Raw genomic sequence first — 56,417 nt, 5'->3', positions numbered from 1 at the left:
GGGCCGCGCCGCCCGCGCCGGCGACAACGTCGCCGACGCCATCGCCGAGGCGGCCGCCGGGCTGTCCGACCAGCTTGCCGACGCTTGGCGGGCGCTCGCCGCGGCGTGGGATGTCGCCACCCGCGCCGGCGCGCCCCTGTCGGGTTGCCTGCGCGACCTGGCCGCCGCGTTCCGGGAGCTCGGCCAGCTGCACCGTGACCTCGTCGTTGCCCTCACCGGACCGCGCGCCACCGCCCGCCTGGTGATGGTGCTGCCTCTGGTGGCGCTGCTGTTCGGCAGCCTGATGGGCTTCGACACCCTGCGCACCCTGCTGCTCACCGGTCCTGGCCTGGCCTGCCTGGCCGCGGGTTCGGTGCTGATGTTCGCCGCTGCGCGCTGGAACCGCCGACTGGTGCGTCGCGCTCAGGCCGGCGGCCCCGCGCCGGGGCTGGAGCTCGACCTCACCGCCATCGGCATGACGGGCGGCGGCTCCCTCGACGGCGCCCGCCGCACCGCCAGGCAGAGCGCCGAACGCTTCGGGCTGCGCACCCCCGGCGCCGACCATACCGCCACCGACGCGGTGATCGACCGGGTGCTCACCCTCTCCGCCCGCGCCGGAGTGCCCGCGGCCGAACTGCTGCGCAGCGAGGCGGAGCAGCTGCGCCGGGATGCCCGCACCGAGGGTCGCCAGCGCGCCGAAACCCTCGCCGTAGTCCTGATGATTCCCCTCGGCGTCTGCGTGCTGCCCGCGTTCATGCTCGTGGGCGTGGCGCCGCTGCTGCTCAGCGTGCTCACGTCCACCCTCGGCAGCTTCGAGTGACGCCGTTGATGGCCCTCCTCCACAGCCTGGCGGGCCGACGAACTATGCACCGCCGGGCCGCCGCCGCCCATGCGGACGGCGGCGGCGGGGCAGGCTGGCTGCACTCGCGCCGCTTGCACCGCGTATCGCACGCGAAAGGAGATCCACCATGTCCATTCTCACCAGCTCTTCTGTACCGCCGATCGAGCATGACGTTCAAGCCGAGGCGACCACCGGAAAGGAGGCGACGGCCGACCGTGCCGCCGCGTCGCCCTGGCACCATCCCAGCGTGGGCACCGGGATCCGCAATGGACTTGTGCGCACCCGCACGGTGCGCTCCAACTCCTTCCGCGCCCTCCGGCGTATGAAAGAGGACCGCGGTGCCGCCACGGCCGAGTACATCGTCGCGACCATGGCCGCGGTAGGGTTTGCCGGCCTGCTCATCGTCATCCTGCGCGGCGACGAGGTGCGCGGCATCCTCACCGACCTGGTGCGCAGTGCGCTCACTGTTGGCTGATCGTCCCGGCGCGCACCGCCCCGACGGGTCGGCGGGCGGGCGGCACCGCGACCGGGGCAGCATCACCGCCGAGTTCGCCGCCGCGCTCCCCGCCGTGCTCGTGGTGCTGGCGTTGTGTCTGGGCGCCGTGCAGGTGATGGGTCAGCAGGTGCGCATGTCGGATGCCGCTGCCTACATGGCCCGGCTGCTGGCCCGCGGCGACGGCGCGGGCTCGGCGACCGGGCTGCTGGCCGCGGTGGCCCCAGGCGCGGTCCTCGCCGAGGAGCGGCAGGGCGAGTTCGTCTGCGCCAGGCTCAGCGCGCCGAGCGCCTTCGCCCCGTTCGCCGCCGCGGGCCTCACCCTCGGCGCTAGGTCTTGTGCCCTCGCCAGCGACACCGCGAGCGCCGACCCGTGACCCGGCGACCCGTCACCCGCCGACGTGTGACCCGCCGATCCGGCGCCCGCCGCCCTGTGACCCGCCGATCCGAACGGGGCTCCGGTTCGGTGCTCGTGGTCGCGTTGCTTGGCGCACTCGTCACGCTCACTGCTGTGCTGGTTCCGGTGTTGGCGCTGCTGCCGACCCATCAGTCCGTGCAGGGTGCCGCGGATGCCGCGGCGCTCGCCGCGGCCGATGTCGCCTCCGGTCTCATGCCGGGGGTGCCCTGTGAAACCGCGGCGCGAGCCGCCGAGTTGAACGGGGCCCGACTGGCCGCCTGCACGGTTGACGGCCTGATCGCCACCGTGGCGGTTGCCCGCACGGTCGGCGTGTTCCCGCTCAGCTCCAGGGCGCGAGCCGGGCCGGCCCCCTAGCTGGAGGCGGGGGGAGTGTCGAAAAGCGCTTCGAGGTAGCGGTAGTCCACAGCGGACGGTTGGTCGGGATGCTCGGCGGAATCGAACTCCAGGCCGGCCGCTCGTGCATAGAGGTAGCGCTTGCCGCGCGAGTCGGCGGGGATTTCGAGCCGCGGCCGGGGATCCCCCGACTCGAGGAACTCGGTGGTAACGGTCTTTCCTTCGAGGGGGCCGTCCGTCAGTTTCGCGGTGTACGTGCCCTGCGCTGCAGTAACCATGTCTCTATTGTGCGTCCGTGCCCCGTTCAGGCAACCCCCAATCCTCAATCCGGGTCTCGCCTGCCGCGTGTCGGCCGCCCCTCAACACCGTCCGGGAACATGTGCGCACATCCGTTTCCGCCCTTGCACTGCGCCGCAGGCGAGCTACCGTGGAGGCGATTCGGGGCGCTCCGGCGCCGTCGTGGTCGGCGCGCACTCGATTCCTGTGTGTATGGTGTGGCTTGGTCGTTACACAGACCGTTACCTATAAAGAGGAGTCTGGTGCCAGGCACTAAGAAGCTGGTCATTGTCGAGTCGCCGACGAAGATGAAGTCGATCGCCGCCTATTTGGGCGACGGATACGAGGTTTTGTCGTCGGTCGGACACATCCGAGACCTGATCGAGCCCAAGAATCTGCCGCCGGAGCTCAAAAAGGGCCCGCTGGGCAAGTTCTCCGTCGACGTCGACAACGGCTTCGAACCGTACTACGTGGTCTCCGACGCCAAGAAGAAAACCGTCAGCGACCTCAAACGAGCTCTGAAGAACGCCGACGAACTCCTCCTCGCAACTGATGAGGACCGCGAAGGCGAGGCCATCGCCTGGCACCTGCTGCAGGTCCTCCAGCCCAAGGTTCCGGTCAAGCGGATGGTATTCCACGAGATCACCAAGGACGCCATCATCGCGGCCACCAACAACACCCGCGACCTCGACACCGCCCTCGTCGACGCGCAGGAAACCCGCCGCATCCTCGACCGCATCTACGGCTACGAGATCTCGCCCGTGCTCTGGCGCAAGGTGGGCCCCGGCCTGTCTGCCGGCCGGGTGCAGTCCGCCGCCACCCGCCTCGTCGTCGACCGGGAACGCGAACGCCTCGCCTTCGTCTCCGCCGGCTACTGGGACCTCTTGGCCCAGCTCGCGCCCGGCGCCAGCGCCGAGAACGGTTTCCAGGCCAAGCTCGTGCGTCTCGGCGGCGAACGCATCGCCACCGGCAGCGACTTCGACGACACCGGCAAGCTCAAGCCCAAGGTCGTCGCGGCCACCCTCGACGAGGCATCCGCCCTCGCCCTCGCGGAGGCCCTCAAGGTGCCGGGCGTGCCGATCACGGTCACCAAGGTCGCCTCCAAGCCCTACCGCCGCAGCCCCGCCGCACCGTTCACCACCTCCACCCTGCAGCAGGAGGCGGCGCGGAAGCTCCGCTTCACCGCTCGGCAGACCATGAGCGTGGCCCAGTCGCTGTACGAAAACGGCTACATCACCTATATGCGTACCGACTCGCCGTCGCTGTCGCAGCAGGCGATCACCGCCGCGCGCAAGCAGGCCGCGTCGCTCTACGGCGCCGAAACCGTGCCGGAGAACCCGCGGCTGTACAAGGGCAAGAGCAAGAACGCCCAGGAGGCCCACGAGGCCATCCGCCCGTCCGGTGACACCTTCCGCACCCCGGCGTCGCTGTCCAGCAGCCTGCGCGGCAATGACTTCAAGCTGTACGACCTGATCTGGAAGCGCACCGTCGCCAGCCAGATGGCGGATGCGACCGGTTCGACCGCGTCGGTGACCATCGCCGCGGGCCCCACCGGCCAGGCCGCGCACCCCGCCGCCACCGAGGCGCTCGCCGAGTTCGCCGCCAGCGGCACCGTCATCACCTTCCGCGGCTTCATGCTCGCCTACGAGGAATCCAAGGACGAAGAGCGCAACGCCCCCACCGACGCCACCGAGTCGAAGCTGCCGCCGCTGGAAGAGGGCCAGAAGCTGACCCTCGTCGAGGTGGAGGCCAAGGGTCACGAAACCACCCCGGCCGCCCGGTACACCGAGGCCAGCCTGGTGAAGAAGCTCGAAGAGCTCGGCATCGGCCGCCCGTCCACGTACGCATCGATCATCTCCACGATCACCGACCGCGGCTACGTCACCCCGCGCGGCCAGGCCCTGATCCCCAACTGGATCGCCTTCTCGGTCGTGCGCCTGCTCGAGGAATTCTTCTCTGACCTTGTGGAGTACGACTTCACCGCCGAGATGGAAGACGACCTCGACCGCATCGCCAGCGGCACCGCCGACAGGGTGGACTGGCTGACCAGCTTCTACTTCGGATCCGAAAAGCACCGGGGCCTGCGCCAGGTGGTCGACAACCTCGGCGAGATCGACGCCCGCACGATCAACTCGATCCACATCGTCGACGACATCACCCTGCGCATCGGCAAGTACGGCCCCTACCTCGAGGTCGCCAGCCCCACCGCCGACCCGGATGCCACGCCCCGCCGGGTGAACATCCCGCCGGACCTGGCCCCCGACGAGCTCACCCCGGCCAAGGCCCGTGAACTCGTGGATGCCCCGGTCGTCACCGACCGCGTCATCGGCGTGAACCCCGACAACGGCAAGGAGATCGTCGCCAAGGACGGTCGCTTCGGCCCGTATGTGACCGAGCTCGAGCCGCCCGCCGACACCGACGGACCCGGCGAATCCATCGACCCGCTCACCGGCGAGGTCACCTCGCTGGCCGACGCCGGAGCGCCGGCCGCAGCCGCTGCCGCCACCAAGCCCAAGCGCAAGGCCCCGGCCAAGAAGGCCGCCGCCGCGGTGAAGCCGCGCACGGCGTCGCTGTTCAAGTCGATGGACCTGGCCACCGTCGACCTCGACACCGCGCTGGCGCTGCTGAACCTGCCCCGCGTGGTGGGCATCGACCCCGAGACGCAGACCGAGATCCTCGCCCAGAACGGCAAGTTCGGCCCGTACCTCAAGAAGGGCGTCGACACTCGTTCGCTCACCAGCGAAGACCAGATCTTCGAGATCGACCTGGCCGGCGCGGTGGAACTGTACGCGCAACCCAAGTACGGCGCCCGCCGGGCCTCCAGCGCGCTCAAGGACTTCGAAGAGCCCGACCCGGAGAGCGGCAAGGCCATCAAGATCAAGGACGGCCGGTTCGGCGCCTACGTGACGGACGGCATCACCAACGCCACGATCCCCAAGGCCGAGAGTGTCGAAGAGGTCGACTACGAGCGCGCCGTTCAGCTGCTCGCCGACAAGCGCGCCAAGGGTCCGGTCGTCAAGCGCGGGGCCGCTGCGAAGAAGGCTCCCGCCAAGAAGCCGGCAGCCAAGAAGCCCGCCGCCAAGAAGGCTCCGGCCAAGAAGGCCGGCGCCACCACGAAGACCGCCGCCAAGCGGGCTCCGGCCAAGAAGACCGGCGCGTCAACGGCCACCCCGAGTGTGCGCGCCGAGCGCACCCCGGAGCAGAAGGCCGCGACCGCCGCGAAGGCCGCAGCCACCCGGGCTGCCACCGCAGCCGCGAAGGCAGCCCAGGCGGCCGCGCAGTCGTGAGCACCACAGCACCAACCGCACCGGTGACGCCCGGCCTGTTCATCACCCTCGAGGGTGGCGACGGGTCGGGCAAGAGCACCCAGGCGCAGCTGCTCGGCGAATGGCTGCAGGCCCAGGGGCGCACCGTGGTGCGCACCCGCGAACCCGGCGGCACCGAGGTGGGCGTCGCCATCCGCGAGATCGTGCTGCACCACCGCGGCGAGGTCTCGCCCCGCGCCGAGGCCCTGCTCTACGCCGCCGACCGGGCCCAGCACATCGCCACGCTGGTGCGTCCGGCGCTGGCCCGCGGCGAGATCGTGCTCCAGGACCGTTATCTCGACTCCTCCGTGGCCTACCAGGGCGCCGGCCGGGTGCTCGGTGGCACCGAGGTGCGCGACCTCTCGCTCTGGGCGGTCGAGGGGCTGCTTCCGCACCTCACGCTGCTGCTCGACCTCGACGAGACCGCCGCGCGCGCGCGCCTCGACGCCGACGACAAGGTCTTCGACAGGCTCGAAGCCGAGAAGGGCGAGTTCCACGCCCGCGTGCGCGCCGCCTTCCTCGACCTCGCCGCCGCCGAGCCGGATCGTTTCCTGGTGCTGGATGCGTCGCTGCCGATCGACGAGCTGGCTGCGCTCATCCGCACCCGCGTCGCCGCCCTGCTCAGCTGAACGCCGCGCGCCCATGAAGCAGAACGTGCACTTCATCACCGTCGCCACACCGGATCTGGATGTGGCGCGCGCGTTCTACGTCGCTGCCCTGGGCTGGGTGCCGCTGATCGACGTGCCCGGCGAGATCATCTTCTTCCAGGTAGCCCCTGGCGCCGTGCTCGGCCTCTTCGACGCCGACAAATTCGCCGAGGACCTGGGCACCGGGCCGAGCCACGGGTCGGTTTCGGGGGTGACCCTGTCGCACAACGTGGAGAGCCCGGCCGAGGTGCACGCCGTCGTCGTCGCCATGACCGCCGCCGGCGGCACTGTGCTCAAAGCGCCTCAGCCGGGCGCCTTCGGCGGGATTTTCCACGCCCACGTGCAAGCCCCCGGCGGCATCATCTGGGAGATCGCGCACAACCCCGGCTGGCAGATCGGTGCCGACGGCACCGTCAGCTTCGGCTGAGCCTGCCTGTCGCACTCGCCCCGCTGCGGATCGCCCGCCCCGCGAGTTGCCGCGATGTGCCCCTTCGCGGGCGCTCAAGAGGAACTCTTCCGCAAGTCGGGTGCGACACCGCTGTCGCGGGTCTGCGCGAGACGCCAGTTGGGGCCAGTTGGCGGGCGTCTGACTGGCCGCAACTGTCAACTCGCGGAGGGGCCCGAACGCGAGAAGTCACTTGGGGCCAGTGTGTGGGCGCGTGACTGGCCGCAACTGTCCTCTCGGCATCGCACGGTATCCGCACCCGGCTGTCACCGGCTCCGGGTAGCCTTGACGAATGGCAGTGTGGGACGACCTGACGGGTCAAGCAGAGGCGATCGCCATCTTCCGTGCCGCCGCCGAGCGCCCGGGAGCGGTCGCCACGCTGGAGCGCCCCGAGACTGACACGGATGCGCCCGCCACTGCCCCGAGCACGTCCTCGTCGATGACCCACGCCTGGCTGATCACCGGGCCGCCCGGCTCCGGCCGCTCCAACCTGGCGTTCGCGTTCGCGACCGCGCTGCTCAGCCCCGGCACCGCGAAGGGCGACGAGTCCACGAAGAGGCTCGTCGACGCCCGCACCCACCCCGACCTCACCGTGCTCAGCACCGAGGGCGTCATCATCAAGATGGACTCCGTCAAGGAAGCCGTGGCCCGGTCCCAGTACTCCCCGTCGGTGGGTCGCTACCGCGTCGTGGTCGTCGAGGATGCCGACCGCATGGTGGAGCGCACCTCCAACGTGCTGCTCAAGGCGCTCGAGGAGCCGCCGGAGCGCACCGTGTGGATCCTCTGCGCCCCCAGCGAGGCCGACCTGCTGCCCACGATCCGCTCCCGGGTGCGCACCGTGCGCCTGCGGGTGCCGAGCATCGACGCGGTCGCCGAGCTGCTCATCCGTCGCACCGGCGTGGACCCGGCCGTCGCCGAACGGGCCGCCCGCGAAGCGCAGAGCCACATCGGCATGGCCCTGCGGCTGGCCACCAACGCCGAGGCCCGCGCCCGCCGCGAGGAAACCCTCCGCGCCGCCCTCGGCCTCACCGGGGTGTCCAGCGCGGTCAACGCCGCCGCCCGGCTGCTCGCCATCGCCGGTGACGACGCCAAGGCGATCACCATCGAGCGGGATGCCGCCGAACGAGAGGGCGTGCTGCGCTCGCTCGGCGTGGAACCCGGACAGTCGGTGCCGCCCGCTCTGCGGAGCCAGATCAAGAACCTCGAAGACGACCAGAAACGCCGCGCCACCCGCAGCCTGCGCGACGGCATCGACCGCATCCTGGTCGACCTCACCTCGCTCTACCGCGACGTGATGATGATGCAGCTGGGCCGGGACAGCACCATCATCAACCTCGAACTGCTGCCCGAGTTGCGCCGCGCCGCCGGGGCCTGCCCGCCGGCGACCACGGTGGCGACGATGGATGCGATTGCCCTGGCCAGACAAAGAATTGAAGCGAACGTGGCACCGGCGTTGGCCCTTGAGGCCATGCTGGTATCGATGATCCGACGGTGACGGCGCCTCAGCCGGCCGCCGATGCACCAGAGAAGAGGAACCCAGTGACCAAGCGCTCTCGCGTACTCACGACCATGGCGGCCGCGGTGGCAGTGACGCTCGGCCTGACCGGGTGCGTGCCGTGGTTCATGCCGCAGCCCGCACCGTCCACCTCCACGCCCACCGGCGAGAAGGTCGACGCGTCGCTCGATTCGTTCTACAGCCAGGTGTTGGCCTGGTCCGACTGCGACAACGGCATGCAGTGCACCACGGTGTCCACCCCGCTCGACTGGGACGACCCGGCCGCCGGCTCGGCGGACCTGGCCCTGGTGCGCCAGCCGGCCACAGGCGACCGGCTCGGCTCGCTGCTGGTCAACCCCGGCGGCCCCGGCGGCTCCGGCTACGACTTCGTCAAGGAATCCGTCGACTACGCCACCAGCGCCGCACTGCAGGAACGCTACGACATCGTCGGATTCGACCCGCGCGGGGTCGGCCGGTCCTCGGCCGTGGCCTGCTACGAACCCGCCCAGATGGACGAGTACCTCTACGGCATCGCCGACGCCGAACGCGGCAGCGACGCCTGGATCCAGGAACTGGAAACCAGCGCCACCGACTTCGCCGCCGCCTGCACCGACAAGACCGGAGCCCTGCTCGGCGAGGTCGACACCCAGAGCGCCGCCCGCGACCTCGACCTGATGCGCGCCGTGCTCGGTGACACCGAACTGAACTACCTGGGCTTCTCCTACGGCACCTTCCTGGGCGCCACCTACGCCGAGCTGTACCCCGACAAGGTCGGCCGGCTCGTGCTGGACGGCGCGCTGGACCCGTCCACCAGCAACTTCGAGGTGACCAGCACCCAGGCGCTTGGCTTCGAGAACGCGCTGCGCGCCTACCTCACCGACTGCCTGGCCGGCACGGAGTGCCCGTTCGAGGGCACCGTCGACGACGCCATGGCCACGATCGGTGCCCTGCTGGCGTCGGTGGATGCCAGCCCGATCACCGCCACCGACGGCCGCCAGCTCGGCGCCAACGCGCTGCTCACCGCGATCATCTACCCGCTGTACCAGGCCACAGCGTGGCCCAACCTCAGCGACATGTTCGAAAGTGTGCTGCAGGGCAGCGCCGACGGCGCCATGCAGTTCGCCGACGGGTACAACGGCCGCAACCCCGACGGCAGCTACGCCGACAACTCCACCGAGGCGTTCATGGCCATCAACTGCGTGGACTACGCGTACAACGACGACCCCGCAGCCATGCGCGCCGAAGCCGCCCAGATCGAACAGATCGCCCCGACCATCGGCAAGTACATGGCCTTCGGCGACATCTCCTGTGCCAACTGGCCGTACGCCTTCACCGGCGAACGCCAGGAGATCCACGCCTCCGGCGCCGCCCCGATCCTTGTCGTGGGCACCACGAACGACCCGGCCACCCCCTACGTGTGGGCGCAGAACCTGGCCGAGCAGCTCGATAGCGGCCAGCTCGTCACCTACGAGGGCGAGGGCCACACCGCGTACAACAAGTCCAACGCCTGCGTGAACGACGCCGTCGACACCTACCTCATCGACGGCACCGTGCCCACGGCCGACCCGATGTGTTGAGTCATGGCCGCCGCAGCTGATGAACCGGGCCTGCGCGAGCGGAAACGCCTGGCCACCCGCCGGGAGATCCAGCGCGCGGTGCTCACCCTGTGTGCCCAGCGGAGTATCGACAAGGTGACGATCGACGAGATCAGCCGGGTGGCCGAGATCTCGCCGCGCACCTTCTTCAACTACTTCGCCTCCAAGGATTCCGCTCTGGTCGGCGACGAACTGGAGCTGGCCTGCGACGCCGACATCGAGCGGTTCATCACCGCGGGCGCCGGTGCCGATGTGATGACCGACCTGGCCACCCTCATCGGCCGGAGCCTGCAGAACACCGACGGCGACCGCGAGATCCACGAGCTGCGGCGCGCGGTGATGAAAGACAACAGCCACCTGTTCACCATGCGGATGGCCACCCTGCGCAACTTCGAAGCCGGCCTGCAGCAGATCGTGGAGCGCCGGCTCACCGCCGACGACCCGCACCTGGGCGAGGACCCCCGGGCCCTGGCCCAGCGGGCGCTGCTGCTCACCCTGATCGCCATGGCCGCCACCCGGCACGCCTGGCGATGCTGGGCCGAAGCGGATGATTGCACCCCGCTCTCGGCCTGGGTCGCCAAATCCTTTCAGGAGCTGTACACCGTGACCTCTCCGACCGACTAAGCTTGGATGCTGTGTCACCGGGCGTCTTTCGCAAGGAAGTATTCGGTCTCACGCCGCCTTAGCTCAGTTGGTAGAGCGATTCACTCGTAATGAATAGGTCATCAGTTCGATTCTGATAGGCGGCCCCATCAAGGATCGGAAGCCTCACGGCCCCGGTCCTTTTCTCGTTCCCGGCACACGCATCCGGTCGGCCCGACGTGGGTTGGGCCGCGATAGGGTCGAGGCGTGGCTGACTGGACCGAACACGTGATCTGGTGGCACGTGTACCCACTGGGTTTCGTGGGCGCCGACACCACCGGGGTCGACCGCACCCCCACGCACCGGCTGCGCCAGATCGAATCCTGGCTGGACTACCTGCTCGACCTCGGCGCCAACGGCTTGGCCCTCGGCCCGGTCTTCGCCTCGAGCACCCACGGCTACGACACCATCGACTACTTCCAGGTGGACCCGAGGCTGGGCGACACCGCCGACCTCGAGCACCTCATCGCCGAGTGCGGCCGGCGCGGCATCCGGGTGATGCTCGACGGTGTGTTCAACCACGTGGGCCGGGAATTCGCCCCGCTAAGAACGGCCCTGGCCGACCCGGCCGCGCCCGAGAACGCCCTGTTCCGCCGCAGCGAGACCGGCGAGCTGGTGGCCTTCGAGGGTCACGACGCCCTGGTCACCCTCAACCACGAGAACCCGGCCGTCACGAACCTGGTCACCGAGGTGATGACTTACTGGCTCGACCGCGGCATCGACGCCTGGCGGCTCGACGCGGCCTACGCGATGCCAGCGGAGTTCTGGGCGGGCGTGCTGCCGAGGGTGCGCGAGCGGCACCCCGAGGTGTACGTGATGGGCGAGGTGCTGCACGGCGACTACGCCGGCTTCGTCGCCGCATCCGGGGTCGACACCGTCACCCAGTACGAGCTGTGGCAGGCGATCTGGCACGCGATCGACGAACGCAACTTCTTCGAACTGGACTGGGCGCTCACCCGGCACACCGCGTTTCTCGGCTCCTTCGTGCCGTACACCTTCGTGGGCAACCACGACGTGACCCGGCTGGCCAGCCAGATCTCTGACGAGCGCCACCACCCGCACGCCCTGGTGCTGCTGCTCACCCTGGGCGGCACCCCGGCGATCTACTACGGCGACGAACGGGGCCTCCAAGCCGTGAAGGAGCAGCGCGCCGGCGGCGACGACGCCATCCGCCCCGCCTACCCGGCGACTCCGGCCGAGCTGCCGCCCGCGGACCAGGAACCCCTCGCCGCGGCCACCTTCACGCTGTACCAGGAACTGATTGGCCTGCGCCGCCGGCACCCGTGGCTGCACACGGCGACGAGCAAGCCGTTGGCACTGACCAATACCGCCTACGTGTACGAGGTGACCGACGGCATCCACCGCCTGGTCGTGGCGCTCAACCTGAGCGACGAGGCCCTGCCGGTGACCACGGATGCTGAGCGTCTCGCCGGCACCGCCGACCGCACCCCGGCCGGGCACACGGTGCCGCCGCACGGCTGGGCGATCCTCGGCTGACCCCGGCTCGCTGGCACCGGCACCCACGCGCATGGTTGACTCGAGGCATGGCTGACACAGGGCGCGAACGGGTCGAAACGGATGCGCGGGCGCGCGGACTCGAGATCGACATCGTCGAGCGCCCTGCCGCCGACAGCCTCGAGAGTGCGGCCCGGCTGCTGGGTCTGGAGCCGTGCGGCATCGTGAAGTCGCTCGTGGTGAAGCGCCACGACGGGGACTACATCTTCGTGCTCGTGCCCGGCGACCGGCAGATCAGCTGGGCCAAGCTGCGTGCACTCGTGGGCGTGAACAAGCTCTCCCTGCCGCACGAAGACCTGGCACTGGCCGCTACCGGCTACTCCCGCGGCACCATCACCCCGTTGGGCAGCAGCACCGCCTGGCCGGTGTTCGCCGACGAGCGGATGCGCGGCACCCGGGTGGCCATGGGCGCGGGGGAGCAGGGTTACTCCGCGTTCGTCGACGCCGACAAGCTGATCGCCGCCTACGACGCCACGGTGGCCGACATCACCGACGAGCTCAAGCCGCGCTCCTAGGGGGTCCCTGGCCCGCGAACTGAGAGAAAAGCACCGAAAAACCGCCGTGGCTGGTGCTTATCTCACGGTTCGCGGGCATTTAAGCTGGGGTCATGGCTGATGAGCGCACCCGGACTAGTCCGCCCGCCGTGGGGCGCGGTCGGCGCGTGCTGCTGCTCGGCGCACTTCTGGTGATCGTGATCGGCGGCATCGTGGCGGTGGTGGCCGCCGTGGTCGGTTCTGGCGCCGCATCCACCGCGTCACTGGTGCCCACCCTGCCGCCGGCAACGTCGGCGCCCGCCGCATCCGCCGCGCCCGCCACGTCAGCTGCGCCCGCCGACTCTTCGACGGCGCCCGCGGGGCCCGACGTCGCCGTGTTCCTCGGCGACTCCTACACCCAGGGGTGGGGCGCCTCGAATCCGACCATGAAGTGGTCGACGCTCGTGGCCCACGACGCCGGCTGGACCGAGGTCAACGAGGGCCAGGGCGGCACCGGGTACGTCAGCATGGCCGGGGTCGCCAGCTGCGGTCAGGACAACTGCCCCACCTACCCGGACCGGGTGGCCGGCATCGTCAGCGCCGCCCCCGACATCGTCGTGATCGCCGGCGGCCAGAACGACCGCTGGGCGCTCGCCACGGATCCCGATCTGGTGCGGGCCGCCGTCGACACGACGTTCAGGCTCCTCAGGGCAGGCCTACCGAACGCCCGGCTCATCGCGGTGGGACCGTCCACCGCCGAACCCGCCACCGCCATGATCACCGATCTGGATGCCTGGGTGCAGGCCGCCGCGGACCGGGTCGACGCCGAGTACGTGAGCCTGCTCGACCCCGTGGTCATACAGAGCGACATGGTGACGGCCGACGGGGTGCACGTCAATGACGCCGGCCACCGGGCGATCGCGGACCGGGTGCTGGCCACGGTCCTGGCTCCCGCGGATTGAGCCGCGCCGACTGAGCAGGGGCGGACTGAGCAGCGCCGACTAGCGCGGCAGACGCCGGTCTTTGACCAGCAGCACCACGAACACGTAGGCGCCCACCAGCTGCCAGAGCGCCCGGAACAACAGGTCGGTGGGGGAATTGCGCACGGCGAACTCGGGCCGGGCGGCCGGCTGACGCAGTGGGATCGGTAGCGGAGTGTCGAAGCGGGGCGCGGCCCGCCGTGGCGGTGTAGGGATGCGACGCACGGCCCGCAGCTGCGGGGTCGTGCTCCGGGCCAGAAGCAGATTCTCGCTCACAGTCGTCAGCGTAGGCGGCCCCGGTGACGGCCCGGCAAACGACAGGTGACGGCTTACTCCGCGGGCTTGTTACTCCGCTTACTCCCCGGGCTTGCCCGGCCGCACGGCGGCGGTGTCTGCCACGTCGATGCGCTTCACGCCGTCGGACTGCTCGTCCACGCTCACCCGTTTCGCAGAATCCGCTTCGCTGGCCTTTGGCGCGGTGGTGAGCTGGTCGTGGCGCTTCTCGTCGAAGGTCTTTTCATCCATGACCGGCACAATAACACGACGATCTGGTGGGCGAGCGAGCAGAGTCGCTAGGCTCGACGCATGACTGATGCACTCCGCTGGGGAATCCTGGCCACGGGCGGAATCGCCCACCAATTCGCCGGCGACCTCGTGAAGAACGGCTTCACCGTGCAGGCCGTGGGCTCCCGCAGCCAGGCGTCGGCGGATGCCTTCGCCGCCGAGTTCGGCATCCCCAACGCTCACCCCAGCTACGAGGCCCTCGTGGCCGACCCCGAAGTCGACATCATCTACGTGTCGACCCCGCACCCGTTCCACGCGGCCAACGCCACCCTGGCCCTCGAGGCCGGCAAACACGTGCTCGTCGAGAAGCCGATCACCCTCAACGCCGCCGAGGCCCGTGCCGTCGTGGCGCTGGCCGAGAGCAAGAAGCTGCTCGTTCTCGAGGCCATGTGGACCCGGTTCCTGCCGCACATGGCGCGCATCCGCGAGATCCTCGCCGCCGGCACCCTCGGCGACGTGCACTCCCTCATCGCCGACCACACCCAGGACCTGCCCGACGACCCCAACCACCGCATCAACTCGCTGGCGCTCGGCGGCGGCGCGCTGCTCGACCTCGGCATCTACCCGGTGTCGTTCGCGTCGGCGCTGTTCGGCCCGCCCGAGACCATCCTCGCGTCGGCCACCTTCAAAGACACCGGGGTGGATGCCCAGGTCGCCACGATCTTCCGTTACCCGGGCGGCCAGATCGCCTCGCTGCTCTCCGCGAGCGACACCAAGGGGCCCAACACCGCCAGCATCCTCGGCACCGAGGGGCGCATCGACATCGACGAGGTCTGGTACTCGACTACCTCGTTCCGCGTCTACAACGCTGCCAACGAGGTCGTCGAGTCCTACGAGACGCCGTCGATCGTCGGCAGGGGCATGCACTTCCAGGCGGCGGAGGCCGAGCGGCTCGTGGCGGCCGGCCAGCTCACCAGCGACCTGCTCACCGCGACCGAATCCGTGCAGATCATGGAGACCCTCGACGCCATCCGCGCCCAGATCGGCCTGGTCTACCTCGGCGACTAGGGTGCATCCGTCGGCCGCCGCGCGGCGCGGTCGCGGCGCGCGAGGCGCCTGACGTGAAACCACAAACCGTGCGCCGCTCGGACCGGGTTCCCACCCTCGCTCGGTAACATGCGTTGGTGGATACACCAGACCCAACCGTGCCTGAGCAGGGTGAACCCTCGGGCGAGGCAACGCAGCCGACCGAGCTTCTCGGTTCACACCCGGGCGAGACGGATGCAGCGGCACCAGCCGCCGCCCCGGCCCCCGCAGCCCTCCCCACAGACCCCGCCGCCCCGTCTCCGGCCCGGCGCCTCCGCCTGATCATCGCCGCGGCCGTGGCGTTCGTGCTGCTCGGCAGCGGCGCCGTCTGGGCGGGCACGGCCAGCGGCGGTACGGCCGAGCCCGTGGCGCTGGCCGCCCCCACAGCATCCGCGACACCGACCCCCACGCCCACGCCGGACGCCCCTGAACTGCGCCCAGCCCCGGCCGTGGCCACCGTCGCCAGCCCGCTGCGCACCTGTTCGGTTGCGGACCTCGCGGCGGACTCCCGGCTGGGCGAGTTCCAGGCTCAGGTGGTCAACGCCGAGACCGGCGAGATCCTCTTCGACCGCGGCGGCAGCACCGCATCCCGGGCCGCCAGCGTGCTCAAGGTGCTCACCTCCGCCGCCGCGCTGAGCGTGCTCGGCCCGGACTACCGTGCCACCACCACCGTGGTGGCCGGCAGCGAACCCGGCCAGGTGGTGCTGGTCGGCGGCGGCGACCTCACCCTCTCGAGCACACCCACCGGCGACGAGTCGTTCTACGGCGGCGCCGCGCACCTCGACGCCCTCGCCGAGCAGACCCGCGCCGCGATGGGCGACACCGCGATCACCTCGGTTGTGCTGGACTCCTCCTACTTCGGCGACCCGGGCTGGGAGCCCAGCTGGGATCGCAAGGAGCAGACCGACGGCTACATGCCGCTGATCACCGCCCTGCAGGTGGACGGCGACCGCGACAACCCCTACAACAGCACCTCCGCCCGCAGCGACGACCCGGTCGCCAGAGCCGGGGCCGCGTTCGCCGACGAGCTCGGCGGCGTGAGCGTGAGTCTCGGCACCGCCCCGGCCGGCGCGAGCCCGCTCGCCTCGGTGCAGTCCCAGCCGGTGTCCACCCTGATCCAACAGTCGCTGATCGTCTCGGACAACGCCATCGCCGAGATGCTCGGCCGCCTGGTGGCCGTGGAGGGCGGCGCCGGCAACAACTTCGGCGCCATCCAGCCCGCCGTGCTCGCCGGGCTGGCCGAATACGGCATCGACACCGCGGGCATCCGCATCGCCGACGGATCCGGACTCTCCGACAACAACGCCGTCCCGCCCGCCTACCTCACCAAGCTGTTCCAGAAGATCAACGCCCGCGAGGGCAGCCTCGGCGTGATCTTCGACGGCCTGCCCGTCGCCGGCGGCAGCTCGGGGTCGCTGTCTTACAGCGACAGGTTCAGCGGCGCCAACGCGGATGCCGATGGCGCCGTTTTCGCCAAGACCGGCTGGATCGACACCGGCTACACCCTCTCCGGCATCATCAACGCCGGCGACGGCAGCACCCTCACCTTCGCCGTATACGCGCTGGGTGATGTGGGTGATAATGCGAAGCAGGCGATCGACACCATCACGACGGGGTTTTTCCGCTGCGGAAACAACCTCTCGAACAACTGATCCTCAACTGACAGGAGTGCCGCCGTGACCCGCGCACTGATCATCATCGACGTTCAGAACGACTTCACCGAGGGCGGAGCGCTCGCCGTCGAGGGCGGGGCAGCCGTGGCCGGCGCCATCAGCGCCCTGCTGGCGGCGCACCCGCACAGCTACGAGCACATCTTCGCCTCCCGCGACTGGCACGATGCCGAGGGCGGCAACAACGGCCACTTCGCCGTGGACGCCGAACCCGATTTCGTCGACACCTGGCCGGTGCACTGCGTGGCCGACACCGCCGGCGCCGAGTACCACCCCGCGCTGGTGATGCCGGAGTCGACCGTGCACATCCGCAAGGGCCAGGGCCAGCCGGGCTACTCGATCTTCGACGGCGTCGACGACGCCGGCACCAAGTTCGGTGAGCTGCTGATCGCCGCGGGGGTGACGGATGTCGACCTGGTCGGCCTGGCCACCGACTACTGCGTGCGGGCCTCAGGGCTCGACGCCCTCGCGCACGGCCAGCACGTGCGGGTGTTCACCAACCTCGTCGCCGGGGTGGCGCCGGGCTCGAGCGAGCAGGCACTGGCCGAACTCGCCCACGCCGGCGCTGTGCTGGCCACCTCGGAACTGGCCGCGCAGGCCTGAGCCCTCGCCGGCGCATCCGCTGCCGTCGCCCCGCGTTTCGCCGAGAGGGCAGTTGGGGTGCCTTGCGCGCCCCGGGACTGGCCTGAAGTGCCTTCTCGTGGGTAGGGCTTTCGCCGAGAGGGCAGTTGGGGTGCCTTGCGCGCCCCGGGACTGCCCTGAAGTGCCTTCTCGCCGACGGCGCGAACCGTTGGTGAGCCCGCGGGGGCGGCGCTTGCGAAGACAGTGAAGATTTTTCGTACCGGGTGCATCCGAACGGGGCACTCCACCGGAAGTAACGGGTAACGGGAAACCGACAGGTTCCCGCTCTCGTAATACTGACTGGAGGAAACCATGCGCAAGACCCTTGCCGTCGGCGTCGCAGCCGGCGCCCTTGTAGCCCTGGCGGGAATCGCCCCGGCGAACGCCGCCACCGATGTCGCCCAGCTCTCCGTGCTGCACGCGGTCCCTGGCCTCACCGTCGACGTGTACGTGAACGGCGACCTCACCCTGGACAACTTCGAACCCGGCGACCTCGCCGGGCCGCTCGAGCTGCCCGCCGGCACGTACACCGTGGCGATCACGGCGTCGGATGCCGCAGACGCGAGCTCGCCGGCCATCGGCCCGGTCGACCTTCCGTTGGAGGCAGGCAAGAACTACACCGCCGCCGCACACCTCGACGCGGCCGGGGCGCCCACCGCGACCCTGTTCACCAACGACATCAGCACCGTCGGTGCCGGCGAGGGTCGGCTCACTGTGCGTCACGTTGCCGCGGCTCCTGCCGTGGACATCCTGGCCGGCGGTGCCCCGGTGATCACCAACCTGAGCAACCCCGACGAGTCGCTGCTCACCCTGCCGGCCGGCACGGTGTCCGCGTCCGTGGCCGCAACCGGAACCACCGACCCGGTGATCGGCCCGGCTGACGTGAACGTTGCCGAGGGCACGAACACCATCGTGTACGCCTGGGGCAGCCTGACCGACAACAACCTGGCGCTCGCAGTGCAGACCGTCGGCGGACTGCACTCCAACCCCGACGGAGTCCCGGCCGGCAGCGCCGGACTGGTGGCCACCAACCAGCCGGCGGACAACTCCGGCTGGCTGCTCGGCGGCGCAGCCCTCGCCCTGCTCCTGGGCGTCGGCGCGGTAGCGCTCTACGGAACCCGACGCGCCGAGGCGCGGCGCTAACGGGCCGCCGAGAAGGATGGTGCGGGTCATGGTGAGCCTGTTCGGGTGGCCCACCCTGGCCCGCGCCGCACGTCCGGCGCAGCCCCGGCGCCGGGCCGGTTTCGGTCCGGTACTGGCGGGCGCGGTGTTACTGGGCCTGCTCAGCGGATGCGCGGCGCCGCTCACCACCATCGGCGGCACTGATCCTGCCGCCGGTGGCTTCACCGGCCTGGGCGGTCCGGCCGCAACCGGACTGCCCGGGGGAGCGCCGGGCGCCGGCCCCGACACCGGGGCCAGGTTCGGCTCGCGCTTCGGTCCCGGCACAGCCACCGGCGATGGCGACGCGTCCGCGCCGCCGTCCCGGGTGCCGTCCCCGGCCCCGGTGCCGCCGGCCGCGGTGCCCGAGGTGCCCCGCCAATCGACGTCGCTCTCGTCGCTGGCGGCCCCCGTCAGCGCCCCGGTGCGGGTGCGGGCGGCGTCGATCGGCATCGACATGTCGATCGAGGCGGTCGGCCTGGGCGAGGGCTCGGCCATGGCCCTGCCGGCGAACCCAGCGGTCGCCGCCTGGTACCGATACGGCCCCGGCCCCGGCAGCCCGGCCGGTGCCACCGTCGTCGCCGCGCACGTGGATTCCCTGGCCTACGACATCGGTCCGTTCGCCCAGCTGGCCGATGCCCCGGTCGGCACCGAAATCCTGGTGGACACCGCCGACGGTGCGACGCATCGGTACACCGTCGCATCCGTCGACAGCATCGAGAAGCCCACGGTGCCGTGGGCGAGCGTGTTCGATCGCACGGGGCAGCCCCGCCTCACCCTGGTGACCTGCGGCGGCGAGTTCGACTACGAAGCCCGCCGCTACCTGTCGAACGTGATCGTGACGGCGGTGCCTGCGCCATGAACTGCTCCGGGATCCGGTACCGAAAGCGACCCGAACGGGGTGTGCGCAAATCGGCCGGGCGTGGTTATGCTGGTCGCACTTGCGGGCCGGCCCAGGTCGGGTCGTGAGTGCTGAGATGGACACCCGCACGACGCGGTACCGATCCCGGAGGCAGCACGTCCACGTGAGCGCACCCTATCCGAACAGCACCGACGATGAGCGTGACCAGTCCAACCTGGTCGCCGGGTTCCGCGCGGGCGACGAACACGCCCTCGCGGAGGCCTACGCTCGCTGGTCTTCGTTGGTCTACACCCTGGCCGTGCGCTCGCTCGGCGACGCCGGCGAGGCCGAAGACGTCACCCAGAAGGTGTTCATCGCCGCCTGGCGCGGCCGGGCCGGCTTCGACGAGACCCGGGCGGCGCTGCCCGCCTGGATCGTGGGTATAGCCCGGCACGCCATCGCCGACGCTCACGAGGCCCGTGCCCGCCGACGGCGCCTCGAAGAGTCCCTGGTGGACGAGGCCGAGCTCTACATCGTTGATGAGTCCGCCGACGTGGCCGAACGGCTGCTGATCGGTGAGGAGCTCAACCGCCTCGAACCGGTGCCGCAGCGCGTGATGCGACTCGCGTTCTACGAGGACCTCACCCACGTGCAGATCGCCGATAGCCTCGGATTGCCGCTCGGCACCGTGAAAAGTCATATCCGTCGCAGCCTCACCCGGCTGCGCACCAGATTGGAGGCGAACGATGACGCATCTTGACCGCGACACGCTCGCCCTCGTCGCGCTCGCCGAGCTCGAGCTCAGCGCCGCCGAACGCGAGCACCTGGCCGCCTGCCCGGGCTGCACCGGTGAGCTGGATGCGCTGCGCCGCACCGTGTTGATCGGCCGCAGCGCCGGCAGCGTCGACCTCGTCACCCCGGCGGATGCGGTGTGGGGCCGCATCCACTCGGCTCTCGGCCTCTCCGACGCGGTGGCTACGCCGCCGCGGTTGGCCGCCGACGTGACCGGCAGTGCGCTCACCGACGCCGAACCGGCGATTGCCGACCAGAGCCTGTTCGCACCGCCCCCGGCCGAACCGACCGCTGCCGACCTGGCGGACCCGGCCGACCCGACGGGTGCCGGAACCGGCCCGGAGGCCGGCGTTCCGGGCGCCGCGGCGGAGGGACCGGAGCGAGGCCGGGCGCCCGTCACGGATCTGCGCATCCGCCGGCGTCGGCGCTCGTGGGTGCCCGTGGCCGCTGCGGCCTGCGCGGTCGGCCTCGTGGGCGGCGTCGCCGGCGGAGCCTGGTGGCAGTCGACCCGCGCTCCGGCGCCGGAGACCGTGATCGCCCAGGCCCAGCTCGACGCGTTGCCCGGCTGGACGGCGAGCGGCAGCGCCCTGGTGGAGGAGGCCGCCGACGGCCGCCGTGAGGTGGTGGTGGACCTGGACGACGCCGACGCTGACGGGCTGCGCGAGGTGTGGCTGCTCACCGCCGACGCCACCGGGCTGGTGAGCGTGGGGCTGCTCGACGGGTCCTCCGGCCGGTTCAGCATTCCGGCGGGCGTCGACCTGGCCGAGTTCCCGGTGGTGGATGTCTCGGCCGAACCCGCCGACGGCAACCCGGCCCACTCGGGTGACTCGATCGTGCGCGGCACCCTGAACACCCTCTAGCCCCGTCGCTCCGGCGCGAGCCGGCGAGAGGACAGTTGCGGCCAGTCTGCGCGCCCCCAACTGGCCTCAACTGACTTCTCGCGAGCCGGGATTGCCGCGACCCACCCGAGCGGGGGATTGTGACCCGCCCGACCGGGGATCAGGATGGCGACATGGCGTCTCCTCCCGCATCCGTTCGCCCCGCCGTGCTCGGCACCGACCGTGGTCAACCGCGTCGGTCGTGGTGGCTGGGCCTGCTGATCGTCGGCTGGTTCAACCTCCTGTCGGCGCTGAGCGGTGGGATCGGGCTGCTCTTCGCCAACGGGCTGGGCATGCCGCTGTATCTCCTCGACGACAGCCCGTTTGACTCCTTCATCGTCCCTGGGCTCATCCTGCTGCTGATCGTGGGCGGCACCCAGGCGCTGGCCGTGCTGCTTCAGCACCGGCGGCATCCGTGGTTCCCCGCCGCGGCCGGAGTCGCCGGGTTCGGCATGATCATCTGGATCTACGTGGAAGTGGCGCTCCTGCCCGGCTACGCGTTCCTGATGACGTTGTACTTCTCGACCGCGGTGCTGCAGCTGGTGTTCCTTCTGCTCTGCCTGGGCATCCTGCCGGCCGGGAGAGCCTCGGACCGACCGAAATAGGGCTGGCCCGTGCAGCACGGCACGCTCCGGCGGAGCGCGAGTAGGTTTGACGGTGACGACTTCAGGAGGAATTTGTGGCGCACGTAACCGAAGCAGAGCTGCTCCAGCACGTACCCAACGAGCTGTACATCAACGGGCAGTGGGTGCCCGCCGCCGACGGGAACACCCTCACCGTGCACGACCCGGCCACGGGCAAGGTGATCAAGACCATCGCCGACGCCGGAGTCGCCGACGGCCTGGCCGCTCTCGACGCCGCCGTCGAAGCCCAGGATGCCTGGGCCGCCACCCCGCCGCGGGTGCGCGGAGAGGTGCTGCGCCGCAGCTTCGAGCTGCTGCAGGAGCGCAAACACGAGTTCGCACTGCTGATGACGCTCGAGATGGGCAAGCCGCTCGCCGAGGCGTACGGCGAGGTCGCCTACGGCGGCGAATTCCTGCGCTGGTTCAGCGAGGAGGCCGTGCGCATCACCGGCCGGTACGGCACTAACCCCGAGGGCACCGGCCGCATGATCGTGTCGCAGCACCCGGTCGGACCCAGTTTCCTGATCACCCCGTGGAACTTCCCGCTGGCGATGGCGACCCGCAAGATCGCGCCGGCGCTCGCGGCCGGGTGCACCGTGGTGATCAAGCCCGCCGAGCTGACCCCGCTCACAACGCTGTACCTGGTCAAGCTGTTCGAGGAGGTCGGCCTGCCCGCCGGCGTCGTCAACGTGCTCACCACCTCCACCTCCGCGGCCGTGTCCGGGCCGATCATCGCCGACCCCCGGCTGCGCAAGCTCAGCTTCACCGGGTCCACCGGCGTCGGCCAGAAGCTCATCGCGCAGTCCGCGCAGAACGTGCTGCGCACCTCGATGGAGCTCGGCGGCAACGCCCCGTTCCTGGTGTTCGAGGACGCCGACATGGACCGCGCCGTCGAAGGCGCCCTGGCCGCGAAGTTCCGCAATGTGGGCCAGGCCTGCACGGCCGCGAACCGGTTCATCGTGCACCGCGACGTGGCCGAGGAGTTCGCCCGCCGGGTCACCGAGGCGGTCAGCGATTTCACCGTGGGCCGCGGCACCGAAACCGGCGTCAAGATCGGCCCGCTGATCAACGCGGATGCCGTGACCAAGGCCGACACCCTCGTGCAGGACGCCCTCGGCCGCGGCGCGACGCTGCTCACCGGCGGTCGGGCCCTGGAGCGGGCGGGCACGTTCTACGAACCCACCGTGATCAGCGGCGTGAAGCCGGGCAGTGCCATCCTGCGTGAAGAGATCTTCGGCCCGGTGCTGTCGATCGTGCCGTTCGACGACGAGGACGACGCCGTGCGGATCGCCAACGACACCGAGTACGGGCTGGTCAGCTACGTGTTCACCCAGGATCTCGCCCGCGGGCAGCGGATGATCGAGCGGCTGCAGACCGGCATGATGGGGCTGAACATGGGTGTGGTCTCCAACGCCGCCGCGCCGTTCGGCGGGGTCAAGCAGTCCGGCCTCGGCCGGGAGGGCGGCACCGAGGGCATCCACGAGTACCTCTCCACCAAATACACCCTCACCCCCGACCCGTTCATCGACTACGACTAGGCCCGCGCCCATCCGCGAACCGTGAGTTAAGCACCGAAAACCCGCGATTTCAGGGGCTTAGCTCACAGTTCGCGGGCCGTGGCAGGGTCGTTAAGCTCGGGGGGTGCCAATTGTTGAGATCCATGACCTGAGCGACCCCCGGCTGGGCGACTACACCCGGTCGACGGATGTGGCGCTCAAGAAGGCGCGCGACACCGAGCACGGCCTGTACATCGCCGAGTCCGCGCTGGTGCTCGAACGAGCGCTCGGCGCGGGGCACCGTCCCCGCTCCGTGCTCACCCTGGCGAACACCCTCGATGAAGCCCGGGCGCTCGTCGGCGACGACGTGCCGATCTTCGTGGGCGCGGGGGAGCTGCTGACCGAGCTCACCGGGTACGTGCTGCACCGCGGCCTGATCGCGGCGATGCACCGGCCCGCGCTACCCGAACCGGCCGCGCTGCTGGCCGATGCCCGGCGCATCCTGATTCTCGAGAACGTCACAGACCCCACCAACGTCGGGGCCATCTTCCGCTCGGCCGGCGCGATCGGTGCCGACGCGATCCTGGTCACCCCGCGCTGCTCCGACCCGTTCTACCGCCGTGCCATCCGGGTGTCGATGGGCACCGTCCTGCAGGTCCCGTGGACCCGGGTCGGCGACTGGACCAGCACCCGGCACCTGCTCGACGAACACGGTTTCCACGTCGCCGCACTGGCGCTGACCCCGAAAGCGGTGAGCCTCCGCGATTTCCACGGCGAACAGCACGCCCGCCTGGCGCTGCTCCTCGGCGCGGAGGGGGAGGGACTCACGGCCGAGGCGCTCGCCGCGGCGGACTCCGTGGTGCAGATCCCGATGAAACACGGCATCGACTCCCTAAACGTGGCGGCGGCCAGCGCCGTCGCCATGTGGGCACTTTCCAGCTGACTGTCGTGGGACTCCGAGCCCGCCGTCATCTGTTGTTTACGCACGGGCGTTCTCTGGAACGTGTTCGAAACAAAGTGTTGCTCGGGGTGTAACAGAGCCCTGCCAATGTGGCTTCTACCCGACGCGACTCCTGCGTCCGTGCAGAGAGGTTTTTCACGATGGATCAAGGCAATACTGCTTTCATATTGATTTCCGCGGCGCTCGTCCTGTTGATGACGCCGGGTCTGGCGTTCTTCTACGGCGGACTGGTCAAGGCCAAGAGCGTCATCAGCATGATGATGATGAGCTTCGGCGCGCTCGGGCTGATCGGAGTGCTCTGGGTGATCTACGGCTACGCGATCGCGTTCCCGGGATCCGAGGGCACCGTGGCGCCGTGGGCGATCGACTGGTCCAACATCGGCCTGACCGCCGCCCTGGAGATCCCGGAGGGCGCCGCTTACCCGCCGCTCGCCTTCGTCGCCTTCCAGGCCACGTTCGCCATCATCACGGTCGCGCTGATCTCCGGTGCGATCGCCGACCGCGCCAAGTTCGGCTCCTGGATGATCTTCGCCGCGATCTGGGCGACCGTCGTCTACTTCCCCGTCGCCAGCTGGGTCTTCAACTTCGGCCTGGCCGAGGACGGCAGCTTCTCCTACGGCGGCTGGATCACCCACGGCCTGCAGGATGTCTTCGGCCTCGGCGCGATCGACTTCGCCGGTGGAACCGCCGTGCACATCAACGCCGGTGCCGCCGCTCTCGCCCTCGCCCTGGTGCTCGGCAAGCGTGTCGGCTTCCAGAAGGGCGTCAACGTTCCTCACAACCCGCCGTTCGTGCTCCTCGGCGCCGGCCTCCTGTGGTTCGGCTGGTTCGGCTTCAACGCCGGCTCCGAGCTGGCCGCTGACGGCACCGCGGCCCTCGCGTTCGTCAACACCATCGCCGCCCCGTCCGCTGCCCTGCTCGCCTGGCTCGTGGTCGAAAAGGTGCGCGACGGCAAGCCGACCTCGGTCGGCGCCGCATCCGGTGCTGTCGCGGGTCTGGTCGCCATCACCCCCGCCTGCGGCTCGCTGCAGCCGATCTGGGCGATCCTGCTCGGTGTGATCGCCGGTGCGGTCTGCGCCATCGCCGTCGACCTCAAGTTCAAGCTGGGCTTCGATGACTCGCTCGACGTCGTGGGCATCCACCTGGTCGGTGGCCTCATCGGCACCCTCTACCTGGGCTTCTTCGCCAACGGCACCGGCCTGTTCCTGGGCGGCGACGGCACCCAGCTGCTCGTGCAGGCCATCGCGGCGTTCTCGGTTCTCATCTACTCGTTCGTCCTCGCCTTCGCCATCGCCTTCGTCATCGAGAAGACCATCGGCTTCCGCGTCAAGAACGAAGACGAAATCGCGGGCATCGACTCGGTCGTCCACGGCGAAGAGGGCTACGTCCTCACCGACGCCAAGGTCTGAGTCACCGAGGCCTCCGAGTAGCCAAGTCCCACGTAACACCGAGATGTGCTGGATGGTTGAATTGCGAACCATCCAGCACATCTGTGTGTCGGCCGGCCGATGAGCATCGCGGCCGAAGAAGACGGCGTCGACGCGGACGGGGTGCCGCCCCGCAGCATCAGGTTCGCCGACCTGCCCCGCCAGAGCTTGGACCAGGGCAGAGGCAGCGCCCGCGAGGTTTGGGCCGATCTCGACCCCGACCTCACCCTGCGCTGGCAACTCCGGGTGCTCGAGATCAAGGACTCCACGGGCCTGCTGGTCGGGCCGGCCGGCACCCATCACTTCGTGGTCGGGCTCGCCGGGCCCCAGGTCGCGGTGCGCAACACCGAGTCGAGCCGGGTGCTCCGGCGTGACCACGTCATGCCGGTGCTGTCCGCCACGGTGTACTTCGAGCGGCCCAAGCTGCGACCCCCTGGGGCGAGTTCGCTCATCGTGCTGACCTTCGCCGCCGGCACCGAGCCGCCCGAGTTCGCCATCCGCACGACCCCGCCCGACACCGCTTTGGCCGCGGGAACGCAGCTGCTGCTGACACTGCGGGGGACCGTGCGGGTGGACGGGGTCGAGGCCGCACCCGGGACGGCGCTGCTGCTGGATCCCAACCGGAGCCATCCTCTGCAGGCCGCGTCTGCACAGCTGCTCACCGTGCATCGGCCGGGATCGCAGCCGGAGCCATAGGCTGGGGGCATGAGCAATGATGCCGTCATCGTCGATGTTGTCCGCACGCCGTCCGGCCGGGGTAAGCCCGGCGGCGCGCTCAGCGGGGTGCACCCAGCCGACCTGCTCGGCGGGGTTCTGAAAGACCTGGTCAACCGCAACAACCTCGACCCGGCGCTGGTCGATGACGTGATCGGCGGATGCCTGACCCAGGTGGGCGAGCAGAGCACCAACATCACCCGCACCGCGCTGCTCAGCGCCGGGTTTCCCGAATCGGTGCCCGGCACCACCATCGACCGGCAGTGCGGCTCCAGCCAGCAGGCCGCCACCTTCGCGGCGCAGGGCGTGATCGCCGGCAGCTACGACATCGTCATCGCCTGCGGCGTCGAGTCGATGAGCCGCATCCCGCTCGGTTCCGCGGGCGGACCCACCCCGCCCGGCGGCTCCGACGCGGCCGGCCGCACCGAAGGTTGGGGCTCACCCACGGCCTGGTCGGCGATCGCCAGCCAGGACCCGCACGGGCGCCTGATGCACGCCCGCTACCCGCAGGGTCTGGTGGGCCAGGGCGTCTCCGCCGAGCTGATCAGCGCCACCTGGGGTCTCACCCGCACCGAAGTCGACGAGTACGCCGCGCGGTCGCACCGCCTCGCCGCGGCCGCCGCCGACCGGGGCGACTTCGACGCGGCACTGCTGCCGGTGACCCTCGCCGACGGCCGCCAGGTGGTCGGCGACGAAACCATCCGCCGCCGAAGCACCGTCGAAACCCTCGCCGACTTGCCGCTCGCGTTCCGCACCGACCAGCTCGCCGCGCGGTTCCCCGAGGTGAACTGGCAGATCACCGCCGGCAACTCCTCGCCGCTCACCGACGGCGCCTCCGCGGCCCTGATCATGAGCGCCAGCCGCGCCGCCGCGCTCGGCCTCACCCCGCGGGCCCGGTTCCACAGCTTCGCGGTCACCGGCAGTGACCCGCTGCTGATGCTCACCGGCGTGATCTCCGCCACCCGGCGCATCCTGGCCCGCAGCGGCCTCAGCATCCACGACCTGGACGCCTACGAGGTCAACGAGGCCTTCGCCTGCGTGCCGCTGGTCTGGCAGCGCGAACTGCACGCCGACCTCGACAAGCTCAACGCCCACGGCGGCGCGATCGCGCTCGGCCACGCGCTCGGCTCCTCGGGCACCCGTCTGCTCGGCACCCTGCTCGGCAGCCTCGAAGCCGGCGGCGGCCGGTACGGACTGCAGACCATGTGCGAGGGCGGCGGCATGGCCAACGCCACCATCATCGAACGGCTCTGATGCGCATCGACGGATGCTCCGCCCTCGTCACCGGCGCCGCCTCCGGCCTCGGCCTGGCCACCGCGCAGGCCCTGCACGCGGCCGGCGCACAGGTGGTGCTCTTCGACCTGCCCGGCACGGCGGGGCCGGAACGGGCGGCGGAGCTGACTGCGGCCATATTCCGCTCCGGGGATGTAACGGTTGAGGCCGATGTGCAGGCCGCGGTGGATGCCGCCGCCGCCCTGGCCCCGATGCGCATCGTGGTCAACTGCGCGGGCATCGCACCCGCAGCCCGCGCCGTGGGACGGCAGGGACCGCTGCCCCTGGCCGACTTCGAACGCGTGCTGCGGGTGAACCTCCTCGGCACCTTCAACGTGGTGCGCCTGGCCGCCGCGGCCATGCAGGCCACCGAGCCGCTCGGGGCCGGGGACGGAATCGCTGCCGGCACCCCGGAGCGCGGCGTGATCGTGAACACGGCATCCGTCGCTGCCTTCGACGGGCAGATCGGCCAAGCAGCGTATGCCGCGTCGAAGGGCGGGGTCGCGGCGATGACCTTGCCGTTGGCTCGGGAGTTCGCCCGCTCGCTGATCCGCGTGGTGACCATTGCGCCGGGCCTGTTCGACACCCCGCTGCTGCGGGGTCTGCCGGAGGAGGCCCGGGCCTCGCTCGGCGCCCAGGTGCCGCACCCGGCCCGGCTTGGCGACCCGGCCGAGTACGCCGCCCTGGTGCGCCACATCGTGGAGAACCCGATGCTCAACGGTGAGACCATCCGCCTCGACGGCGGCATCCGGATGGCGCCCCAGTAGCGGTGCCGCCTGCCCGCCGCCGCCACTACACTCATCAGAAAAACCCCACGGGTCAGATACCACTCAGGGAAGGTGCCGGCGTTGACATCATTCGAGACCGAGCTGCATCGGGTCGTGCAACCGCGCGCCCGGGTGATCATCGACAACGACTTCTCCGGCGACCCGGACGGCCTCGTGCAGCTTGCCCACCACGTGCTGTCGCCGTCGGTGGAGATCCGCTCGATCATCGGTTCGCACCTGAAACCCGGCGACCCGTTCGACCCGTCAGAGCACACAGCCGACAACGCCGCCACGGCCGCCACCACCGTGCTGGAGCTGCTCGGCCGAGCCGGCACGATTCCGGTCCTGACTGGGTCGAACCAGGGGATGACCGACCCGCTCTCGCCCCTCCGCTCGGCCGCTACGGATGCCATCATCGCCGAGGCCATGCGCACCGACACCGACTTGCCGCTGTTCGTGGCCTGCGGGGCCGGTCTCACTGAGATCGCCAGCGCGTACCTGCTCGAGCCGCGCATCGCCACCAGGCTCACCCTGATCTGGATCGGCGGCCCCGAGCACGACGGCCTGGCGGTGCCGCCGCCGGGCTCACACGGGCCGGAGTACAACCTCGCCATCGACATCCCCGCCGCCCGGGTGATCTTCGACTCGTTCATGCCCATCTGGCAGGTGCCGCGCGACGCCTACCGGCAGACGCTGTTCTCCTGGGCCGAACTGCTCACGGATGTGCGCCCGCACGGCGCCATCGGCTCGCACCTCTACGACGCCCTCGCCCGCGTCGCCGTGATGGCCGGCAGCCACGGCCTGCACATCGGCGAGACGTACATCCTGGGCGACAGCCCGCTCGTGCTCCTGACCGCGCTGCAGTCGTCATTCGAGGCCGATCCCTCCTCGAGCGCCTACGTCACCCGCACGGTGCCGCGCATCCGGGCCGACGGGTCGTACGACGTGATCCCGCGGCAGGGCCCCCGGCCGATGCGGGTGTACACCCGGCTCGACCTGCGACTGCTCTTCGCCGACTTCACCGCCAAACTCGCCGGCCACGCCGCCGGCTGACTACAGGGCGACGGTCAGGAGCGGGCGCAGGTAGTTGCTCATCTCCTGGGCCATGTCCACGGCGTCGCGGCGGAGCAGCCACTGCACCTGCAGGCCGTCGCTCATGGCGATCATGCCGCGTGCGGCGCTGGGCGGGTCGATCCCGGCGGCCAGCTGGCCGGCATCCCGCATCGCGGTGAACGCTTCGGTGAGGAACGACTCAACCCAGATGTACCGTCGAACGAAATAGTCGTGGGCCGGATGCTCCGGCGAGGTGGCCTCGGCCGAGAGCACGCAGTGCAACTCCACCAGGCCCGGCTTCTCTCGGGCGTTGTAATCGATGAGCCGCACGAAGCCGCGGATGGTCTCGATACCGGCCGGGGCCGCCGTGTCGACGTACTCGGTCGCTCTGTCGTCGCGGAGTTCTAATACCCCGGCCAGGAGCTCATTCTTGTTCGAGAAGTGGTGCAGCAGACCGGCCTGGCTGATGCCGACCACCTCGGCGATCTCCCGGATCGAACCGCTGCGGAAACCGTTCGTGGCGAAGACGTCCATGCCGGCCTCGAGGATCTCCCGGCGCCGCGCCGCCGTCTTGGCATAGGCGCCGCGCGGCTTTCGGACCGTGCCGGTGGGGATCATGGCCCGACTCTATCGCGCTCGGTAACAATTTGGCGAAAACCTACCAACTGCTCGCTTTTCGTGTTAGCTTCTGTTTTCGAGGCGGCCCAACGAAGGACTGCACGTACCGAAAGGGAACACCGATGTTCCGATGGAAAAGCCTGACAGCGGTAGTCGCCGTTGCAGCTCTCGCCCTCACGGGTTGCTCCGCGAGCAGCTCGTCCTCCACTGAGTCAGACTCCAGCACCCTTACCCTGGGCCTTATCCTCCCTGCCACGACTTTCGAGGCAGCGAACATGAACTTCGCCAACGAGTCGCCCTACGGCCAGGCCGTGTACGACACCCTGCTCAAGGAGGACCCGGCCGGCGAACTGCTGCCGAGCCTGGCCACCGAGTGGTCCTACGACGACACCAACACGGTGCTCACCCTCACCCTGCGTGACGACGTGAAGTTCACCGACGGCACCGCCTTCAACGCGGATGCCGCGGCGCAGAACCTCACCCGCTTCCGCGACGGCACCTCGCCGAACAAGTCCTTCCTCGCCTCGCTCGGCTCCGCCACCGCGATCGACGAGACCACCGTGGAGCTCACCCTCACCCAGCCGGACCCCGCGCTGCTGCACTACCTGACCCAGAACGCCGGCATGCAGGGCAGCCCCGCCGCATTCGGCGCCGCCGACGCCAAGACCAACCCGGTCGGCTCCGGCCCGTACATCCTCGACACCGACAAGACCGTCGTGGGCACCTCGTACGAGTTCACTGCCAACCCCGACTACTGGGACAAGGACAGCGTGCACTACGACAACCTGTCCCTCAAGGTCTACGCCGACACCACGTCGATGCTCAACGCCGTCAAGGGCGGCCAGATCAACGGCGCCAAGCTCACCGACAACACCAACAACGCCGAGGTCGAAGCCGCCGGCTACACCCTCAACCCGTTCGAACTGGACTGGACCGGCCTGATCCTCTTCGACCGCGCCGGCACGCTGAACCCCGCCCTCTCCGACGTCAAGGTGCGCCAGGCCCTCAACTACGCCATCGACGGTCCGGCCATGCTCACCGCCGTCGGCGAAGGACTCGGCACCCCCACCACGCAGATCTTCCCGACCTCGTCTGCCGCCTACGACGAGAGCCTGGACGACCGCTACGCCTACGACCCCGACGAGGCCAAGAAGCTGCTCGCCGAGGCCGGCTACGCCGATGGCCTCACCCTGGACATGCCCAGCACCTCGCTCGGCAACCCGGCCGTCTTCACCCTCATCGAGCAGCAGCTCAAGGATGTCGGCATCACGGTGAACTACACCGACACCGGCACCAACTTCATCGCCGACATCCTCGCCCCCAAGTACGGGGTCACCTGGATGCAGCTGCAGCAGGACAACGACTGGGCGCTGATCAACTTCGAGCTCACCCCGAACGCCTCGTTCAACCCCACCAAGTACCAGGACCCGACGGTCGACGCCCTCGTCGCCACCATCGGCACCTCCACCGGTGACGAGGCCGACGCGGCGCTCAAGGAACTCAACGCCTACATCGTCGAGCAGGCCTGGTTCGCCCCGTGGTACCGCGTCGAGTCCAACTACGCCACGGATGCCAACACCAACGTTGAGACCCAGGTCGGCAACGCGTACCCCTACCTCTGGAACTTCACCCCCGCCTCCTAGGTAGCCCAGCCGGGCCGCGCTGTCGCGCGGCCCGGCCCTCCCGGCCCCGCCCGTGCGGCACCTCGGGCCGGACCCCACTCACCCGGGTAGCACAACAGTGAAGGAACAACGGTGTTCAGATTCATCCTCCGGCGGCTGCTCTCGGGCGCCGTCCTGCTCTTCCTCATCTCCACCATCGCGTTCTCCCTGCTCTACATCGGCGGCGGTGACATCGCCCGCCGCATCCTCGGCCAGATGGCCACCCCCGAGACCGTGGTGCAGAAGACCGAGGAGCTCGGCCTCAACCGGCCGCTCTACGAGCAGTACTTCTCCTGGCTCACCGGCGCCGTGCAGGGTGACCTGGGCGAGTCCTGGTTCACCGGCCAACTGGTCACCGAGGGCATCACCTCCCGCCTGGCCGTCACCCTCTCCCTGGTGATCGGGGCGATCATCCTCATCGCCGTCATCGCCGTGATCCTCGGCGTCTGGGCCGCCATCCGCGGCGGCTGGGCCGACAAGGTCGTGCAGGCCGTTTCCATCCTCGGCTTCGCCATCCCCGGCTTCCTCATCGCCCTGGGCCTGGTGACCCTGTTCGCCCTCAACCTCAAGTGGTTCAAGCCCACCGGGTACACCGCGTTCGCCGATTCGCCCAGCGGATGGGCCGCCAGCGTCACCCTGCCCATCATCGCGCTGGCTATCGGCGGCATCGCAGGCGTCGCCCAGCAGGTGCGCGGAAGCGTCGTCGACGCGCTCCGCCAGGACTACGTACGAACCCTGCGCTCCCGCGGCCTCTCCTTCAACCGGGTCGTCTTCAAGCACGTGCTCCGCAACGCCGGCGGCCCCGCCCTGGCCGTGCTGGCCGTGCAGTTCGTCGGCCTCCTCGGCGGCGCCGTGATCGTGGAACAGATCTTCGCGATCCCCGGCCTCGGCCAGGTGTCCGTGCAGGCCACCACCCAGGGCGACATCCCCATGGTGATGGGCTTGGTCGTGGCCACCGCCGCGATCGTCGTCATCGTCAACCTGCTCATCGACCTGCTCCAGGGCTGGCTGAACCCGAAGGTGCGTCTCTCATGATCGACCTCACCCCCACCGTGCTGGCCCCGGCGCTGCCCCGCGCCGCCCGCCGTTCGCTCTTCAACCGGCTGCTGCGCAACCCCGTGGGCCTGGGCACCATGCTCTTCCTGGCCCTGCTCGTGCTCAGTGCGGTCTTCGCCCCGCTGCTCGCGCCGCACGACCCCAACTCCTCGTCGATCCAGGACGTGCTCGGCGGCCCCGCCGACGGGCATCCGCTCGGCTTCGACAGCTCCGGCCGCGACGTGTTCTCCAGGCTGATCTTCGCCGGCCGGTTCAGCCTCGCCGGCGCCGCCCTCGCTCTGATCATCGCCCTGGTCATCGGTGTCACCGGTGGCCTCATCGCCGGCTATTACGGCAAATGGTTCGACTCGGTCTCGTCCTGGCTCACCGGCCTGCTGATGGCGCTGCCCGGCATCGTCGTGCTGCTGGCCGCCCGCTCGGTGCTCGGCCCGTCGATGTGGCTGTCGATGATGATCTTCGGCGTGCTGCTCTCGCCGGCGTTCTTCAGGCTGGTCTACGCCTCGGTCACCGCTGTGCGCAACGAACTGTACGTGGACGCCGCCAGGGTCGCCGGCCTCGGCGACAGCCGCATCATCGGCAAGCACATCCTCACCGTGGTGCGCGCCCCCGTCATCATCCAGTCCGCCATGGTGCTCGGCATCGCCATCGCCATTCAGGCCGGGCTGGACTTCCTGGGCCTCGGCGACCAGTCCATCCCCACCTGGGGCACCATGCTCAACGACGGGTTCCGCCAGATCTACAAGGAACCGATGCTGATCCTCTGGCCCAGCGCCGTGATCGCGCTCACCTGTGTGGCGCTGACCCTGCTCGCCAACGCGATGCGCGATGAGCTCGAGCGCAGCGGTAAGGCCAAGCGCCGCCGCCGGCCGCCGCTGCGCCCCGCCGACGTGAACAAGACCGCCGCGGTGTTCCACGCCGAGGACCTCTCCTCCTCCGGCCGCACCGGCGAGGTGCTGCTGGAGGTGCAGGACCTCGCGATCGGCTACGACCAGCCGGACGGCACCGTGAAGACCGTCGTGCACGACGTGTCGCTCACCGTGCGCCGCGGCGAGGTGCACGGCCTGATCGGCGAATCCGGCTCGGGCAAGACCCAGACCGCATGGTCGATCCTGCGCCTGCTGCCCGACGGCGGCAGGGTCACCGGCGGGTCGATCTTCTTCGAGGGCTCCGACCTTGCCCTGGCCTCCGAGAAGGAGATGACCAAGATCCGCGGCAAGAAGATCGCGTACATCCCGCAGGAGCCGATGTCCAACCTCGACTCCGCCTTCACGATCGGCAGCCAGCTGGTCGAACCGATGCGGGTGTGCCTGGGCCTGTCGAAGAAGGACGCCACGAAACGGGCCCTCGAACTGCTGGCCCGGGTGGGCATCCCCAACCCCGAGCGCACCTTCGCCGCCTACCCGCACGAGGTCTCCGGCGGCATGGCCCAGCGGGTGCTCATCGCCGGCGCCGTCTCCTGCGACCCCGACCTGCTCATCGCCGACGAACCCACCACGGCGCTGGACGTGACCGTGCAGGCCGAGGTGCTCGACCTGCTGCGCGAACTGCAGAGCGAATTGAACATGGGCGTGGTGCTCGTCACGCACAACTTCGGCGTCGTCGCCGACCTGTGCGACCGGGTGAGTGTGATGCGCGACGGCCGGGTGATCGAAACCGGACCGGTACGGGCCATCTTCAACGAGGCGAAGCATCCGTACACCCAGTCGCTGCTCGCGGCGATCCTCGAAGACGGCGAAGCCCGCGGCGACCTCGACGAGGGCAACTCCGCCCGGGCCGCCGCTACCGCGCTGACCACCCCCAGTATCTCCGACACCATTGGAGCGCAGTCATGACCGAGCTTCTGCTCGACGTGCAGAACGTCGTCGTCGAATACCCGATCAAGGGGTTCCGCAAGGAGCCGTTCCAGGCCCTCAAGGGTGTCTCCCTCGACATCCGCCCCGGCGAGACCGTGGGCCTGGTCGGCGAGTCCGGGTCGGGCAAGACCACCCTGGGCCGTGCGGTCCTGGGCCTGGCCCCGGTCACCGGCGGGCAGATCGTCTACCGTGGCCAGGACATCGCGCACCTGGGCCGCCGGGAGCGCAAGGCGCTCTCCAGCGAGATCCAGGTGGTCTTCCAGGACCCGTACACCTCGTTGAACCCGAGCCTGACGATCGAGCAGATCCTGGTGGAGCCGCTCACCGTGCGGAAGGTGGCCAAGAAGGATGCCTCCAAGCGCGTGCTCGACCTGCTCGACCAGGTGGGCCTGCCCAGCAACGCCGCCGACCGGCTGCCCCGGGAGTTCTCCGGCGGGCAACGGCAGCGCATCGCCATCGCCCGCGCCCTGGCGCTGGACCCGCGGCTGATCGTCTGCGACGAACCGGTCTCGGCCCTTGACCTCTCCACCCAGGCCCGGGTGCTTGACCTGTTCAAGGAGATCCAAGAGCGCACCGGGGTGGCCTACCTCTTCGTCTCGCACGACCTCGCCGTGGTGCGGCACCTCAGCCACCGGGTCGCCGTGATGTACCACGGCGAGATCGTGGAGTGGGGCGCCGGCGACCAGGTCACCAGCGACCCCGTGCACCCGTACACACAGAAGCTGTTCCTGGCCGCGCCGGTGCCCGACCCCGACCGGCAGGAGCAGCGCCGGGCCGTGCGGCAGCGGCTGGTGCTCGAGCAGGAGCGGGCCGACGCCCAGGCCGGGGCGGCCTGATGAGCCCCGACGCCGTGCCGGCCTTCGACGGCATCCGCTTCGGCGCCGCGTATTACCACGAGTACCAGCCGAGCCCCCGGTTGGACACCGACCTCGACCTGATGCAGGAGGCCGGCTTCACGGTCATCCGGGTCGGCGAATCGGTGTGGTCCACCTGGGAGCCCGAACCCGGCGTGTTCGACCTGGACTGGCTGCAGCCGGTGCTCGACGGCGCCCACGCGCGGGGGATCGGGGTCGTCCTCGGCACCCCCACCTACGCCATCCCGATGTGGATGAAGCGGCTGCACCCCGAGGTGGCCGGTGACTCGGCCACCGGCACGCCCAACCACTGGGGCATGCGGCAGGAGATGGACTTCACCAACCCGACGTTCCTTTTCTATGCCGAGCGCATCATCCGCAAAATCATCGCCCGCTACGCCGACCACCCCGCGGTGATCGGCTTCCAGGTGGACAACGAGCCCGGCATCCGGCTGCTGTACAACGAGGGTGTGTTCCAGCGGTTCACCGACGACCTGCGGCACACCTACGGCGACGTGGAGACCCTCAACCGCGAGTGGGGTCTGGTCTACTGGTCGCACAAACTCTCCACCTGGGCCGACCTCTGGCGGCCGGACGGCAACTTCCAGCCGCAGTACGACCTGGCCTGGCGCCGATTCCAGGCCACTTTGGTCACCGAGTACATCGGCTGGCAGGCCGACATCGTGCGCGAGTACGCGGGGCCACAGCAGTTCGTCACCACCTGCATCTCCTACGACCAGCTCGGTGTCGAAGACGTGAACCTGTCGGCGAACCTCGACATCGCCAGCGGCAACGCCTACTACGAGGGGGAGGGGTCGCTGGCGCATCCGTCGACCGACGAGAGAAGCGCCGACTGGATCGTGAAGGGCACCTGGGCGCTGTACCACCTGGCCGACGTGATGTACTCGTCCAAGCAGGGCCCGTTCCTGGTCACCGAGACCAACGCCTCGTCGATCGGGTTCTCCCAGCTCAACTTCTCGCCCTACGACGGGCAGTGGCGCCAGGCCGCCTGGGCCCTGGTGTCCCGCGGCGCAAGCATGATCGAGTACTGGCACTGGCACACCCTGCATTTCGGTGCCGAAACCTACTGGGGTGGCGTGCTGCCGCACAGCCAGAAGCCCGGCCGCGCCTACCGGGAGATCGCCCGGCTCGGCCAGGAACTCCAGGCGGCCGGCGCCGTCGTGGCCCGCGCCCGGCCCGACTACGACGTGGCGGTGCTCTACGACTCCGACAGCAAGTTCGCGCTGTCGGCGCAGGCCCCGTTCTCCGCGCCCGGGCAATACTTCGACCCGGACTCCTACCGCCGCATCATCGCCTCGTTTGTGCGGGGTGCGTTCGATGCCGGCCTGCAGTCGCGCCTGGTGCGGCCGCAACAGATCTTCCCCGGTCGTGCCACGGCCGGGGTTGACCAACTCGAAAACGGCGACGCGGCCGAGTTCGCGCTCGCCTACCCGGTGCTGATCGCGCCGGCGTTCTTCACCGCCGCGGATGCCGAGCTCGACTGGCTCGACGCCTATGCCGCCGCGGGTGGCCACCTGGTGCTCGGCCCGCGTTCGGCCTACGCCGACCGGGAGGGCCGCGCTCGCCACGAGGTGCAACCGGCCCGGCTGGCCGAGGCGGCCGGCGCCTGGTACGACGAGTTCGCCACCCTGCCAGAACCGGTCACGGTGACGGATGCCGGCGCCGGGCTGAACCTCCGGCCCGGCTCCGCCGCCACCGCCTGGCTCGACGGGCTCACCCTCGACGGCGCGACGGCACTGGTCGGGTACGAGCATCCGCACTTCGGCCGGTGGCCGGCGGTGACCAGCCACGCCCACGGCGCAGGCACCGTCACCGTGGTGGGCACCGTACCCAACCAGGCGTTGGCGCACTCGTTGGCCGCCTGGCTGGTGCCCGCCCCGGTGGCCGGCTGGGCGAATCTGCCCGAGAGCGTCACCGTGACCAGCTCCAGCGCCCCCGACGGCTCGCGGGTCTACTTCGTGCACAACTGGTCGTGGACCCCGCAGACCCTCACCGCGCCCACCCAGCTGAGCGACCTGATCTCGGGCAGCGCCCACGACGACGGTGCCAGCCTGGAGCTGGGCGCCTGGGACGTGCGGGTGTTCACCGACAGCGCCGCCGAATAGACCTTTTTCTCACCCCTTTACTGGTTCCCTCACCCTCCGAGCCGATCCCCACGAAAGCGAATCGCACCATGACGATCACCACCACCGACACCGCTGTCACCGACCCGACCGACCCCACCGCAGCCCGCCTAGCGGCCCTGCTCGACCAGCTCACCCTGGCGGAGAAGGTGCTGCTGCTCACCGGCCGCGACTTCTGGACCACCGCGGCGATCGAGAAGATCGGCCTCCGCCGCATCCTGGTCTCGGACGGCCCCAGCGGCGTGCGCGGCGAGGTCTGGGACGAGCGCTCGCCGTCGCTGAACCTGCCGTCGTCCACGGCGCTCGGCGCCGCCTGGGACCCGTCGATCGCCCGCCGGTACGGCAACGTCGCCGCCGTCGAGGCCCGCCGCAAGGGCGTGGACGTGGTGCTCGGCCCGACCATCAACCTGCACCGCTCGCCGCTCGGCGGCCGGCACTTCGAGGCCTTCAGCGAAGACCCGATCCTCACCGCCAAGCTCGCCGCCGCGTATGTGGAGGGTGTGCAGGAGAACGGGGTGGGTGCCACCCCGAAGCACTACATCGCGAACGACTTCGAGACCGACAGATTCACCGCCGACGTCGTCGTGTCCGACCGGGCGCTCCGCGAGCTGTATCTGCTGGCGTTCGAGGAGGCCATCACCGACGCGCACGCCTGGCTGGTAATGAGCTCCTACAACTCCGTCAACGGCGCCACCGTCACCGAGAACGACCTGCTCGAGACCCCGCTGAACTCCGAATGGGGCTTCGACGGCGTCGTGATCAGCGACTGGACGGCAGTGCGCAGCGTGAACAGCGCGCGCTTCTCGCAAGACCTGGTCATGCCCGGACCGGCCGGCCCCTGGGGCGACGCCCTGGTCGCTGCCGTGACCGCCGGCGAGGTGGAGGAGAGCGCGATCGACCGCAAGGTGCTGCGCCTGCTCACCCTGGCCGCCCGGGTCGGCGCACTGGAGGGCTTCGAACCCGCTGTCGCCGCGCCGGTCGTCGTCGAAGACGGCATCCGGTTCGCCAAGGAGGCCGAGATCGCCGGCAGTGTGCTGGTACGGAACACCGATGAGCTGCCCTGGGCTGCTGACACGCTCACGAAGGTGGCCGTGATCGGGCACAACGCCCGGTTCGCCCGCACCCAGGGCGGCGGTAGCGCCACCGTGCTGCCGGAGCGCGTGATCACCCCCATCGACGGCCTCATCGCCGCCCTGCCGAACGCGGAGGTGACCTACTCGGTGGGCGCCGTGGTGCAGGAGGGGATCGCCGAACTGCCGCTGGCCACCATCGTCAACCCGCACACCGACGAGCCGGGCGCCCGGGTGCGCTTTCTGGACGCCGACGGCACCGAGCTGTTCGCCGAGGACCGCCGCGCCACCGCGCTGGTGTGGTTCGGCGGCGACGCCCCGATCTCGGCATCCGCGGTGCTCGAATTCAGCACCCGCTACACGCCCGAGGAAACCGGCGAAGTGCTGATCGGCTTCGCCGGCGCCGGCAACGGCCGCATCTTCGTGGACGGCGCCCTGCTGCACGAGGAGCACGTGATCCCGGAGGGCACCGACCTGGGCGCCGCGTTCCTGTCGCCGCCCTCGGCGTCGGTGGCCGTGCAGGTGACCGCCGGCGTGTCCCTCGACCTGGTTGTGGAGTACGACATCGACCCGGAGGGCGCCCTGATGGGAGCGTTGTCGATCACCATCGGCATCGAACCCGACCAGTCCAACCCGGATGAGCTCATCGCGGAGGCCGTGGCCGCCGCAGCCGCCGCCGACGTGGTGGTGCTCGTCGTGGGCACCAACTCCAAGGTGGAGTCGGAGGGCTACGACCGTTCCGACCTGGACCTGCCCGGCCGGCAGGACGACCTCGTGCGCGCCGTCGCCGCGGTCAACCCGCGCACCGTCGTGGTCGTCAACTCCGGCTCGCCGGTGCTGATGCCGTGGCGGGACGACGTGGCCGCGATCCTGCTCAGCTGGTTCGGCGGCCAGGAGTACGGCGACGCGGTCGCCGCGATGCTGCTCGGCGAGGCCGAGCCGGGCGGCCGCCTGCCCACGACCTGGCCGGCGACCCTCGAGGACGTGCCGGTGCTGGACGTCACCCCGGAGAACGGGATCGTGCGCTACGACGAGGGCATCCACATCGGCTACCGCGCCTGGTTGAAGGCGGGCACCGAACCGGCCTACGAATTCGGTCACGGGTTGGGCTACACGACCTGGTCGCTCGACGCTGTGACCGTGGACGACGCGTTGCCGGCCGCCGGCGTCGCCACCGTGACGGTGCGCCTGAGCAACACCGGGGCGCGCCCCGGCAAGCAGGTCGTGCAGGTCTACGCGTCCAGGGCCGACTCCACGATCGACCGTCCGGTGCGCTGGCTGGTGGGCTTCGCGCCCGTCGTCGCGGCGGCCGGCGAGAGCGTGAGCGTCGACATCCGGGTACCGGAGCGGGCGTTCGCCGACTGGCAGGACGGCTGGCACTACGAAACCGGCACCTACCTCTTCGAGGTGGGCACCAGCGTGAGCGAGCTGCCGCTGTCGGTCCCCGTCACCCTGAACTGAACGGCGACGTCATGACCAACTGGCCCAACCCCCTCATCGCCGGGTTCTACCCTGACCCCAGCGTGGTCAAGGTCGGCACCGACTACTACCTCGCCACCTCCACCTTCGAGTACCTGCCCGGTATCCCGGTCTTCCACAGCACCGACCTGGTCACCTGGACCCAGCTCGGCCACGTGGTGGAGCGCCCCGGCCAGCTGGCGTCGGCGCACGTGCCCACGCTCGGCGGCGCCTGGGCGCCCACCATCCGGCACCGCGACGGTGTGTTCTATGTGGTCGTGACGGATGCGATGGGCCGCGGCATGCTCATCTTCAGCGCCACCGACCCGGCCGGGCCGTGGAGCGACGGCACCCTCATCGACGGGGTGCACGGCATCGACACCGACCTCGCCTGGGACGAGGACGGCCTGGCGTACATCACCTACTCGGGCCTGGACGTCACCAGCGGCGAGGATCCCGGTAAGCACAAGGGCATCCTGCAGTTCACCGTGGACCTGGCCACCGGCATTCCGCTGTCGCAGCCGGTGTCGGTGTGGTCGGGCACCGGGCTGAAGTTCCCGGAGGCCCCGCACCTGTACCAGCACGGCGAGCACTGGTACCTGCTGATCGCCGAGGGCGGCACCGAGCGCGGCCACGGCATCAGCGTGGCCCGCGGCGACCACCCGTACGGACCGTTCACCGAGGGGGTCGCGGCCGGCGGACCGACCAACCCGATCCTCTCCGCCCGCAGCACCAGCCGGCCCATCCAGAACACCGGCCATGGCGACCTCGTCGAAACGCCCGACGGCGGCTGGGCCCTGGTGATGCTCGGCATGCGGCCCACCGGCATGACCCAGGCGTTCTCCGCGCTCGGCCGGGAGACCTTCATCACCAGTGCCCGGTGGGAGAACGGCTGGCTGGCCGCCGACCCGGTGCTGCTGAACCCCCGGCCCGGCGAAACCGTGTTCGCGGATGACTTCACCGGTGCGGCGCTTGCGCCGGAGTGGATCGGCGTGCGCCGCTACCCGGCCGAGCTGGCGACGCTCGCCGGCGGGGCTGCGGCGGGCAGGCTCGTCTTGACCGGCGAAGGCAGCACCCTCGATGCCGAGCAGCCCGTGCTGGTGGGGGTGCGGCAACAAAACCCCTGGTCGAGCACCTCGGTGCGGGTCGGCGGGGTCGCGGGCAGCGGAACCGGCCTCGGCGGGCTGGGGGTGCGCTACGACGAAGACCACCACTACGAGATCGAGGTGGGCAACGGCGTGGTCACGGCGCGCGCCTGCGTCGCGGGCATCCGTCAGGAGTGGACGGTGCCGCTGGCCCCGGCCCACGTCGTCGACGGTGCCGTGACGCTCGGCCTGGACACCGTGCCGCCGGATGCGTCGTCGATGTTGTCCGGCCTGACCAGCGACGTGGTGGTGCTCAGCGTCGGCTCGGGCGCCGACCGGGTGGAGCTGGCCCGGGTGGACGGCCGTTACCTCTCCCAGGAGACCGCGGCCTCGTTCACCGGCCGGGTGCTCTGCCTCTACGCGGTCACCGGCGAGGTCTCATTCGCCGCCTTCCGCTACGCCGGAACCGAATAACCCCTCCCGCGAACTGTGAGTTAAGCCCCGAAAACTCGCGTTTTTAGGTGCTTAGCTCACAGTTCGCGGGACTACGGGCGGGTATTGAGCTCGGCGAGGAGCTGCTGCACCCGGGCCACCCCGGCCGGCGGGAGCATGATCAGGCTCGTGCCGAGGGGCGAGTTGCTCTTCCAGCGGCCGCCCGTGGTCCAGCCCAGGCCGATGACGTAGCCGAGCTCCGCGAACAGCGCCTGCAGGGCGGATGCCGCCTCGGCGTCGTTGATGATCTCCGAGAGCGAGGTCTGCATGCCGAGCGGCGCCGGGGCGGTGGTCGCGACGAGCTCGGCGACATCCGTGACCCACTCGTGCGCGCCGGAGCCCACCTCCTCGGTCTCGGCCGCTCCCGGCAGCCGCACCACCGCGGTGGTATTCGGCGGCACCGACACGGCCAGCGCGAAGGTGCTGCCGGTCAGGGTCCAGTCCACCGTGACCGGGCCGTTCCCGCTGTCGAGCGATGCGGATGCGCTGGTGATGTCGCCGCCGAGCACGGGCTCGACCAGGGTGACCCGGGAGCCGGGCTCGGCCGGTGCGATACCGCCGATGGCGCGGTGCATCCAGTCGGCGACCGCGCCGAGCGCGTAGTGGTTGAACGAGGTCATCTCGCCGGGGTTGATGCTGCCGTCCGGCAGTATGCTGTCCCAGCGTTCCCAGATGGTGGTGGCGCCCATCGACACCGGGTACAGCCACGACGGACAGCCCTCCTCGAGCAGCAGCCGGTACGCCACCTCGCTCTGGCCGCCCAGGCACAGGGCGTCGCAGATCAGCGGGGTGCCCACGAAGCCGGTGCCGATGCGGTAGCCGTGCGAGCGCACCAGCTCGGCCAGCCGGGTGCCGGCCTTCGCCACGAGCGCCGGGTCGGTGAGCAGGCCGAAGCCGATCGCCAGGGCGTAGGCGGTGTGCGCGTCGGAGAGCATCCGCCCGGCCGGGGTGACGTATTCGGCCACGAACGCGGCGCGGATGCCCTCGGCCAGCTGCGAATAACGGGCCGCGTCCTCGTCTCGGCCGAGCACCTCCGCCGCGGCGGCCAGCCGGCTGGTGGAGCGGAAGAAGTAGGCCGTCGCCACGATGTCGGGGTCGGTCTTGGCCGCGGCCGGGTTCTGGGGCGGGGCGCTCGGGTCGAGCCAGTCGCCGAACTGGAAGCCGCCGCTCCACAGGTGGTCCGGCCCGGCCAGGTCGTCGACCACATCCACCCAGGCGCGCATGCTCGGGTACTGGGTGGCCAACGCGGCCTCGTCGCCGTACCGTTCGAAGAGCGCATCCGGCACCAGGGTGCCCGCGTCACCCCACGCGGCGGCGGCCATCGGGGTCATCGGTAGCGGGTTGGGCACCACGAACGGCACCACCCCGCCGGCCCGGCGCTGGTCGGCGTCCACATCGCGCAGCCAGGAGCCGAGGAAACCTGACACGTCGTAGAGGTAGCTGGCAGTGGGCGCGAACACCTGGATGTCCCCGGTCCAGCCGAGTCGTTCGTCGCGCTGCGGGCAGTCGGTGGGCAGGCTGAGGAAGTTGCCGCGCATGCCCCAGAGCACGTTCTGGTGCAACTGGTTGAGCTTGGGGTTGCTGGTCTGCAGGTGCCCGGTGCGCACCATGTCGTTGTGCACGACCACCGCGCGGATGTCTTCCGGGCAGAGCTCGCCGGGCCAGCCGGTGACCTCGGCGTACCGGAAGCCGTGGAAGGTGAAGGCCGGGCTCCAGGTGCGGCGGCCGTCGCCGTCGCCGGTGAAGTGGTCGGTGGCCTCGGCGAAGCGCAGCGGCCGCACGCCCAGCTCGCCGTTCTCGAGCACCTCCGCGTGCCGTAGGGTCACGGCGTGCCCGGCGGGGGCATCGAGGCTGAGTTCGAGCCAGCCGACCAGGTTCTGGCCGAAGTCGAGCAGGGTCGCACCGCTCGGGCTGGTGGTCACCGACTGCACGGCCACGTACTCGATGCGGCGCACCGGCGGCGCGAACGACGGTGTGAGCCGGGCCGGGTTCGCCACGTCGGCGCCGAGCACAACGACGGGCAGCGGATGCGGAAACGCCGTGCCGGGATCGACCAGCGCGGCATCGGCCAGGCGGGCGTCGAAGCTCTCGCCGGGGTAGATGCCGGCCCGGGTGACCGGGCCGGTGCCGCTCGCGGTCCAGCGCTCGTCGGTGATGACGGTGTGCACTCGGCCATCGGCGTACTCGAGGCGCAGCTGCACCGAGAGCGCTCGCGGGCCGGGGTATCCCTGCTGGAAGTTGCCGTCGAAGCCGAAGCGCTCGCCGTACCAGCCGTCCGCGACGGTGGCGCCGAGCACATTCGCGCCTTCCCGCAGCAGCCCGGTGACGTCGTAGGACTGGAAGGTGAGCCTGTCGTCGTAGCTGGTCCAGCCGGGGGTGAGCACCTCGTCGCCGACGACCTGGCCGTTGACCACCGCCTGGTAGATACCGTGCGCGGTGGCCGACAGCACCGCGGAGACCAGGCCGGGTGCGGCGGTGAGCTCGGTGCGGAACCGGGTGGTGCCGCGGTCGTCGGCGTCGGACTCGGCGTCGGACTCGGACTCGGTGCCGGCCGGCGCGGCGGCGATGAACGGGGCGGCCCAGTCGGCGGGCGAGAGCGGCCCGGTGCCGAGCTCCAGCCAGGGGCTGAAACCCGAGACCGACCCGTCGGTGCCGGTCACCCGCACCCGCACGGCGGCAGACGCGTAGGCGCCGAGCGGCTCGGCCGGCCAGGGCTGGTGCTGCGAGTGCACGGTCTGCCGGCGCTCGGCCTGCACGGCCGACCCGACCCGCGTCTCGAGCTCGTAGGAGTGCTGTAGCCAGCCCGGCACATCCGTCTGCACCTGCCAGGACAGGGTGGGTGTGCCCGTTGCGAGAAAATCGGGCCGGCCACGGCCCTCGGCCCAGAGCGCGGAGACGACGACGGGGAACGCGGTGGCTTCAGGCATGAATCTCTCCATTGAGACGGTGGCGCAGGGCAGAACGAATGCGGGCAGCACGTGGTGGCCCGCCGGTCATTCTAAAACCATATAGTCATTCGGTATTCGGTTTCTAGTGGCTCTCACATTCTCGCCGCCCGCGATGTTCTCGCCGGCACAGGTTCGAACGCGTGCCGCCGCGCCGAGGCTGTGCAACGATGGGGAGACGGCAAGGCGCCGGCGAGATTCGCAACCGCCGGCCGGGCGCGGGGGTGCGTGATGGAAATCGTCCTGGGGGTGCTGCTGGTCGCGGTGGGATCCGTGCTGCTGACAAAATCCGCGATGATCGAGGCCAAGGCGAACCCCCTCGACAGATTCCCGCTGCTGGTCAGCCCTCCCATCCGCCCGCGACGAGCGAACCTGCTGCGCGGGCTCGGCGGAGGTCTGGTGGTGCTCGGACTCCTCACCTTCAGCCGGGAGATCGGCTATGCGGGCCTGCTCGCGATCATCCCCGCTTGGGTCGCCCCTGTCACGGTTATGCTGAGGCACAACCGGCTGGTGTCGGCCTAGCCTCCCCAGAACGGCCGGTGGACCATCGAGAGTGGAAACAGTGCCATGGATTCCCTGAGCGTTCCCGGCCCGCACGGTGACATTCCACTTCGCGTCTATCGCGCCACCGCCACGGAGGCCACGCTGCTGCCGGCGCTCGTCTGGGCGCACGGCGGCGGCTTCGCCTGGGGTGACCTCGACATGCCCGAGGCGCACTGGGTGTCCCAGCAGCTGGCGGCTCGAGGCATCACCGTGATCAGCGTCGACTACCGGCTGGCGCCGGTGTCGGCGGCCCTGACCGACAGCGAACCGGCCCGCCACGGGGTGCTTTTCCCGGTCGCCTCGGAGGAGGTCACTGTGGCCTACCGGTGGGCCGTCGAGCGCGCCGCCGACTACTCGATCGACCCGGACCGGGTGTCGCTCGGCGGGGCGAGCGCCGGGGCCAACCTCGCCGCGGGGGCATCGCTGCGCCTGCGGGATGCCGGCGGGGTCCAGCAGGCGTCGCTGCTGCTGGCCTACCCGCTCGTGCACGCCGTCCTGCCGGAACCGGCCGCCGAGCTTGGGCAGAAGATCGCTGCGCTGCCCGCCGACGCCCGGTTCGAGCCCGACGACGTGCGGGCCATGAACCTCAACTACGTGGGCGACGCCGCCACGCTGGACAACCCCTACGCGTTCCCCGGCGGTCACGACCTGGCCGGCCTGCCGCCCACCTTTGTGCTCAATTCGGAGCACGACAGCCTGCGCGCCTCCGGGCAGGCGTTCGCGGCCGAACTCGCGTTGGCCGGCGGCGACGTCGTGGTCTTCTGCGAACCGGACACCCGGCACGGCCACCTCAACGAGCCGGAGAACCCGGGCGCCCACGCCAGCATCCGGCGCATGGCCGCCTGGCTCGACGGTTCGAACAGGTTCGGCCCCGCCCAGTCCTAGGTTCAGGCTGGGGTGAGAAACGGCAGATCAGTCGGCTGGGCACATCGTCAGGGCACCGGCGGTAGCCCCGCGGCGATGGCCGTGAGCGCGGCGACGTGGATGCGCATGGCCGCGATTCCGGCGGCCGTGGCGGTGAGCCAGGTACGCGGCCGGTTTCCCACGTACCCCTTGCGCACGGCGAGGTAGCCTGCCGCGCTGAGGATGCTGATGGCCTTGCTCAGCGCCGAGTCGTCGGTCTCGAGCAGGTCGCGCAGCGTGGCGAAGTCGATCTCGACCTCGGGCCGGAGCGCGGCCATCACCGAGAAGCGCAGCGGCGTGAGCAAAGCGTCGTCGAGGTCGTGCCGGGGGTGGCGTGCCGCCATCAGGTCTCCCAGATGGGTGCGGGCCGGAACGCGGCGACCACCAGCGGCGCCGCGATGAGGATGCCGCCGACGTTGCTGACGATGTCGAGATCCCAGGTGGTGCGCGGCAGCACCACGGACAGGCTGAGCATCAGCAGGTAGGAGCAGCCGAAAGCGGCCCATTGGGTGCGACCCCAGTCTTCGGCGAGCCGGTCCAGACCGACGCGGGTGGTACGGGTGGCGAGCATCGCGAGGAAGAAGGCGCCGGCCGCGGCGATGCCGGCGACGCCGAACGGGGTGCCGGTCAACATGCCGATCGCGCCCAGCCACAGACCCAGGACGGCGGTGACGACGCGGCCGGTCGGGCTCAGCAGGGCTGACAACGACGGCTCGGGGCGCCGAACGCCGGCCCGTCTGGCCCGCAGCGCCGAACGAACCGCCAGAACGACCACGGGCACCGCGGAAATGCACGCGATCGTCAGGGCGAGCGGCCACGGCGTCGTCGGCACAATGAACGCCAGGCAGAGGAGGGTCAGAAGCGGGAGGATGCTGGCAAACGAGTAGCCGAACCGGCGCAGCCTGGACCGCGGCTGCAGGGGCTGGTACAGGCTCTGCGTGAGTCCGTCGGTCAGGGTGCTGGCGGCGAGGAACGCCGCGAGCACCAGGAACGGCACGCTGACCCCGTCCCTGGACGTGCGGGCGACTCCGCTGATGAGACCCGCCCCGGCGGCGCCGCCGATGCCGGAGAGGGCGAAGGCGAGGGAGTAGGTCAGAACGGCCACGGCCATCCAGGCATCGACGATGGCCCTGGTGCGGGCATCGATGGCCGCGCGAACCCGGTACCCGACCGCGTCGCTGGCCCGGAGCAGCGTGGCCGCGGCATCCGTGCCCGGTCGTGCGCTGTCGCCGCTGTGCTGGTCGCCGCTGTTCTGGTCGCTCATGAATCCCCCGATTGCCGCGGCTATCTTCGCCGCACTGTCAATCTAGCATCCACTTTCCAGTTCGCAAGTGGATGGCGCCGGGTGCTGAGCTGAATGCCACCGGTTGGCGCAGCCCGATGGCCGACTCGCGCTTCGCCAGCCAGGCGTCCAGCTCCGCCGCCGGGACCGGCCGAGACATATAGAAGCCCTGCGCCATGTCGCAGCCATAGCCGGCGAGCTCGGCGTACGCGACGCTGTTCTCGACTCCTTCGGCGACCATCCGCAGGCCGAGACTGTGCGCGAGGGCGATGGTTGAAGCCACCAGCGCGGCCGCGCGCGGATCGTCGGCCATCGGCATCACGAACGACTTATCCAGCTTCAGCTCGTCGATGGGCAGATCCCGCAGATACGCCAGCGAACTGTAGCCGGTGCCGAAATCGTCAACGGCGATCCGAACGCCCAGGGCCCGCAGCCTGGTGAGGATGGCATGTGCCCGGTCCCGGTCTGCCATCAGGAAGTCTTCGGTGATCTCGAGCACGAGAACGGATGGCGCCAGCCCGCGCGCCTCGACCATGTCACCGATCCGGTCGGGCAGGTCGACGTCGACGAGAGAGCTTGCCGACAGATTGACGGCCATGGACAGCTCGCGGCCGTCTTCCTGCCAGGCCTCGGCCTGGGCCAGGGCCTTCTCGAACACGATGTGAGTCAACGCCGGCATCAGCCCGGCCTCCTCGACGAGCCCGAGGAACGCATCCGGGTAGAGCAAGCCCCGTACCGGGTGGTTCCACCGCACGAGGGCCTCCACACCGCAGACGGTGTCGGTGGCGAGGTCGATCTTGGGCTGGTAGTGCAGCAGTAACTGGTCCTCGTGCAGAGCCGTGCGCAGCTCCGCCAGGGTGCGCAACCGCTCATCGCCGTGGCTGTCATCGTCGACGTACACGTGGTGCCCGGTGCGCGTGGACTTCGCCCGGTACATGGCCATGTCGGCCTTGCGCAGCAGAACTGTCAGGTCCTGGCCCTGCGAAGGGAACAGTGCGATCCCGATGCTGGCGCTGGCCTGCAGGGCGATGCCCGCCAGGGTGAACGGCTCGGTCAGTGCCGCGCGCAACTTCACGGCCACACTCTCGGCCTCGCCGACATCACATCCGTCGAGGTGGATGGCGAACTCGTCGCCGCCCAGCCGGGCCAGCAGATCCGTGTGGCGCAGTTGCACCGACAGACGATCGGTGACCTGCCTGAGCAGGCCGTCGCCGACGTCGTGACCGAGGCTGTCGTTGACCTCCTTGAACTTGTCGAGGTCCAGCACCAGCAGCGCGCTGTGGCGATCCCGGTCGGCGGCCAGCCGGGCAGGCACCTCGGCGTACAGCGCCCGCCGGTTGGGCAGGCCGGTGAGTTCGTCGGTCATGGCCTGGCGGCGCATGTCCGCGAGCCGGATCCGCTGCCGGAAGACCAGGGGAACAGCCGCCAGCACCAGCGTCAGGCTGGCCAGCCCCACCGCAAGCGGCGGGATCTCCACTTCGCTGGCCAGGACCAGCACGCCCAACGCCGCGGCCGTGGCCAACACCGGCACGGTCTGGGCGGGAATCGACCACGCGGGGTCGGCTCGGGTCTTGACCGTGCGGGCCGACCCGTCGATCCACCACGCGAGGAAGGCGAGGCCGACGGCCCAGCCCATGTCGAGGGGAGTGCCCACCAGATACAGGTCCGTGAGCTCCAGCAGGGCGTAGGCGACATCGGTGGCGGCAAACGTCATCAGGCCGAACACAAGCAGCAGCCACCTTGCACCCGCGTTCCGTCCCTGGGACGCCCCGATCCCGACGAAGGCGGCCACAAGAAGCAGGTCGCCCAGGGGATAGGCAACCGCGACCGCGGTGGCCAGCGACAGAGGCCGGTCGGCGACGGGGCCCAAGATGGGATTGAGCAGCACCGTCAGCACGGCCGCGGCGGCGACGCTGCCCAGAGCGCCGTCCAGGACTACAGGCCAGGCCATGTCCCGCGCTTTCCGGCTCACCATCACCACCAGCGAAGCCAGCATCAGGGGGTAGAAGCTGAGGAACCCCACGTCGGCCAGGGACGGATAGGGCAGCGTCACACTGAAGCCCGCCGCGAGCACGAAGTAGATGTTTCCGACTGCCCAGGAGGTCACCGCTGCCGCGGCGAGCACCAGTTCCAGCTGGCGAAACCGGGTGCGACGGAGTGCCCTCAGACACACGACAACTGGAACCACCATGGCGAGCAACCCCAGCCAGCCGTCCACCAGCGGGCTGAACTCCGCGTCGCTTCGGAGCATGATGGCCGCAAAGAACATCACCAGCAGGAGGGCCATGATCCAGATCGGCCACGAGTCCCACCGCCCAACCGGCCGTGCCTGGTCGCGCTGCCGCGCAGGTGTTCTCACCCCCATGGCGTCCCCCCAATGTCGTCTGTTCACGATAGCCGCTCGGGGACCTTCATGCCTCGGCGGATTCGGCACTGCCGCGCAGACGAATACCGTCGTGAGGCGCTAGTGCGGGCTGGAGTCGAGGTGATCTCGCGCCCACATCGCTGCGCTCGTGCGATCGGCGACACCGATGTGCCGGTAGACGCTGCCGAGGTGGGCTTTGACGGTGCGTTCGGTGATGCCCAGCGCTCGCGCGATTTGTTTGTTGGCCAGCCCGTCGGTGACCAGGAGAAGCACCTCACGTTCGCGCGGGCTGAGAGCATCAGCGTGGTGGGCGGCGCGTGGCAGTAGGGCGCCCGCCACGCGTGGGTCCAGGGGCACGTTCCCGCCGGCAGCGGCTCGCACCGCGTCCCGCAACGTGTCCGGCTCGGCATCCTTCAATTGATAGCCGACCGCGCCGGCATCGAGCGCTCGCCGGACCCGATCGTGGTCGGCGAAGGATGTCAGCACAACGATCCGCGTTGACGGGACCTGTGCGATCACCTGTCGAGTGGCCTCCACACCATCGACGACCGGCATCGACAAGTCCATCAGCACGACATCGGGGGTCGTTGCGATGGCCTCGGTCACGGCGGCACGGCCATCGGCTGCTTGAGCGACGACTTCGATGTCGCCGTCGGCGGCGAGCACAGCGATCAGCCCCGCGCGGACCATGGCATGGTCGTCGACCACGAGCACACGGATCACGAGCCGGCCACATGTTCGGTTGGAGGCACAATCAGTCGCCAGGTCGTTCCCTTACCGGGCGCAGTCGCCAGAAGCAGCCTCGCCCCGGCATCTTCGACGAGGTCGGCCAGCACTTGCGTGCCGAAGTGGCCCAGCGGTCGGCTCTGCAGGGAGTCCGGCTCGAAACCTGGACCGTCATCGGCCACGTCGAGTACAACGGTGTCGGCCTCGGCTCTCAACGTCAGCACGACACTGCAGGGTGCTGCGTGGGTAGCGGAATTGCGCACGCACTCCTGCGCGACCCGGTACACCAGCCGTCGTTCAAGGTCAGTGAGATCTCGCAGGTCCGGGGCAAGACCGATCTGCACATCGACGCCCCGCCCGCGAACGGTATCGGCGAGGTCGAGTAAGGCCTGGGGGAGGCCGGCTGCGGCAAGGCTCGCAGGGTAGATGTCCACCAGCAGCGAGCGCAGCACGCGGATGTTCCCCCGGACTGCAGCGGCAACACCGCGTACCGAGGAGGCCACGTCCGTCTCACCCGCCGCCGCGGCACCGGCCGCCACGCCTTCTGCGGCGAATGCGGTTGCGACCAGCTCCTGGACAGGTCCGTCGTGCAGGGTCGCGGCGATTCTCCGCCGCTCGGCGTCAGAGGCATCGACGGTGTGCTGCAGAAGGGCCGCTCGCTCACGGTCAACAGCGCGGGCCCGCTTCAACAAACGCCACACGATTGGCGCCGCGAGGGCCGCGAACAGGAGCAGGCTGCTGATCGTCACTCCGGCAAACCCCCGCCACAGCTCGGCCGATCGAGCCGCGACGGGCGCATAGGGAGAGTAGAGCTCGAACAGGAGTTCGCGACCGTCGGGAGCCCACACCGGCCGGTATACCTCAAGCAACCGGCCACCAGTCTCGAACTGGTTCTCCGACCCGGACAGGTCTGAGACCTCGGCCCGCACCTGAGGGGCAGCCAGAGCCTCTTGCTGATTCTCGCTGAGCGGGAATGTGCGCCCGATCAACTGTGGCTCGTCGGCGTAGACCACCAGGCCGTCGGGCCGCCAGAGCTTGACGCGCACGATTTCCGAGCCCAGCACACGGTCACGAATGAGCGCATCCAGTGCGGCGACAGCGTCGGGATCACCATCAACAAGCTGGTTCGACAGGGCGGGCTGGATCACTGCCTGAGCGAGAATATCGGCCCTGTTCGCGGCGTCATTCACAGACTGCCGTTCGGCGAGAAGCTGAGCGGCAAGTGCTCCGAGGACAGCCACCACGATGAGTGCCGCCACCAAGGCAAGGGAAAGACGAAGCACCACGCCTCGGGTGCGCACCGGAGGCTGTGCGCCAACGATCCCTGTCGGGGCGCCGTCGGCGACCATGACCCACGGCACGCCATCGACCTCGAGGGGCACGCGGCCGGTCGAGGCGGTGGCATCCGCGGGGGTGGTCACTCAGTCATCGCTTCCATGCCCGCCATTATCGTCCTCGCCTGCGTCATCACTCGACGAGCCGGATCCCGACGAGCCGGATCCGGAAGAATCGGACCCATCATGATCGTCACCGGGTTCGATGCGCTGGTCGCGGGGCGTATCGCCGCCGTTGTCATCGGCACCATCGGAAGGTGCGCCCGACGCGGGGGAGCCTCCCTGCACGTCGCGGTCATCGCCGGGTTCGATGCGCTGGTCCCGGGGCGTGTCGCCGCCGTTGTCGTCAATCGGGCTGGACGAGTTGCTCGGAGTCGATGAAGGTTCAACGACTTGCCCGGAGGCGGGGACCCGCACGGGCACTTCCTGCGAGAACGACGCATTGCCCCACAAGCCGATCGTCGCCGGAACCGCCACGAGGGCGGCGGCCACCGTGCCGATAATGATTCGTTTCATGGTGTCTCCTTCCAATAGTGTCGCTGGATTGCGACCGATCCGGAAACGACAACCTGCTGCTCGCCGTCCCTGTCCTTCAAGAATCCGGCGATCCCGCAGCCTGCGCCATTGCACGATGGTCGTAGTACCACGCGCACTGCGGCTCGAGCGAGCGAACGAAACGGCGGAGCCGGCCCGGGAAACCCCGTCACGTGACGTCGCTGCCACGATCGGTCGCTCCCGCCCGATTACTGGTCGGCGTGCGCCTCGAGGAACTCGTAGACCTCGGTGTCGTCGACACCGGGGAACGTGCCGCTGGGCAGCGGGGAGAGCACGTGCGCGTGCAGCCTGGCGCTCGGCCAGGCCTGACCGGCCCAGCGGGCGGCGACCGAACCGGACGGGCGCCGGCAGCAGGACTCGTCGGGGCAGCGGGACACCGTGCGCTGGGTGGTCTCCCGGCCGCGGAACCACTTGGCCTGCGCGAACGGAGCGCCGACGCTGATCGAGAACTCGCCATCCGCGGTGGTGCCGGTCTGGGTGGCGCACCAGAATGTGCCGGCCGGGGTGTCGGTGTACTGGTAGAACTCGGTGGTGCGATTCGTGTGGGTGAACGCGCTGCGGGCGCTCCACTGCTTGCAGACCAGCTGGCCCTCGATCGAGCCGGTCACATCGGCCGGCAGCGGCAGGCCGTCATTCTCGTAGCCCTTTTGCAGGGCGCCGTCGCCGGAGACCCGCAGGAAGTGCACGGTCATGTCCAGGTGCGCGGTGGCCAGGTTGGTCAGCCGCAGTGCCGCGGCCTCGTGCGTCACCCCGAAAGCGTCGCGCAGGTCTTCCACCGAGAGCACCCGGTCGCGTTTGGCGGTCTGCAGGAAGCTGCGGGTGGCCTCCAGCGGCATCAGGCAGCAGGCGGCGAAGTAGTTGATCTCCAGCCGTTGCCAGAGGAACTCGGCGTAGCTGGCCGGACGTTCGTGGCCGAGCAGGCGGTGCCCCATCGCCTGCAAGGCCATCGAGCGCAGCCCGTGCCCGCCGGGAATCGACGCCGGCGGCAGGTAGATGCGGTGGTTGGCCAGGTCGGTCACCGACCGGGTGGAGTGCGGCAGGTCGTTCACGTAGATCAGGGTGAAGCCCAGCTGCTCGGCCATCACGCTCACCTCGCGGTGGGTGAGCGCACCGGAGACGTGGCCGGAGGCGCGCACCCGCTCCTCGGCGAGTTTTTCGATGTCGGGCATGTAGTTGCCGCGTTCGCGCATCCGCTCGCGCAGCTCGGTGTTGGCCCGGCGGGCCTCCTCCGGGGTGGCGATGGCCTCGCTGGCCCGACGGGCCAGCTCGCGGTGCAGCCCCACCAGCGACTCGATCGCCGGCAACGGCATGCCCTTGGTGATCTTGACCTGCGGCAGGCCCAGGGCCCCGTAGAGCGGGTTCTTCTGCGCCCGGACCAGCTCGATCTCCAGGGCAGCGCGGGTGTTCGGCGCCTCCCCGCTGAGCAGGTCGGCCAGCGGCACGCCCAGCGCCTGGGCCAGCTGTTGCAGGGTGGAGAGCTTGGGCTCGCGCCGGCCGTTCTCGATCAGCGAAAGCTGGCTGGCCGCCAGGCCTACCTGCTCACCGAGCTGATCGAGCGTCAGAGCGCGCTCGCTGCGAAAGTGACGGATGCGATGACCCAGGGTGACGAGGTCGGAGGCCGGCGTTGGCATTCCTTAAGCATACGTAAAGAACCGTGTTTCTTAACACGGGTTTTTCCGTTTCTGCACCGAATCCGGTCGCATTCTTAATGAACAGGACGAAATTAGCGTTCCTGCCCTTGTTCTACTCACCGCGGCAGCCGTCCGGGAGTACTTTGCCCAGTGAATCACGCATCTGAGGAAGGCCAGACAATGACCGTCACCCACCCCGTTCGCAGCGACATCCGGGCCCACGCCGCCCACTCGAGTGAAACCACGGCGGCCACCACCTACGGCGCGCCCACCGGCACCACCGACCCCGCCCTGCAGGCCTGGGTCGATGAGGTGGCCAGGCTCACCCGGCCCGACGCGATCGTCTGGTGCAGCGGCACCGCGCAGGAGGCCGACCAGCTCTCCAAGCAGCTCGTCGCCGAGGGCAAGCTCATCCGGCTCAACCCGGAGTGGCGGCCGAACAGCTTCCTCGCCCGCACCAGCCCCAGTGATGTGGCGCGGGTGGAGGACCGCACCTTCATCTCCTCAACGCTGCGCGAGGACGCCGGCCCCACCAACAACTGGGCCGAGCCCGCCCAGATGCGCGCCGAACTCAACAGCGTCTTCGCCGGCAGCATGCGCGGTCGCACGATGTACGTCGTTCCGTTCTCGATGGGCCCGCTTGCTGGCCCCATCTCGCAGCTCGGCGTGGAGATCACCGACTCGCCCTACGTGGTTCTGAACATGGGCATCATGACCCGGATGGGCCAGGCCGTGCTGCGCCTGATCGAGTCCGGCACGCCGTGGGTGCGCACCGTGCACAGCGTGGGGTTCCCGCTCGTGGATGTGCAGGGCTCGGCCCGCGCCGACGTCACTTGGCCCAGCAACGACACCAAGTACATTGTGCAGTTCCCCGAAGACCGGGAGGTCTGGTCGTTCGGCTCGGGCTACGGCGGCAATGCGTTGCTGTCGAAGAAGTCGTTCGCGCTGCGGATCGCCTCGGTGATGGCCCGCGACGAGGGCTGGCTGGCCGAGCACATGCTGCTGATCAAGGTCACCTCACCCGAGGGCGGCACGTACCACGTGGCCGCCGCGTTCCCGTCGGCCTGTGGCAAGACGAACCTGTCGATGCTGCAGCCCACCATCCCCGGTTGGAAGGTGGAGACCATCGGCGACGACATCGCCTGGCTGCGGCCCGGCGACGACGGACGGCTCTGGGCGATCAACCCGGAGGCCGGGTTCTTCGGCGTGGCCCCCGGCACCGGCGAGACCACCAACCCCACCGCCGTGCAGACGGTATGGGGCAACACCATCTTCACCAACGTCGCCCTCCGCGACGACGGCGACGTCTGGTGGGAGGGCCTGACCGACACCCCGCCCGCGCACCTGACCGACTGGGAGGGCAACTCCTGGACCCCCGACAGCGGCCGGCCCGCTGCGCACCCCAACTCGCGGTTCACCGTGCCGGCGGCGCAGTGCCCATCGATCGCCGCCGAGTGGGAGGCCGTGGGCGGCGTGCCGATCGACGCGATCATGTTCGGCGGCCGCCGCGCCACCAACGTGCCGCTGGTCGCCGAGGCCCGCTCCTGGAAGCACGGCGTGTTCATGGGCGCCACCATCTCGTCGGAGAAGACCGCCGCAGCCGAGGGCACCGTGGGGGAGCTGCGCCGCGACCCGTTCGCGATGCTGCCCTTCTGCGGCTACAACATGGCCGACTACTGGGCGCACTGGTTGCAGGTCGGCCGGGGTCTGGGCAGCAAGGCGCCGGCGATCTTCCAGGTCAACTGGTTCCGCAAGGGCGAGGACGGCAGCTTCCTCTGGCCCGGGTTCGGTGAGAACTCCCGGGTGCTCGAGTGGATCATCCGCCGGGTTGAGGGTTCGGTCGATGCCGTCGACACCCCGATCGGGCGGATGCCGGTGGCGGGCTCCCTCAACGTGGGCGGGCTCGACGTGAGCGAGGAGGCTCTCGAACAGCTGTTCAGGATCGACCCGGCCTCCTGGCTGGCGGAGTGCGACCTCACCGAGGAGTTCTTCGACCGGTTCGGCGGCAAGGTGCCGCCGGCCCTGCAGTCCGAGCTGGCCAGCCTGCGCTACCACCTCGCCCCCTAGGCTCGGCGGCGGCGCCTGCCCCGCGTGCCGGCGCGCTGCGGGCGACCGGATGCCGCCGGGCGGGTAAGGCGCCGCTACGCGGGTGGCGCGCCACCCGCATAGCGGCGCGCGCCCCGCCTAGCTCAAACCCGCCCGGTCTGCCGGCGCGTGCCCCGCCGCGACCGCTCCCCTCCGCCGCGCCCGCTCCGCGCGCCCCGTTGCGGCAAACCAGCCGCGGCCAACGGAGTGTGACGAGTCACCGTCTATGCGCGCACTGGCCAGCCGGGCTAGGGTGCCCGCGAGCGGAGGCGATCATGCATCACAACGAACGACTGCACGACGAGCGACTCGAGCGGGTGCTGCGGGAGCGGTTGCTGCCTGCGGTGTACCGGGCCCGGCATCCGCTCGACGTCGCCGCCTGGTCTGCGTCCACAGCCGCGGATGCTGCGGTGACCGACCCGCCGGTGTCGTTCGACGAGGCCGCGCGGCAGTCCTTC

51 protein-coding genes and 1 tRNA gene (1 of these 52 cut by a window edge) are annotated in these 56,417 nt (G+C 70.0%); 40 read left to right on the top strand and 12 right to left on the bottom strand.

Annotated elements, in window-relative coordinates:
• The 4 genes from E3T61_RS09775 to E3T61_RS09760 form a co-directional block, all read left to right on the top strand.
• Positions 1-799, top strand: a 799-nt coding sequence (locus tag E3T61_RS09775; RefSeq protein WP_134640661.1) for a type II secretion system F family protein, incomplete at its 5' end; no start/stop codon positions are given.
• A 310-nt stretch (positions 800-1,109) separates the two neighbouring features.
• Complete coding sequence (locus tag E3T61_RS22670; protein ID WP_420898477.1) at positions 1,110-1,295, top strand: DUF4244 domain-containing protein; 186 nt, start codon at positions 1,110-1,112, stop codon at positions 1,293-1,295.
• The gene (locus tag E3T61_RS09765; protein WP_174777003.1) at positions 1,288-1,689 is read left to right on the top strand and encodes a TadE family type IV pilus minor pilin; all 402 of its coding nucleotides are present in this window, start codon (positions 1,288-1,290) and stop codon (positions 1,687-1,689) included. The genes E3T61_RS22670 and E3T61_RS09765 overlap by 8 nt, the downstream gene beginning before the upstream one ends.
• A gap of 26 nt (positions 1,690-1,715) precedes the next feature.
• Positions 1,716-2,084: an Rv3654c family TadE-like protein gene (locus E3T61_RS09760; RefSeq protein ID WP_241992490.1), complete on the top strand. Its 369-nt coding sequence runs from the start codon at positions 1,716-1,718 to the stop codon at positions 2,082-2,084.
• On the opposite strand, the gene E3T61_RS09755 is transcribed toward E3T61_RS09760, so the two are convergent.
• On the bottom strand, positions 2,081-2,341 hold the full coding sequence (locus E3T61_RS09755; protein ID WP_134640660.1) for a hypothetical protein: 261 nt from the start codon (positions 2,339-2,341) through the stop codon (positions 2,081-2,083). The genes E3T61_RS09760 and E3T61_RS09755 overlap by 4 nt on opposite strands.
• A 261-nt stretch (positions 2,342-2,602) precedes the next feature.
• Here E3T61_RS09755 and topA point away from each other — a divergent pair, with 261 nt between their 5' ends.
• From topA to E3T61_RS09705, 10 genes are all read left to right on the top strand, one after another.
• Positions 2,603-5,626: a type I DNA topoisomerase gene (topA, locus tag E3T61_RS09750; protein ID WP_134640659.1), complete on the top strand. Its 3,024-nt coding sequence runs from the start codon at positions 2,603-2,605 to the stop codon at positions 5,624-5,626.
• Between the two features lie 23 nt (positions 5,627-5,649).
• Positions 5,650-6,273 (top strand): dTMP kinase, encoded by a 624-nt coding sequence (gene tmk, locus E3T61_RS09745; RefSeq protein ID WP_134640678.1) that lies wholly within the window; start codon positions 5,650-5,652, stop codon positions 6,271-6,273.
• Positions 6,274-6,286: 13 nt separating this feature from the next.
• Positions 6,287-6,718, top strand: a complete 432-nt coding sequence (locus E3T61_RS09740; RefSeq protein WP_134640658.1) for a VOC family protein — start codon at positions 6,287-6,289, stop codon at positions 6,716-6,718.
• Positions 6,719-7,028: 310 nt separating this feature from the next.
• A complete protein-coding gene (locus tag E3T61_RS09735) occupies positions 7,029-8,231 on the top strand; it encodes a DNA polymerase III subunit delta' (protein WP_134640657.1) in 1,203 nt (400 codons plus the stop codon).
• Between the two features lie 74 nt (positions 8,232-8,305).
• Positions 8,306-9,808 (top strand): alpha/beta hydrolase, encoded by a 1,503-nt coding sequence (locus tag E3T61_RS09730; protein WP_134640677.1) that lies wholly within the window; start codon positions 8,306-8,308, stop codon positions 9,806-9,808.
• A gap of 3 nt (positions 9,809-9,811) precedes the next feature.
• The gene (locus E3T61_RS09725; protein WP_134640656.1) at positions 9,812-10,450 is read left to right on the top strand and encodes a TetR/AcrR family transcriptional regulator; all 639 of its coding nucleotides are present in this window, start codon (positions 9,812-9,814) and stop codon (positions 10,448-10,450) included.
• 52 nt (positions 10,451-10,502) lie between these two features.
• Positions 10,503-10,578, top strand: a tRNA-Thr gene (locus E3T61_RS09720).
• A 97-nt stretch (positions 10,579-10,675) separates the two neighbouring features.
• Positions 10,676-11,965, top strand: coding sequence for an alpha-amylase family glycosyl hydrolase (locus E3T61_RS09715; RefSeq protein ID WP_134640655.1), 1,290 nt, complete (start codon positions 10,676-10,678; stop codon positions 11,963-11,965).
• A 47-nt stretch (positions 11,966-12,012) separates the two neighbouring features.
• On the top strand, positions 12,013-12,498 hold the full coding sequence (locus E3T61_RS09710) for an aminoacyl-tRNA deacylase (protein WP_134640654.1): 486 nt from the start codon (positions 12,013-12,015) through the stop codon (positions 12,496-12,498).
• Between the two features lie 92 nt (positions 12,499-12,590).
• Positions 12,591-13,418, top strand: coding sequence for an SGNH/GDSL hydrolase family protein (locus E3T61_RS09705; protein WP_134640653.1), 828 nt, complete (start codon positions 12,591-12,593; stop codon positions 13,416-13,418).
• Between the two features lie 39 nt (positions 13,419-13,457).
• Here E3T61_RS09705 and E3T61_RS09700 read toward each other — a convergent pair whose 3' ends face one another.
• A complete protein-coding gene (locus tag E3T61_RS09700) occupies positions 13,458-13,712 on the bottom strand; it encodes a hypothetical protein (protein WP_134640652.1) in 255 nt (84 codons plus the stop codon).
• A gap of 78 nt (positions 13,713-13,790) precedes the next feature.
• Entirely contained in the window at positions 13,791-13,961 is a 171-nt protein-coding gene (locus tag E3T61_RS09695) for a multidrug transporter (RefSeq protein WP_134640651.1), read from the bottom strand.
• Positions 13,962-14,021: 60 nt separating this feature from the next.
• On the opposite strand from E3T61_RS09695, the gene E3T61_RS09690 reads away from it, so the two are divergent.
• The 15 genes from E3T61_RS09690 to E3T61_RS09620 all read left to right on the top strand — a co-directional run bounded on the left by E3T61_RS09690 (position 14,022) and on the right by E3T61_RS09620 (position 29,299).
• Entirely contained in the window at positions 14,022-15,008 is a 987-nt protein-coding gene (locus E3T61_RS09690; protein WP_134640650.1) for a Gfo/Idh/MocA family protein, read from the top strand.
• Between the two features lie 116 nt (positions 15,009-15,124).
• The gene (locus E3T61_RS09685) at positions 15,125-16,678 is read left to right on the top strand and encodes a D-alanyl-D-alanine carboxypeptidase/D-alanyl-D-alanine-endopeptidase (RefSeq protein WP_241992489.1); all 1,554 of its coding nucleotides are present in this window, start codon (positions 15,125-15,127) and stop codon (positions 16,676-16,678) included.
• A gap of 24 nt (positions 16,679-16,702) precedes the next feature.
• Positions 16,703-17,299: an isochorismatase family protein gene (locus E3T61_RS09680; protein ID WP_134640648.1), complete on the top strand. Its 597-nt coding sequence runs from the start codon at positions 16,703-16,705 to the stop codon at positions 17,297-17,299.
• Positions 17,300-17,629: 330 nt separating this feature from the next.
• Positions 17,630-18,460 (top strand): DUF4397 domain-containing protein, encoded by an 831-nt coding sequence (locus tag E3T61_RS09675; protein ID WP_134640647.1) that lies wholly within the window; start codon positions 17,630-17,632, stop codon positions 18,458-18,460.
• A gap of 28 nt (positions 18,461-18,488) precedes the next feature.
• Positions 18,489-19,337 carry a class F sortase gene (locus E3T61_RS09670; RefSeq protein ID WP_166793197.1) on the top strand — a complete coding sequence of 283 codons (849 nt, stop codon included), beginning with the start codon at positions 18,489-18,491 and terminating at the stop codon, positions 19,335-19,337.
• A gap of 163 nt (positions 19,338-19,500) precedes the next feature.
• Entirely contained in the window at positions 19,501-20,076 is a 576-nt protein-coding gene (locus tag E3T61_RS09665; RefSeq protein WP_241992488.1) for an RNA polymerase sigma factor, read from the top strand.
• Positions 20,063-20,968 (top strand): anti-sigma factor domain-containing protein, encoded by a 906-nt coding sequence (locus tag E3T61_RS09660; protein WP_134640644.1) that lies wholly within the window; start codon positions 20,063-20,065, stop codon positions 20,966-20,968. The genes E3T61_RS09665 and E3T61_RS09660 overlap by 14 nt, the downstream gene beginning before the upstream one ends.
• Before the next feature lie 152 nt (positions 20,969-21,120).
• Positions 21,121-21,591: a hypothetical protein gene (locus E3T61_RS09655; protein WP_134640643.1), complete on the top strand. Its 471-nt coding sequence runs from the start codon at positions 21,121-21,123 to the stop codon at positions 21,589-21,591.
• Positions 21,592-21,665: 74 nt separating this feature from the next.
• Positions 21,666-23,147: an NAD-dependent succinate-semialdehyde dehydrogenase gene (locus E3T61_RS09650; protein ID WP_134640642.1), complete on the top strand. Its 1,482-nt coding sequence runs from the start codon at positions 21,666-21,668 to the stop codon at positions 23,145-23,147.
• 103 nt (positions 23,148-23,250) lie between these two features.
• Positions 23,251-24,048, top strand: coding sequence for a TrmH family RNA methyltransferase (locus tag E3T61_RS09645; protein ID WP_134640641.1), 798 nt, complete (start codon positions 23,251-23,253; stop codon positions 24,046-24,048).
• A 158-nt stretch (positions 24,049-24,206) separates the two neighbouring features.
• Positions 24,207-25,475, top strand: coding sequence for an ammonium transporter (locus E3T61_RS09640; protein ID WP_134640640.1), 1,269 nt, complete (start codon positions 24,207-24,209; stop codon positions 25,473-25,475).
• Between the two features lie 99 nt (positions 25,476-25,574).
• Entirely contained in the window at positions 25,575-26,189 is a 615-nt protein-coding gene (locus E3T61_RS09635) for a hypothetical protein (protein WP_134640639.1), read from the top strand.
• A 9-nt stretch (positions 26,190-26,198) separates the two neighbouring features.
• Complete coding sequence (locus E3T61_RS09630) at positions 26,199-27,461, top strand: thiolase family protein (protein ID WP_134640638.1); 1,263 nt, start codon at positions 26,199-26,201, stop codon at positions 27,459-27,461.
• Entirely contained in the window at positions 27,461-28,246 is a 786-nt protein-coding gene (locus tag E3T61_RS09625; RefSeq protein ID WP_134640637.1) for an SDR family NAD(P)-dependent oxidoreductase, read from the top strand. Before E3T61_RS09630 ends, E3T61_RS09625 begins: the two co-directional genes overlap by 1 nt.
• Positions 28,247-28,327: 81 nt before the next feature.
• Positions 28,328-29,299: a nucleoside hydrolase gene (locus tag E3T61_RS09620; RefSeq protein WP_198418665.1), complete on the top strand. Its 972-nt coding sequence runs from the start codon at positions 28,328-28,330 to the stop codon at positions 29,297-29,299.
• Here E3T61_RS09620 and E3T61_RS09615 read toward each other — a convergent pair whose 3' ends face one another.
• Positions 29,300-29,917, bottom strand: a complete 618-nt coding sequence (locus E3T61_RS09615; protein ID WP_134640635.1) for a TetR/AcrR family transcriptional regulator — start codon at positions 29,915-29,917, stop codon at positions 29,300-29,302. It lies immediately after the preceding gene.
• 275 nt (positions 29,918-30,192) lie between these two features.
• On the opposite strand from E3T61_RS09615, the gene E3T61_RS09610 reads away from it, so the two are divergent.
• The 7 genes from E3T61_RS09610 to E3T61_RS09580 all read left to right on the top strand — a co-directional run bounded on the left by E3T61_RS09610 (position 30,193) and on the right by E3T61_RS09580 (position 41,572).
• Positions 30,193-31,560, top strand: coding sequence for an ABC transporter substrate-binding protein (locus E3T61_RS09610; RefSeq protein ID WP_241992487.1), 1,368 nt, complete (start codon positions 30,193-30,195; stop codon positions 31,558-31,560).
• A gap of 111 nt (positions 31,561-31,671) precedes the next feature.
• Positions 31,672-32,613 carry an ABC transporter permease gene (locus E3T61_RS09605; protein WP_134640633.1) on the top strand — a complete coding sequence of 314 codons (942 nt, stop codon included), beginning with the start codon at positions 31,672-31,674 and terminating at the stop codon, positions 32,611-32,613.
• Complete coding sequence (locus tag E3T61_RS09600; protein WP_134640632.1) at positions 32,610-34,466, top strand: dipeptide/oligopeptide/nickel ABC transporter permease/ATP-binding protein; 1,857 nt, start codon at positions 32,610-32,612, stop codon at positions 34,464-34,466. Before E3T61_RS09605 ends, E3T61_RS09600 begins: the two co-directional genes overlap by 4 nt.
• Positions 34,463-35,323 (top strand): ATP-binding cassette domain-containing protein, encoded by an 861-nt coding sequence (locus E3T61_RS09595; protein ID WP_134640631.1) that lies wholly within the window; start codon positions 34,463-34,465, stop codon positions 35,321-35,323. The genes E3T61_RS09600 and E3T61_RS09595 overlap by 4 nt, the downstream gene beginning before the upstream one ends.
• Entirely contained in the window at positions 35,323-37,467 is a 2,145-nt protein-coding gene (locus E3T61_RS09590; RefSeq protein ID WP_134640630.1) for a beta-galactosidase, read from the top strand. The genes E3T61_RS09595 and E3T61_RS09590 overlap by 1 nt, the downstream gene beginning before the upstream one ends.
• 68 nt (positions 37,468-37,535) lie before the next feature.
• Positions 37,536-40,016 (top strand): beta-glucosidase family protein, encoded by a 2,481-nt coding sequence (locus tag E3T61_RS09585; protein ID WP_134640629.1) that lies wholly within the window; start codon positions 37,536-37,538, stop codon positions 40,014-40,016.
• An 11-nt stretch (positions 40,017-40,027) separates the two neighbouring features.
• Positions 40,028-41,572, top strand: a complete 1,545-nt coding sequence (locus tag E3T61_RS09580) for a glycoside hydrolase family 43 protein (RefSeq protein ID WP_134640628.1) — start codon at positions 40,028-40,030, stop codon at positions 41,570-41,572.
• Positions 41,573-41,643: 71 nt separating this feature from the next.
• Here the strand turns inward: E3T61_RS09580 and E3T61_RS09575 are convergent, their stop codons facing one another.
• The gene (locus E3T61_RS09575; RefSeq protein WP_134640627.1) at positions 41,644-44,517 is read right to left on the bottom strand and encodes an alpha-L-rhamnosidase; all 2,874 of its coding nucleotides are present in this window, start codon (positions 44,515-44,517) and stop codon (positions 41,644-41,646) included.
• Positions 44,518-44,766: 249 nt separating this feature from the next.
• On the opposite strand from E3T61_RS09575, the gene E3T61_RS09570 reads away from it, so the two are divergent.
• Together E3T61_RS09570 and E3T61_RS09565 are read left to right on the top strand one after the other, a co-directional pair.
• Positions 44,767-45,057: a hypothetical protein gene (locus E3T61_RS09570; protein WP_134640626.1), complete on the top strand. Its 291-nt coding sequence runs from the start codon at positions 44,767-44,769 to the stop codon at positions 45,055-45,057.
• A gap of 45 nt (positions 45,058-45,102) precedes the next feature.
• Positions 45,103-45,963: an alpha/beta hydrolase gene (locus E3T61_RS09565; RefSeq protein WP_134640625.1), complete on the top strand. Its 861-nt coding sequence runs from the start codon at positions 45,103-45,105 to the stop codon at positions 45,961-45,963.
• Positions 45,964-46,010: 47 nt separating this feature from the next.
• On the opposite strand, the gene E3T61_RS09560 is transcribed toward E3T61_RS09565, so the two are convergent.
• The 7 genes from E3T61_RS09560 to E3T61_RS09530 form a co-directional block, all read right to left on the bottom strand.
• Positions 46,011-46,325: a transcriptional regulator gene (locus tag E3T61_RS09560; protein WP_134640624.1), complete on the bottom strand. Its 315-nt coding sequence runs from the start codon at positions 46,323-46,325 to the stop codon at positions 46,011-46,013.
• Positions 46,325-47,245, bottom strand: a complete 921-nt coding sequence (locus E3T61_RS09555; RefSeq protein ID WP_134640623.1) for a hypothetical protein — start codon at positions 47,243-47,245, stop codon at positions 46,325-46,327. Before E3T61_RS09555 ends, E3T61_RS09560 begins: the two co-directional genes overlap by 1 nt.
• A 37-nt stretch (positions 47,246-47,282) precedes the next feature.
• Positions 47,283-49,550, bottom strand: coding sequence for a putative bifunctional diguanylate cyclase/phosphodiesterase (locus E3T61_RS09550; protein ID WP_166793196.1), 2,268 nt, complete (start codon positions 49,548-49,550; stop codon positions 47,283-47,285).
• A gap of 177 nt (positions 49,551-49,727) precedes the next feature.
• The gene (locus E3T61_RS09545; RefSeq protein ID WP_134640621.1) at positions 49,728-50,351 is read right to left on the bottom strand and encodes a response regulator; all 624 of its coding nucleotides are present in this window, start codon (positions 50,349-50,351) and stop codon (positions 49,728-49,730) included.
• A complete protein-coding gene (locus E3T61_RS09540) occupies positions 50,348-51,703 on the bottom strand; it encodes a sensor histidine kinase (protein ID WP_134640620.1) in 1,356 nt (451 codons plus the stop codon). The genes E3T61_RS09545 and E3T61_RS09540 overlap by 4 nt, the downstream gene beginning before the upstream one ends.
• 72 nt (positions 51,704-51,775) lie before the next feature.
• Positions 51,776-52,204 (bottom strand): hypothetical protein, encoded by a 429-nt coding sequence (locus tag E3T61_RS09535; RefSeq protein ID WP_134640619.1) that lies wholly within the window; start codon positions 52,202-52,204, stop codon positions 51,776-51,778.
• A gap of 227 nt (positions 52,205-52,431) precedes the next feature.
• Positions 52,432-53,874, bottom strand: a complete 1,443-nt coding sequence (locus E3T61_RS09530) for a helix-turn-helix domain-containing protein (protein WP_134640618.1) — start codon at positions 53,872-53,874, stop codon at positions 52,432-52,434.
• A gap of 180 nt (positions 53,875-54,054) precedes the next feature.
• Between E3T61_RS09530 and E3T61_RS09525 the strand changes: the two genes are divergently transcribed.
• Both E3T61_RS09525 and E3T61_RS09520 read left to right on the top strand, forming a co-directional pair.
• A complete protein-coding gene (locus tag E3T61_RS09525; protein WP_134640617.1) occupies positions 54,055-55,941 on the top strand; it encodes a phosphoenolpyruvate carboxykinase (GTP) in 1,887 nt (628 codons plus the stop codon).
• A gap of 293 nt (positions 55,942-56,234) precedes the next feature.
• Positions 56,235-56,417, top strand: the 5' end (the start) of a protein-coding gene (locus E3T61_RS09520; protein WP_134640616.1) for an alpha-mannosidase. 3,027 nt of this gene lie beyond the right edge of the window; 183 of the gene's 3,210 nt are visible here — the first part of the coding sequence; its start codon is at positions 56,235-56,237; the stop codon falls past the right edge of the window.

Origin of the sequence: Cryobacterium lactosi (assembly GCF_004403945.1) — a bacterium.
Lineage (GTDB): Bacteria > Actinomycetota > Actinomycetes > Actinomycetales > Microbacteriaceae > Cryobacterium > Cryobacterium lactosi.
This window is presented reverse-complemented; position numbering and strand designations above follow the sequence as displayed.

What these genes read in the sequence shown, in the direction of transcription:
- E3T61_RS09755 (WP_134640660.1), bottom strand. Translation starts at nt 2,341, where the DNA reads ATGGTTACTGCAGCGCAGGGCACGTACACCGCGAAACTGACGGACGGC.
- E3T61_RS09740 (WP_134640658.1), top strand. Translation starts at nt 6,287, where the DNA reads ATGAAGCAGAACGTGCACTTCATCACCGTCGCCACACCGGATCTGGAT.
- E3T61_RS09735 (WP_134640657.1), top strand. Translation starts at nt 7,029, where the DNA reads ATGGCAGTGTGGGACGACCTGACGGGTCAAGCAGAGGCGATCGCCATC.
- E3T61_RS09730 (WP_134640677.1), top strand. Translation starts at nt 8,306, where the DNA reads ATGGCGGCCGCGGTGGCAGTGACGCTCGGCCTGACCGGGTGCGTGCCG.
- E3T61_RS09725 (WP_134640656.1), top strand. Translation starts at nt 9,812, where the DNA reads ATGGCCGCCGCAGCTGATGAACCGGGCCTGCGCGAGCGGAAACGCCTG.
- E3T61_RS09710 (WP_134640654.1), top strand. Translation starts at nt 12,013, where the DNA reads ATGGCTGACACAGGGCGCGAACGGGTCGAAACGGATGCGCGGGCGCGC.
- E3T61_RS09705 (WP_134640653.1), top strand. Translation starts at nt 12,591, where the DNA reads ATGGCTGATGAGCGCACCCGGACTAGTCCGCCCGCCGTGGGGCGCGGT.
- E3T61_RS09695 (WP_134640651.1), bottom strand. Translation starts at nt 13,961, where the DNA reads ATGGATGAAAAGACCTTCGACGAGAAGCGCCACGACCAGCTCACCACC.
- E3T61_RS09690 (WP_134640650.1), top strand. Translation starts at nt 14,022, where the DNA reads ATGACTGATGCACTCCGCTGGGGAATCCTGGCCACGGGCGGAATCGCC.
- E3T61_RS09675 (WP_134640647.1), top strand. Translation starts at nt 17,630, where the DNA reads ATGCGCAAGACCCTTGCCGTCGGCGTCGCAGCCGGCGCCCTTGTAGCC.
- E3T61_RS09670 (WP_166793197.1), top strand. Translation starts at nt 18,489, where the DNA reads ATGGTGAGCCTGTTCGGGTGGCCCACCCTGGCCCGCGCCGCACGTCCG.
- E3T61_RS09660 (WP_134640644.1), top strand. Translation starts at nt 20,063, where the DNA reads ATGACGCATCTTGACCGCGACACGCTCGCCCTCGTCGCGCTCGCCGAG.
- E3T61_RS09655 (WP_134640643.1), top strand. Translation starts at nt 21,121, where the DNA reads ATGGCGTCTCCTCCCGCATCCGTTCGCCCCGCCGTGCTCGGCACCGAC.
- E3T61_RS09640 (WP_134640640.1), top strand. Translation starts at nt 24,207, where the DNA reads ATGGATCAAGGCAATACTGCTTTCATATTGATTTCCGCGGCGCTCGTC.
- E3T61_RS09635 (WP_134640639.1), top strand. Translation starts at nt 25,575, where the DNA reads ATGAGCATCGCGGCCGAAGAAGACGGCGTCGACGCGGACGGGGTGCCG.
- E3T61_RS09630 (WP_134640638.1), top strand. Translation starts at nt 26,199, where the DNA reads ATGAGCAATGATGCCGTCATCGTCGATGTTGTCCGCACGCCGTCCGGC.
- E3T61_RS09625 (WP_134640637.1), top strand. Translation starts at nt 27,461, where the DNA reads ATGCGCATCGACGGATGCTCCGCCCTCGTCACCGGCGCCGCCTCCGGC.
- E3T61_RS09615 (WP_134640635.1), bottom strand. Translation starts at nt 29,917, where the DNA reads ATGATCCCCACCGGCACGGTCCGAAAGCCGCGCGGCGCCTATGCCAAG.
- E3T61_RS09610 (WP_241992487.1), top strand. Translation starts at nt 30,193, where the DNA reads ATGAACTTCGCCAACGAGTCGCCCTACGGCCAGGCCGTGTACGACACC.
- E3T61_RS09600 (WP_134640632.1), top strand. Translation starts at nt 32,610, where the DNA reads ATGATCGACCTCACCCCCACCGTGCTGGCCCCGGCGCTGCCCCGCGCC.
- E3T61_RS09595 (WP_134640631.1), top strand. Translation starts at nt 34,463, where the DNA reads ATGACCGAGCTTCTGCTCGACGTGCAGAACGTCGTCGTCGAATACCCG.
- E3T61_RS09590 (WP_134640630.1), top strand. Translation starts at nt 35,323, where the DNA reads ATGAGCCCCGACGCCGTGCCGGCCTTCGACGGCATCCGCTTCGGCGCC.
- E3T61_RS09585 (WP_134640629.1), top strand. Translation starts at nt 37,536, where the DNA reads ATGACGATCACCACCACCGACACCGCTGTCACCGACCCGACCGACCCC.
- E3T61_RS09580 (WP_134640628.1), top strand. Translation starts at nt 40,028, where the DNA reads ATGACCAACTGGCCCAACCCCCTCATCGCCGGGTTCTACCCTGACCCC.
- E3T61_RS09575 (WP_134640627.1), bottom strand. Translation starts at nt 44,517, where the DNA reads ATGCCTGAAGCCACCGCGTTCCCCGTCGTCGTCTCCGCGCTCTGGGCC.
- E3T61_RS09570 (WP_134640626.1), top strand. Translation starts at nt 44,767, where the DNA reads ATGGAAATCGTCCTGGGGGTGCTGCTGGTCGCGGTGGGATCCGTGCTG.
- E3T61_RS09565 (WP_134640625.1), top strand. Translation starts at nt 45,103, where the DNA reads ATGGATTCCCTGAGCGTTCCCGGCCCGCACGGTGACATTCCACTTCGC.
- E3T61_RS09560 (WP_134640624.1), bottom strand. Translation starts at nt 46,325, where the DNA reads ATGGCGGCACGCCACCCCCGGCACGACCTCGACGACGCTTTGCTCACG.
- E3T61_RS09555 (WP_134640623.1), bottom strand. Translation starts at nt 47,245, where the DNA reads ATGAGCGACCAGAACAGCGGCGACCAGCACAGCGGCGACAGCGCACGA.
- E3T61_RS09550 (WP_166793196.1), bottom strand. Translation starts at nt 49,550, where the DNA reads ATGGCCCTCCTGCTGGTGATGTTCTTTGCGGCCATCATGCTCCGAAGC.
- E3T61_RS09540 (WP_134640620.1), bottom strand. Translation starts at nt 51,703, where the DNA reads ATGGTCGCCGACGGCGCCCCGACAGGGATCGTTGGCGCACAGCCTCCG.
- E3T61_RS09535 (WP_134640619.1), bottom strand. Translation starts at nt 52,204, where the DNA reads ATGAAACGAATCATTATCGGCACGGTGGCCGCCGCCCTCGTGGCGGTT.
- E3T61_RS09530 (WP_134640618.1), bottom strand. Translation starts at nt 53,874, where the DNA reads ATGCCAACGCCGGCCTCCGACCTCGTCACCCTGGGTCATCGCATCCGT.
- E3T61_RS09525 (WP_134640617.1), top strand. Translation starts at nt 54,055, where the DNA reads ATGACCGTCACCCACCCCGTTCGCAGCGACATCCGGGCCCACGCCGCC.